Annotated in this window: 58 protein-coding genes and 2 tRNA genes (2 of these 60 cut by a window edge); 34 read left to right on the top strand and 26 right to left on the bottom strand. The window is 68.1% G+C overall.

Translation table 11 applies throughout. From position 1 onward, the window contains the following. Both ACFVDI_RS06595 and ACFVDI_RS06590 read right to left on the bottom strand, forming a co-directional pair. Positions 1–538: the 5' portion of an ornithine cyclodeaminase family protein gene (locus ACFVDI_RS06595; protein WP_378901832.1), read on the bottom strand. The gene continues 422 nt to the left of window position 1, outside the view; only the first 538 of its 960 coding nucleotides appear in the window; its start codon is at positions 536–538; its stop codon lies beyond the left edge, outside the window. Positions 539–555: 17 nt separating this feature from the next. Then, the gene (locus tag ACFVDI_RS06590) at positions 556–1,914 is read right to left on the bottom strand and encodes an MFS transporter (protein WP_378901829.1); all 1,359 of its coding nucleotides are present in this window, start codon (positions 1,912–1,914) and stop codon (positions 556–558) included. A gap of 150 nt (positions 1,915–2,064) precedes the next feature. On the opposite strand from ACFVDI_RS06590, the gene ACFVDI_RS06585 reads away from it, so the two are divergent. The 3 genes from ACFVDI_RS06585 (at position 2,065) to ACFVDI_RS06575 (ending at position 7,191) form a co-directional block, all read left to right on the top strand. Continuing rightward, entirely contained in the window at positions 2,065–4,866 is a 2,802-nt protein-coding gene (locus ACFVDI_RS06585) for an FAD-binding and (Fe-S)-binding domain-containing protein (protein ID WP_378901826.1), read from the top strand. A gap of 139 nt (positions 4,867–5,005) precedes the next feature. Next, a complete protein-coding gene (locus tag ACFVDI_RS06580) occupies positions 5,006–6,217 on the top strand; it encodes a class I SAM-dependent methyltransferase (RefSeq protein ID WP_378901823.1) in 1,212 nt (403 codons plus the stop codon). Continuing rightward, positions 6,214–7,191: a hypothetical protein gene (locus ACFVDI_RS06575; RefSeq protein WP_378901820.1), complete on the top strand. Its 978-nt coding sequence runs from the start codon at positions 6,214–6,216 to the stop codon at positions 7,189–7,191. Before ACFVDI_RS06580 ends, ACFVDI_RS06575 begins: the two co-directional genes overlap by 4 nt. A 121-nt stretch (positions 7,192–7,312) precedes the next feature. Here the strand turns inward: ACFVDI_RS06575 and serC are convergent, their stop codons facing one another. Further along, on the bottom strand, positions 7,313–8,428 hold the full coding sequence (gene serC / locus ACFVDI_RS06570) for a phosphoserine transaminase (protein ID WP_378901817.1): 1,116 nt from the start codon (positions 8,426–8,428) through the stop codon (positions 7,313–7,315). Positions 8,429–8,471: 43 nt separating this feature from the next. On the opposite strand from serC, the gene ACFVDI_RS06565 reads away from it, so the two are divergent. Then, positions 8,472–8,951: a GNAT family N-acetyltransferase gene (locus tag ACFVDI_RS06565; RefSeq protein WP_378901814.1), complete on the top strand. Its 480-nt coding sequence runs from the start codon at positions 8,472–8,474 to the stop codon at positions 8,949–8,951. Positions 8,952–9,009: 58 nt separating this feature from the next. Here the strand turns inward: ACFVDI_RS06565 and ACFVDI_RS06560 are convergent, their stop codons facing one another. Continuing rightward, on the bottom strand, positions 9,010–10,155 hold the full coding sequence (locus tag ACFVDI_RS06560; protein WP_378901811.1) for a citrate synthase 2: 1,146 nt from the start codon (positions 10,153–10,155) through the stop codon (positions 9,010–9,012). Between the two features lie 62 nt (positions 10,156–10,217). Between ACFVDI_RS06560 and ACFVDI_RS06555 the strand changes: the two genes are divergently transcribed. Together ACFVDI_RS06555 and pdxH are read left to right on the top strand one after the other, a co-directional pair. Continuing rightward, entirely contained in the window at positions 10,218–10,721 is a 504-nt protein-coding gene (locus ACFVDI_RS06555) for a hypothetical protein (protein ID WP_378901808.1), read from the top strand. A gap of 56 nt (positions 10,722–10,777) precedes the next feature. Next, the gene (pdxH, locus tag ACFVDI_RS06550) at positions 10,778–11,425 is read left to right on the top strand and encodes a pyridoxamine 5'-phosphate oxidase (RefSeq protein ID WP_378901805.1); all 648 of its coding nucleotides are present in this window, start codon (positions 10,778–10,780) and stop codon (positions 11,423–11,425) included. 80 nt (positions 11,426–11,505) lie between these two features. On the opposite strand, the gene ACFVDI_RS06545 is transcribed toward pdxH, so the two are convergent. Continuing rightward, positions 11,506–13,215, bottom strand: coding sequence for a S8 family serine peptidase (locus ACFVDI_RS06545; protein WP_378901802.1), 1,710 nt, complete (start codon positions 13,213–13,215; stop codon positions 11,506–11,508). Between the two features lie 180 nt (positions 13,216–13,395). Here ACFVDI_RS06545 and ACFVDI_RS06540 point away from each other — a divergent pair, with 180 nt between their 5' ends. The 7 genes from ACFVDI_RS06540 (at position 13,396) to ACFVDI_RS06510 (ending at position 21,536) form a co-directional block, all read left to right on the top strand. Next, the gene (locus ACFVDI_RS06540) at positions 13,396–14,040 is read left to right on the top strand and encodes a TetR/AcrR family transcriptional regulator (protein WP_378901799.1); all 645 of its coding nucleotides are present in this window, start codon (positions 13,396–13,398) and stop codon (positions 14,038–14,040) included. Then, on the top strand, positions 14,041–15,789 hold the full coding sequence (locus ACFVDI_RS06535) for an ABC transporter ATP-binding protein (protein WP_378901796.1): 1,749 nt from the start codon (positions 14,041–14,043) through the stop codon (positions 15,787–15,789). It begins immediately after the preceding gene. Further along, positions 15,786–17,765, top strand: a complete 1,980-nt coding sequence (locus ACFVDI_RS06530) for an ABC transporter ATP-binding protein (RefSeq protein ID WP_378901792.1) — start codon at positions 15,786–15,788, stop codon at positions 17,763–17,765. Before ACFVDI_RS06535 ends, ACFVDI_RS06530 begins: the two co-directional genes overlap by 4 nt. A 342-nt stretch (positions 17,766–18,107) precedes the next feature. Next, positions 18,108–19,727: an MDR family MFS transporter gene (locus tag ACFVDI_RS06525; protein ID WP_378901789.1), complete on the top strand. Its 1,620-nt coding sequence runs from the start codon at positions 18,108–18,110 to the stop codon at positions 19,725–19,727. After that, complete coding sequence (locus ACFVDI_RS06520; RefSeq protein WP_378901786.1) at positions 19,724–20,239, top strand: MarR family winged helix-turn-helix transcriptional regulator; 516 nt, start codon at positions 19,724–19,726, stop codon at positions 20,237–20,239. Before ACFVDI_RS06525 ends, ACFVDI_RS06520 begins: the two co-directional genes overlap by 4 nt. A gap of 100 nt (positions 20,240–20,339) precedes the next feature. Then, positions 20,340–21,026, top strand: a complete 687-nt coding sequence (locus tag ACFVDI_RS06515) for a metal-dependent transcriptional regulator (RefSeq protein ID WP_378901783.1) — start codon at positions 20,340–20,342, stop codon at positions 21,024–21,026. Between the two features lie 240 nt (positions 21,027–21,266). Next, positions 21,267–21,536: a hypothetical protein gene (locus tag ACFVDI_RS06510; protein WP_328527547.1), complete on the top strand. Its 270-nt coding sequence runs from the start codon at positions 21,267–21,269 to the stop codon at positions 21,534–21,536. Here the strand turns inward: ACFVDI_RS06510 and ACFVDI_RS06505 are convergent. From ACFVDI_RS06505 to ACFVDI_RS06495, 3 genes are read right to left on the bottom strand one after another with little or no spacing between them, the layout of a single operon-like run. Further along, the gene (locus ACFVDI_RS06505; protein ID WP_378901780.1) at positions 21,522–22,415 is read right to left on the bottom strand and encodes a Sir2 family NAD-dependent protein deacetylase; all 894 of its coding nucleotides are present in this window, start codon (positions 22,413–22,415) and stop codon (positions 21,522–21,524) included. The two genes, ACFVDI_RS06510 and ACFVDI_RS06505, sit on opposite strands and share 15 nt — an antisense overlap. Continuing rightward, positions 22,415–22,681 carry a DUF2277 domain-containing protein gene (locus ACFVDI_RS06500; RefSeq protein ID WP_328527545.1) on the bottom strand — a complete coding sequence of 89 codons (267 nt, stop codon included), beginning with the start codon at positions 22,679–22,681 and terminating at the stop codon, positions 22,415–22,417. Before ACFVDI_RS06500 ends, ACFVDI_RS06505 begins: the two co-directional genes overlap by 1 nt. A 31-nt stretch (positions 22,682–22,712) precedes the next feature. Beyond that, entirely contained in the window at positions 22,713–23,474 is a 762-nt protein-coding gene (locus ACFVDI_RS06495; protein ID WP_378901776.1) for a response regulator, read from the bottom strand. Between the two features lie 148 nt (positions 23,475–23,622). Here ACFVDI_RS06495 and ACFVDI_RS06490 point away from each other — a divergent pair, with 148 nt between their 5' ends. Together ACFVDI_RS06490 and ACFVDI_RS06485 are read left to right on the top strand one after the other, a co-directional pair. Next, entirely contained in the window at positions 23,623–24,798 is a 1,176-nt protein-coding gene (locus ACFVDI_RS06490; RefSeq protein ID WP_378901773.1) for a saccharopine dehydrogenase family protein, read from the top strand. Between the two features lie 23 nt (positions 24,799–24,821). Continuing rightward, a complete protein-coding gene (locus tag ACFVDI_RS06485) occupies positions 24,822–25,424 on the top strand; it encodes a DUF1349 domain-containing protein (protein ID WP_378901770.1) in 603 nt (200 codons plus the stop codon). 60 nt (positions 25,425–25,484) lie between these two features. On the opposite strand, the gene ACFVDI_RS06480 is transcribed toward ACFVDI_RS06485, so the two are convergent. Next, positions 25,485–25,560, bottom strand: a tRNA-Arg gene (locus tag ACFVDI_RS06480). Positions 25,561–26,003: 443 nt separating this feature from the next. Between ACFVDI_RS06480 and ACFVDI_RS06475 the strand changes: the two genes are divergently transcribed. Next, entirely contained in the window at positions 26,004–27,830 is a 1,827-nt protein-coding gene (locus tag ACFVDI_RS06475) for an LCP family protein (protein WP_378901767.1), read from the top strand. Further along, positions 27,830–28,033, top strand: a complete 204-nt coding sequence (locus ACFVDI_RS06470) for a hypothetical protein (RefSeq protein WP_378901764.1) — start codon at positions 27,830–27,832, stop codon at positions 28,031–28,033. The genes ACFVDI_RS06475 and ACFVDI_RS06470 overlap by 1 nt, the downstream gene beginning before the upstream one ends. A 52-nt stretch (positions 28,034–28,085) precedes the next feature. Here ACFVDI_RS06470 and ACFVDI_RS06465 read toward each other — a convergent pair whose 3' ends face one another. The 4 genes from ACFVDI_RS06465 to ACFVDI_RS06450 form a co-directional block, all read right to left on the bottom strand. Continuing rightward, positions 28,086–28,436 (bottom strand): MscL family protein, encoded by a 351-nt coding sequence (locus ACFVDI_RS06465; RefSeq protein ID WP_378901761.1) that lies wholly within the window; start codon positions 28,434–28,436, stop codon positions 28,086–28,088. Positions 28,437–28,502: 66 nt separating this feature from the next. Next, positions 28,503–29,162 (bottom strand): SAF domain-containing protein, encoded by a 660-nt coding sequence (locus tag ACFVDI_RS06460; protein ID WP_378901758.1) that lies wholly within the window; start codon positions 29,160–29,162, stop codon positions 28,503–28,505. Between the two features lie 101 nt (positions 29,163–29,263). Beyond that, positions 29,264–29,530 (bottom strand): FmdB family zinc ribbon protein, encoded by a 267-nt coding sequence (locus ACFVDI_RS06455; protein WP_378901755.1) that lies wholly within the window; start codon positions 29,528–29,530, stop codon positions 29,264–29,266. A gap of 59 nt (positions 29,531–29,589) precedes the next feature. After that, a complete protein-coding gene (locus ACFVDI_RS06450) occupies positions 29,590–30,153 on the bottom strand; it encodes a 5-formyltetrahydrofolate cyclo-ligase (RefSeq protein ID WP_378901752.1) in 564 nt (187 codons plus the stop codon). A gap of 77 nt (positions 30,154–30,230) precedes the next feature. Here ACFVDI_RS06450 and ACFVDI_RS06445 point away from each other — a divergent pair, with 77 nt between their 5' ends. The 9 genes from ACFVDI_RS06445 (at position 30,231) to xerC (ending at position 37,160) form a co-directional block, all read left to right on the top strand. Then, entirely contained in the window at positions 30,231–31,607 is a 1,377-nt protein-coding gene (locus ACFVDI_RS06445; protein WP_378901749.1) for a UTP--glucose-1-phosphate uridylyltransferase, read from the top strand. A gap of 10 nt (positions 31,608–31,617) precedes the next feature. Then, positions 31,618–32,826 carry a gephyrin-like molybdotransferase Glp gene (gene glp, locus ACFVDI_RS06440; protein WP_378901747.1) on the top strand — a complete coding sequence of 403 codons (1,209 nt, stop codon included), beginning with the start codon at positions 31,618–31,620 and terminating at the stop codon, positions 32,824–32,826. Further along, positions 32,826–33,296 (top strand): cyclic pyranopterin monophosphate synthase MoaC, encoded by a 471-nt coding sequence (moaC, locus tag ACFVDI_RS06435; RefSeq protein ID WP_378901744.1) that lies wholly within the window; start codon positions 32,826–32,828, stop codon positions 33,294–33,296. Before glp ends, moaC begins: the two co-directional genes overlap by 1 nt. Then, positions 33,293–33,769: a molybdenum cofactor biosynthesis protein B gene (locus ACFVDI_RS06430; RefSeq protein ID WP_378901741.1), complete on the top strand. Its 477-nt coding sequence runs from the start codon at positions 33,293–33,295 to the stop codon at positions 33,767–33,769. The genes moaC and ACFVDI_RS06430 overlap by 4 nt, the downstream gene beginning before the upstream one ends. Positions 33,770–33,781: 12 nt before the next feature. Continuing rightward, on the top strand, positions 33,782–34,381 hold the full coding sequence (locus ACFVDI_RS06425) for a GNAT family N-acetyltransferase (protein ID WP_378901738.1): 600 nt from the start codon (positions 33,782–33,784) through the stop codon (positions 34,379–34,381). A 101-nt stretch (positions 34,382–34,482) separates the two neighbouring features. Then, positions 34,483–35,301, top strand: a complete 819-nt coding sequence (locus ACFVDI_RS06420; protein WP_378901735.1) for a hypothetical protein — start codon at positions 34,483–34,485, stop codon at positions 35,299–35,301. A 55-nt stretch (positions 35,302–35,356) separates the two neighbouring features. Beyond that, positions 35,357–35,432 (top strand) — tRNA-Ala (locus ACFVDI_RS06415). Between the two features lie 171 nt (positions 35,433–35,603). Further along, positions 35,604–35,879, top strand: coding sequence for an AlpA family transcriptional regulator (locus ACFVDI_RS06410; RefSeq protein WP_008362766.1), 276 nt, complete (start codon positions 35,604–35,606; stop codon positions 35,877–35,879). 15 nt (positions 35,880–35,894) lie between these two features. Beyond that, the gene (xerC, locus tag ACFVDI_RS06405) at positions 35,895–37,160 is read left to right on the top strand and encodes a tyrosine recombinase XerC (protein ID WP_008362764.1); all 1,266 of its coding nucleotides are present in this window, start codon (positions 35,895–35,897) and stop codon (positions 37,158–37,160) included. 43 nt (positions 37,161–37,203) lie between these two features. Here xerC and ACFVDI_RS06400 read toward each other — a convergent pair whose 3' ends face one another. Further along, entirely contained in the window at positions 37,204–37,878 is a 675-nt protein-coding gene (locus tag ACFVDI_RS06400; RefSeq protein ID WP_008362762.1) for a helix-turn-helix domain-containing protein, read from the bottom strand. Between the two features lie 89 nt (positions 37,879–37,967). Here ACFVDI_RS06400 and ACFVDI_RS06395 point away from each other — a divergent pair, with 89 nt between their 5' ends. After that, positions 37,968–38,810, top strand: a complete 843-nt coding sequence (locus ACFVDI_RS06395; RefSeq protein ID WP_141782168.1) for a hypothetical protein — start codon at positions 37,968–37,970, stop codon at positions 38,808–38,810. Positions 38,811–38,880: 70 nt separating this feature from the next. Here ACFVDI_RS06395 and ACFVDI_RS06390 read toward each other — a convergent pair whose 3' ends face one another. The 6 genes from ACFVDI_RS06390 to ACFVDI_RS06365 all read right to left on the bottom strand — a co-directional run bounded on the left by ACFVDI_RS06390 (position 38,881) and on the right by ACFVDI_RS06365 (position 45,892). Continuing rightward, the gene (locus tag ACFVDI_RS06390) at positions 38,881–39,231 is read right to left on the bottom strand and encodes a hypothetical protein (protein WP_008362758.1); all 351 of its coding nucleotides are present in this window, start codon (positions 39,229–39,231) and stop codon (positions 38,881–38,883) included. Beyond that, a complete protein-coding gene (locus ACFVDI_RS06385) occupies positions 39,225–39,827 on the bottom strand; it encodes a hypothetical protein (RefSeq protein WP_008362755.1) in 603 nt (200 codons plus the stop codon). Before ACFVDI_RS06385 ends, ACFVDI_RS06390 begins: the two co-directional genes overlap by 7 nt. Before the next feature lie 244 nt (positions 39,828–40,071). Then, complete coding sequence (gene mobF, locus ACFVDI_RS06380; protein ID WP_040756910.1) at positions 40,072–43,566, bottom strand: MobF family relaxase; 3,495 nt, start codon at positions 43,564–43,566, stop codon at positions 40,072–40,074. 259 nt (positions 43,567–43,825) lie between these two features. Beyond that, entirely contained in the window at positions 43,826–44,473 is a 648-nt protein-coding gene (locus ACFVDI_RS06375) for a cytochrome ubiquinol oxidase subunit I (protein ID WP_141782167.1), read from the bottom strand. Continuing rightward, positions 44,470–45,375 carry a cytochrome c oxidase assembly protein gene (locus ACFVDI_RS06370; RefSeq protein ID WP_008362751.1) on the bottom strand — a complete coding sequence of 302 codons (906 nt, stop codon included), beginning with the start codon at positions 45,373–45,375 and terminating at the stop codon, positions 44,470–44,472. Before ACFVDI_RS06370 ends, ACFVDI_RS06375 begins: the two co-directional genes overlap by 4 nt. 7 nt (positions 45,376–45,382) lie before the next feature. Further along, complete coding sequence (locus ACFVDI_RS06365; protein WP_246088332.1) at positions 45,383–45,892, bottom strand: DUF2243 domain-containing protein; 510 nt, start codon at positions 45,890–45,892, stop codon at positions 45,383–45,385. Positions 45,893–46,202: 310 nt separating this feature from the next. On the opposite strand from ACFVDI_RS06365, the gene ACFVDI_RS06360 reads away from it, so the two are divergent. The 5 genes from ACFVDI_RS06360 (at position 46,203) to ACFVDI_RS06340 (ending at position 49,636) form a co-directional block, all read left to right on the top strand. Next, positions 46,203–46,562, top strand: coding sequence for a DsrE family protein (locus tag ACFVDI_RS06360; protein WP_008362746.1), 360 nt, complete (start codon positions 46,203–46,205; stop codon positions 46,560–46,562). A 147-nt stretch (positions 46,563–46,709) separates the two neighbouring features. Next, positions 46,710–47,456, top strand: a complete 747-nt coding sequence (locus tag ACFVDI_RS06355; RefSeq protein WP_246088256.1) for a metalloregulator ArsR/SmtB family transcription factor — start codon at positions 46,710–46,712, stop codon at positions 47,454–47,456. Positions 47,457–47,584: 128 nt separating this feature from the next. Continuing rightward, the gene (locus ACFVDI_RS06350) at positions 47,585–48,043 is read left to right on the top strand and encodes a hypothetical protein (RefSeq protein ID WP_008362743.1); all 459 of its coding nucleotides are present in this window, start codon (positions 47,585–47,587) and stop codon (positions 48,041–48,043) included. A gap of 214 nt (positions 48,044–48,257) precedes the next feature. Further along, positions 48,258–48,785 (top strand): DsbA family protein, encoded by a 528-nt coding sequence (locus ACFVDI_RS06345; protein ID WP_211352509.1) that lies wholly within the window; start codon positions 48,258–48,260, stop codon positions 48,783–48,785. Then, the gene (locus ACFVDI_RS06340; RefSeq protein WP_008362740.1) at positions 48,782–49,636 is read left to right on the top strand and encodes a cytochrome c biogenesis CcdA family protein; all 855 of its coding nucleotides are present in this window, start codon (positions 48,782–48,784) and stop codon (positions 49,634–49,636) included. The genes ACFVDI_RS06345 and ACFVDI_RS06340 overlap by 4 nt, the downstream gene beginning before the upstream one ends. A gap of 224 nt (positions 49,637–49,860) precedes the next feature. Here the strand turns inward: ACFVDI_RS06340 and ctaD are convergent, their stop codons facing one another. The 6 genes from ctaD to ACFVDI_RS06310 form a co-directional block, all read right to left on the bottom strand. After that, positions 49,861–51,555 (bottom strand): cytochrome c oxidase subunit I, encoded by a 1,695-nt coding sequence (gene ctaD / locus ACFVDI_RS06335; protein WP_008362739.1) that lies wholly within the window; start codon positions 51,553–51,555, stop codon positions 49,861–49,863. A 99-nt stretch (positions 51,556–51,654) separates the two neighbouring features. Then, positions 51,655–52,461, bottom strand: coding sequence for a GntR family transcriptional regulator (locus ACFVDI_RS06330; RefSeq protein ID WP_246088255.1), 807 nt, complete (start codon positions 52,459–52,461; stop codon positions 51,655–51,657). Positions 52,462–52,593: 132 nt separating this feature from the next. Continuing rightward, complete coding sequence (locus ACFVDI_RS06325; protein ID WP_008362735.1) at positions 52,594–53,370, bottom strand: sigma-70 family RNA polymerase sigma factor; 777 nt, start codon at positions 53,368–53,370, stop codon at positions 52,594–52,596. Further along, positions 53,367–53,618 carry a DUF2892 domain-containing protein gene (locus ACFVDI_RS06320; protein WP_008362733.1) on the bottom strand — a complete coding sequence of 84 codons (252 nt, stop codon included), beginning with the start codon at positions 53,616–53,618 and terminating at the stop codon, positions 53,367–53,369. Before ACFVDI_RS06320 ends, ACFVDI_RS06325 begins: the two co-directional genes overlap by 4 nt. Before the next feature lie 245 nt (positions 53,619–53,863). After that, on the bottom strand, positions 53,864–54,130 hold the full coding sequence (locus ACFVDI_RS06315; protein ID WP_008362732.1) for a metal-sensitive transcriptional regulator: 267 nt from the start codon (positions 54,128–54,130) through the stop codon (positions 53,864–53,866). Further along, complete coding sequence (locus tag ACFVDI_RS06310) at positions 54,130–54,534, bottom strand: DUF302 domain-containing protein (protein WP_008362729.1); 405 nt, start codon at positions 54,532–54,534, stop codon at positions 54,130–54,132. The genes ACFVDI_RS06315 and ACFVDI_RS06310 overlap by 1 nt, the downstream gene beginning before the upstream one ends. 160 nt (positions 54,535–54,694) lie before the next feature. On the opposite strand from ACFVDI_RS06310, the gene ACFVDI_RS06305 reads away from it, so the two are divergent. Both ACFVDI_RS06305 and ACFVDI_RS06300 read left to right on the top strand, forming a co-directional pair. Beyond that, positions 54,695–54,997: a rhodanese-like domain-containing protein gene (locus ACFVDI_RS06305; RefSeq protein ID WP_008362726.1), complete on the top strand. Its 303-nt coding sequence runs from the start codon at positions 54,695–54,697 to the stop codon at positions 54,995–54,997. Positions 54,998–55,005: 8 nt separating this feature from the next. Then, positions 55,006–55,301, top strand: partial view of a rhodanese-like domain-containing protein gene (locus ACFVDI_RS06300; RefSeq protein WP_008362725.1) — the start only. Its footprint extends 1,198 nt past the window's final position; only the first 296 of its 1,494 coding nucleotides appear in the window; its start codon is at positions 55,006–55,008; the stop codon falls past the right edge of the window.

Raw genomic sequence — 55,301 nt, 5'->3', positions numbered from 1 at the left:
GGTCGTCCTTCGCGGTGGCCCGGTGGCGGGTGGCGATCTCGGTGGCGGCCGTCCGGTTCCGGCCGAAGATCTTCAGCTCGGCGGCTGGGTGCGTCACGGTGAAGGCGTCGAGGTGTGCGCGGGCTTGGGCGCCGGTGCCCACGACGAGGACGCTGCGGGCACCGGGAGCGAGTTCTTGCATGGCGAGGGTGGTCGCGGCCGAGGTGCGGAGGCCGGTGACGCTGTCGCCGTTGATGATCGCGCGCGGTGCGCCGGTCTCGGTGTCGAGGACCGTGATGACCGAGTGCACCGCGCCCAGCCCGCGGGCGGTGTTGGCCGGGTTGACGCTGCCGAACTTGCTCACCGCCGGGGCGTCGGGGGCGATCCGGGAGGAGTAGCAGAACGAGACCGACTCCTCGGGCCCGGGGACGAGCAGCCGGGGAGGCTGGACGGCCTCCCCGGCTCCCAGCCGGGTGAACGCCTCTCGCTGGGACTCAAGCGCGAGCTGCGGCGTGAAGATGCTGCGTACGTCGGTGGCGGAGAGGATCCTGACGGTCACTTCGCCACCGTAGACCGTCAGGCGGTGGCCTTCTCCGCGGTCTCCTCGAGGGCGATGTCCTTCGTCTCCTTGCCGATCAGCAGGGAGATCAGGGTGATCACCGCCATCACGGAGAGGTAGACGCCGACCAGGACGGGCGAGCCGTCGGCCTGCTTCCACAGCGCGACCGCGATGAACGGCGCGACCGCGGCGCCGAGGATGGAGGCGACGTTGTAGGAGACGCCGGAGCCGGTGTAGCGGACGCTGGTCGGGAACAGCTCGGGCAGCAGCGCCCCCATCGGCCCGAAGGTGAGGCCCATCAGGGAGAAGCCGAGAACCAGCCAGAGGAGCACGCCCGGGGTGCCGGCGTCGACCAGTGGCACCCAGGTGAGGCCGAAGACGATGATCCCGAGGGTGACCGCGATCAGCAGCCGGCGGCGCCCGAAGCGCTCGGCGAGCGGCCCGGAGACCATGGTGAAGATGCCGAAGAAGATCACGCCGAAGATCAGCATCAGCACGAAGGTCGTGTAGCCGTAGCCCAGGCCGGGGACGGGGAGGTCCTTGGCGGCGGTGCCGAACGACAGCGAGAACGCGGTCATCAGGTAGAAGAGGACGTAGGTCGCCAGCATGAAGAAGGTGCCGAGGACCAGCTGCTTGCCCTGGTTGCGCACGACCGAGGCCAGCGGGACCTTGCGGACCAGGCCGGCGTCCTGGCTCTTGGTGAACACGTCGCTCTCGACCAGGCGCAGCCGGACCCACAGACCGACGATCACCATCACCGCGGAGAAGAGGAACGGCACTCGCCAGCCCCACGCCAGGAAGGCGTCGGACGGCTTGGTCGGGTCGGCACCCTCCGCGGAGAGCAGCGCCGCGATGGTGAGGAACAGGCCGTTGGAGAGGATGAAGCCCAGCGGCGCGCCGAGCTGCGGGAACGTACCGAAGATGGCCCGCTTGCCCTCCGGGGCGTTCTCGGTCGCGACCAGGGCCGCGCCGCTCCACTCGCCGCCGAGCGCGAAGCCCTGGGCCAGGCGCATCAGCACGAGCAGCGCGGTGGCGACCCACCCGACCGTCGCGTACGTCGGGAGCACGCCGATCAGGAACGTCGCGATGCCCATGGTGAGCAGCGAGATCACCAGGGTCGTCTTGCGGCCGAGCCGGTCGCCGAGGTGACCGAAGAAGATCGCGCCGACCGGGCGGGCGACCATCGCGGCGCCGAAGACGGCGAAGCTCGCCAGGAGTGCGGTGGTCGGGTCGCCGGCGGGGAAGAAGAGGGCGGGGAAGACGAGGACGGCTGCGGTCGCGTACGCGTAGAAGTCGTAGAACTCGATCGTCGTTCCGACGAGACTGGCGACGAGCACGCGGGAGCGCGGGTTGGCCGGTGCGGGGGTGGCGGACATGGTCTCTCTCCGAGGTATGGGGTGGCCCGCCTCTCGCGGGTCGTCCCATTATATGAGAGTCGTATATCGCTACATGAGACGGGTTCGGGTTGCGGGCGTCGTCGGTGGGCGCTGGCCGGCGATGGCCTCGGGGTCTGTGACAATGAGCGGGTGAATGCGACTGCCTCGGATCTGGTGAATGAGCTGCGCAACCAGGGGATCAGCCGGGTCGACGACTCGCCGCTGGCCCGGGCGCTCTACTCCAGCGACGCGAGCCTCTACCGGGTCGTGCCGTCGGTCGTCGTGCGGCCCCAGTCCCGCGACGAGCTGATCGGCGTGCACTCGGTGGCTCGATCCGTCGGGGTTCCGGTGACCATGCGGGGTGCGGGCACCTCGATCGCCGGCAACGCGGTCGGCTCCGGGATCGTCGTGGACACCCGCGACCTGCGGACCATCTACGAGATCGACCCGGAGGCGCGGACGGCGCGGATCGATCCGGGCGTCGTGCACGCCGATCTGCAGCGCGCCGCCGCTCCGCACGGGCTGCGGTTCGGGCCGGACCCGTCCACCCACACGCGCTGCACCATCGGCGGGATGATCGGCAACAACGCCTGCGGCAACCGTGCGCTGGGCTACGGACGCACCGTCGACAACATCGAGTCGCTGACCGTGCTCTTCGGCAACGGCGAGCAGGCGGCCTACGCCGACGGTGTCTCCTCCGGGGAGACCGCCGAGCGGCTCCAGGCACTTGTCGGCGCCAACCTCGGGCACGTGCGCACCGAGTTCGGGCGTTTCGGGCGCCAGGTCTCGGGCTACTCGCTCGAGCACCTGCTGCCGGAGAAGGGCGGCCGGGTCGACCGCTTCCTGGCCGGGTCCGAAGGCACGCTCGCGACCGTCCTGGAGACCACGGTGCGACTCGTCGAGGACTCGCCCGGACGACTCCTGCTCGTGCTCGGTTACCCGACGATGGCCGAGGCCGCCGACGCGGTGCCCACGCTCCTGCAGGTGGCGCCGGGACGGCTGATCGCATGCGAGGGGATGGACGCCCGGATCGCCGATCTGGTGCGCGCCAAGGGCCGGGCGGTGCCCGACCTGCCCAAGGGTGCCGGCTGGCTGATGGTCGAGGTCGCCGGGCAGGACGCGCCTGACCTGGTGAAACGCCTCGCTGCCGAGTCGGGGGCGCTCGAGTCGAGGGTGGTCGTCGATCCCATCGAGGCGGCCGCGCTGTGGCGGATCCGGGAGGATGGCGCCGGCCTCGCCGGGGTCTCGCTGCCGACGCCCGCCCACTCCGGCTGGGAGGACGCGGCGGTCCCGCCGGAGCACCTCGGCGCGTGGCTGCGCGACTTCGAGGGGATCCTGTCTGACTTCGGTCTGCACGGCTATCCCTACGGTCACTTCGGTGACGGCTGCATCCACTGCCGCATCGACTTCCCCTTCGCGCCGGACTCGCCGGAGTCGGCGCAGGTGTTCCGGGAGTTCATGACCGCGTGCGCCACCCAGCTGGTGACCTACGGCGGCTCGCTCTCGGGTGAGCACGGCGACGGGCGGGTGCGCTCGGAGCTGCTGCCTCTGATGTACGACAAGACCTCGATCGAGCTCTTCGAGCAGGTCAAGGGCATCTGTGACCCGTCCGACCTGCTCAACCCGGGCAACATCGTGCGACCCGCGTCGATCACCGACGACCTGCGTCCGGTGCGGCCTCGCGCGCTCCCGCGGACCGGGCTGCGGCTCATCCACGACTCCGGTGACCTGGGTGCGGCCGTGCACCGCTGCACCGGCGTCGGCAAGTGCGTGGCGCCGAAGACCATCGGGGTGATGTGCCCCTCCTACCTCGCCACCCGCGAGGAGAAGGACGCGACCCGTGGGCGCGCCCGGGTGCTGCAGGAGGCGCTGGACGGGTCGCTCGTCGACGGGCTCGGCGACCCCGCGGTCGGTGAGGCGCTCGACCTGTGCCTGGCCTGCAAGGGGTGTGCGTCCGACTGCCCCACGGGGATCGACATGGCGACGTACAAGTCGGAGGCGCTCTACCAGAAGCACGACGTCCTCGGGGAGCGGCGGCCGCGTTCACACGCCCTTCTCGGACAGCTGCCGAAGTGGGCCCGCCTTGCGGCGCCGTTCACCAAGATGGCCAACGCCTCGCTGAAGGTCGCGCCGTTGGCGAAGATCGCCAAGAAGACCGCCGGCATCGACCAGCGGCGCTCGATCCCGGCGTTCGCGCCGAAGACGCTGAAGCGGTCGGCGCCGGTCGCCCGCCTCGGCGCCGAGACCCCCGACGTCTGGATCTGGGCCGACTCCTTCACCGACCACTTCTTCGCGCAGTCCGGTCACGGTGCGATCAGGTGGCTCCAGTCGCAGGGCCTGGACGTACGCGTCATCGGCGACAAGGCCTGCTGTGGCCTCACCTGGATCACCACCGGTCAGCTCGACGATGCTCGGAAGATCATGGAGAAGACGGTTCGTACGCTGGCTCCGTATGTCTCCTCCGGCGTCCCCGTCGTCGGGCTCGAGCCGTCCTGCACCGCGACGCTGCGGTCGGACTCGGTGGAGCTCTCGGCGCTGCCCGAGGCCGAGGTCGTACGTGACGGCATGCTCACCTTCGCCGAGCTGGTGAACCGGTTGGTGGGCGAGGGACGCGTGCAGCTGCCCGACCTGACCGGCGTCGAGGTCGTCGCGCAGCCGCACTGCCACCAGCACGCCGTCCTCGGCTGGGCGGTCGACGAGGCGCTGCTGAAGCGGGCTGGTGCGACGGTCACCAAGGTCTCGGGCTGCTGCGGCCTGGCCGGCAACTTCGGTGTCGAGGAGGGGCACTACGAGGTGTCGGTCGCGGTCGCCGAGACGCATCTTCTTCCGGCTGTCCGGTCGCATCCCGACGCGGTCGTACTCGCCGACGGGATGTCGTGTCGCGTCCAGCTCGACGACCTCGCCTCGGTGCCGACGATGCATCTCGCCGAGCTGTTCGCGTCGCGGGTCTGACGGGTGCCGCGGTCGGGGATGGGTGTTGGTGCCCGGCCGACGCCTAGACTGAAGCGGTGAACCCGCGTTACCGCCGAATGATCATTCCCGGCGCGCTGGTCGCCCTTCTGCTGGTGGTCGTCATTGCCGGGGTGCTGAATTGAGCAGGGAGTCCGAACCGCTTCTGCGGGCGCTGAACCGGATGCGATCGGTGATCCTCGACCCCGAACAGCTGGTCAAGGCGGTCGCGTCCGGCAAGCAGCGCGGCACGGTGCCGAAGTGGCGTCGCGCCGAGATCCGCTACGTCGACCTCAAGGCCGGGCGGCACCTGCAGATCACGACGTACGACGCGACCCAGGCGTTCACCGCGAACCATCCCGTAGGAGATAGTTCGTCACTGGATGATCTTCTCGACGAACCGTTCGCCAACTGGATCGTGACGACCGCGACCGAGCAGACCCAGATCCAGGCGAAGACGCCGACGACCGCCCTCGTCTCGACCACCGAGCTGACCGCGCCGGTCGAGGTCGAACGCGGCCACGACCAGGCGAAGGAGCGGCTGCTGCCGGAGTCGGACCCGGTCTTCCGGGTGCTCGGTCTCTCCGACAAGGACGGGAAGCTGAAGCCGTCGCGCCAGGCGAAGTACCGTCAGGTCGAGGAGTTCCTGCGCCAGCTCGACGCGGCCCTGACCGACGCGATGAAGTCCGGCAAGGTCCGCCGGCCGACCGCCGAGGAGCCGCTGCGGATCATCGACCTGGGGGCCGGCAACGGTTACCTGACCTTCGCCGCCCAGCGCTACCTCACCGAGGTCCGCGAGCTGCCCGTCGTCGTCACCGGCGTCGACGTCAAGGAGCAGTCGCGGGAGCACAACTCGAAGATCGCGGCCGAGCTCGGAGTGCATGCCGAGTTCGTGGCCGGGACGATCGAGGGCGTCGAGCTGGACGAGAAGCCCGACGTGGTGCTCGCCCTCCACGCCTGTGACACCGCCACCGACGACGCCCTCGCCCGGGCGATCGAGTGGGAGGCGCCGCTGGTGCTCGCCGCGCCGTGCTGCCACCACGACATCGCCGCCCAGCTGCGCAAGGCCCCGACCCCGGTGCCCTACTCGATGCTCACCCGCCACGGCATCCTCCGCGAGCGCTTCGCCGACACCCTGACCGACGCCCTGCGCGCGAGCCTGCTGCGCCTGGCCGGCTACCGCGTCGAGGTCGTGCAGTTCGTGGAGAGCCAGCACACCCCGCGCAACACCATGCTCCGCGCGATCCGCACCGGCTCGCCGGTCAGGGGCGGCTCGGTGAAGAAGGAGTACGACGACCTCGTGGCCGAGTGGGGCGTACGTCCGAAGCTCGGCGAGCTGCTCTCCGGACGATGAAGGCGGTCGTCGCCGCGGGCGCACTCGGGCTGCTGCTGATCTCGTCCGTTCCTGCCCACGCTGCCGGCGACGACGTCCTCTTCTCCTTCTCCGACCCGACGATCAGCGAGGCCAGCGCGCTGACCCCGCTCGGGAAGGGCCTGTACGCCACCACCAACGACTCCGGCGACAGCGGCCGCGTCTTCACCGTCGATTCCAGCGGTGCCACGGTCGGCGTGACCCACTGGGCTGCCGACCCGGTCGACGTCGAAGGGCTCGCGCCCGCGGGCGGCAAGCACGTCTGGGTCGGCGACATCGGCGACAACAACAGCGTCTGGGACTCGATCAGGATCGCGAAGGTGCGCGTCGGGCGGGGTGAGCGTACGGTCTCGCCGACCGTCTACGAGCTCGTCTATCCCGACGGGCCGCACAACGCGGAGTCGCTGCTGGCCCATCCCGACGGGCAGGTCTTCATCGCCACGAAGGACTGGGGAGGCGGGCGGCTCTATGCCGTGCCCGAGCGCCTCGACCCCGACCGCCCCAACCGGCTGACGGAGGTCGCCCCCGTCATCCCGATGGCCACGGACGGCGCCTTCTTCCCCGACGGCAAGCACCTGGTCGTACGCGGCTACTACTCCGCCACGATCTACGACTGGCCCTCGATGGACCGGGTGGGCTCGTTCCGGACGCCCGACCAGGAGCAGGGCGAGGCCATCGGCGTCACCGCCACGGGCGAGGTCGTCGTGACCAGTGAGGGCATCCGGGCAGAGGTGATCCGCGTCGACCCCGACCTGGTGAGCGACGTGCTCGGCGACGAGCGGTCTCCGACCGCTGATCCGACCCCGTCCGAGGAGGCCGAGTCGGCGGGTGGCGACGAAGCCGAGAACAAGGACAGCGGCACGGACGGCGACTCGAACTCCGGCGGCTCGCTGGGACCGGTCGCGCTCGTGGCGCTCGCCGTCGCTGCGTACTTCATCTTCCGCAAGAGCTCCTGACGCCGAGTCGGCGCGTCTGTCCCGCTCAGGAGCGCCGAGTCGGCGTGTCTGTCTCAACCGCGTCGGGACAGTTGCGCCGACTCGGGCACTGTTCGTGGGGCAGTTGCGCCGAGTCGGCGGGTCAGAGGCGGTCGACGACCCAGTCGATGCAGGTGGTGAGGGCCTCGATGTCGGCGGCGTCGACGGAGGGGTACATCGCGATCCGGAGCTGGTTGGTGCCGACGCCGCGGTAGGCGTCGAGGTCGACGACGCCGTTCTCCGCCAGAACCGACCGGAGGAGATCCTTGTCGATGCCGGCGTCGAGCTCGACGGTGCCGACGACCAGGGAGCGGTGGGTGGGGTCCTCGACGAACGGCCGGACGTACGGCGCCTTCTCGGCCCACGCGTAGAGCGCGTCGGAGGAAGCGGTGGTGCGGGCGACCATCGCGTCGAGCCCGCCCGAGTTGTTCATCCAGTCGACCTGCTCGGCCATCAGGAGGAGCGTGGCGACGGCCGGGGTGTTGACGGTCTGATTGCTACGGGACTGCTTGATCGCCTCGGTCAGCGAGAAGAACGACGGGATGTGTCGACCGCTCGCCGCGATCTCCTCGGCCCGCGCGATCGCGGCCGGGGAGAGCAGAGCCAGCCACAGGCCGCCGTCTGAGGCGAACGACTTCTGCGGCGCGAAGTAGTAGACGTCGCTCTGGGTCACGTCGAGCGGCAGCCCGCCGGCGGCCGAGGTCGCGTCGACGATGGTGAGCTGGTCGGCACCGGCACCGGCGGGACGTACGACCGGAGCCATCACACCCGTCGAGGTCTCGTTATGTGTCCAGGCGTAAACATCGACGCCGTCCTCGTGTGACGGAACAGCCAGGCCACCGGGCTCAGCCGAGATCACCGCCGGGTCGTCGAGCCACGGAGCCGCCTTGGCCGCGGAGAGGAACTTCTTGCCGAACGCCCCGAAGACGGCGTGCTGGCTGCGCTCGCGCACCAGGGCGTACGTCGCCAGGTCGAAGAACGCGACCGAGCCACCGTTGCCGATGACGACCTCGTAGTCCTCCGGCAGCGAGAACAGGTCGGCCAGCCCGGACTGGACGCGGCGGACGAGATCCTTCACCGGCTGCTGACGGTGAGAGGTGCCCATCACCGACGCCCCGGTCGCGGCGAGCACCTCCAGGCGGCCGGCGGGCACCTTGGACGGCCCGGACCCGAAACGTCCGTCGGCGGGCAGGAGGTCGGCGGGGATGTGCAGCGTCATAAACCCATTCTCGCAAGACCCGGGCGTCGGCCAGAATACCGACGTGTCTGTTGAGATTCGCCGGGTCGCCTACGACCACCCGGATGCTACGAGGCTGGTCGACCGGGTCCAGGAGTTCTACGTCGAACGCTACGGCGAGCCCGACCACGACCCGACGGTGCCGGAGATGTTCGAGCCGCCCGTGGGCGCCTACTTCCTGGCCTATCTCGACGACGTCCCGGTCGCCTCCGGCGCCTGGCGGCGTTCCGGCGAGTCCGCGTTCGAAACCGTGGTGACCGCCGAGATCAAGCGGATGTACGTCGTCCCCGAGGCTCAGGGCCAGGGGCTCGCCAAACGCATGCTCGCCCACGTCGAGGCCTCCGCGCGCGAGGCCGGCTTCGAGGCCATGGTCCTCACCACCGGTGGCCTCCAGCACGAGGCGATCGGGCTCTATGCGGCCAAGGGCTACGTCGACGTCGAGCCGTTCGGCTACTACAAGGACGATGACCTCGTGGTCTGCATGGCCCGGCGCCTCGACAACTGACGCCACAACGCAGGAACCGACCGGCTCGAGCCGGTCGGTTCCTCGGGTCAGCGGGCGGCTACTTCGCCCAGTCGGGGTTCCAGCCCTCGACCGCGTCGGCGGGGCGAGGGGCCGGGCCGGTGTAGATGGCCGAAGGCCGGATCAGCCGGCCGGTCTTCTTCTGCTCCAGGATGTGGGCGGACCAGCCACCCGTGCGGGCGCAGGTGAACATCGAGGTGAACATGTTGGCCGGGATCTGGGCGAAGTCGAGGACGATGGCTGCCCAGAACTCGACGTTGGTCTCGAGGACGCGGTCGGGGCGGCGAGCGCGAAGCTCTTCCAGAGCCGCCTTCTCCAACGCCTCGGCGACCTCGTAGCGAGGCGCGTTCAGCTCGCGGGCGGTGCGACGCAGCACGCGCGCACGCGGGTCCTCGGCACGATAGACGCGGTGGCCGAAGCCCATCAGCCGCTCACCCGAGTCCAGGAGCCCCTTGACGTAGGAGGCCGCGTCGCCGGACTTCTCGACGTCCTCGATCATGCCGAGCACGCGGGAGGGCGCGCCGCCGTGCAGCGGGCCGCTCATCGCGCCGATCGCGCCGGAGAAGGCTGCGGCGACGTCGGCGCCGGTGGAGGTGATCACCCGGGCGGTGAAGGTGGAGGCGTTCATACCGTGCTCGGCGGCCGAGGACCAGTAGGCGTCGATGGCGTGCGCGTGAGCCGGGTCGGCCTCACCGCGCCAGCGGATCAGGAACTTCTCGGCGAGGGTGCTGCCCTTGTCGACCTCGCGCTGCGGCACCACCGGGAGGTGGATGGAGCGAGCGGACTGGCCGGCGTACGACAGGACCATGACGGCCACGCGCGCGAGGTCCTCGCGGGCCTGCTCGTCGGAGATGTCGTAGGTCTGCCCGAACCCGAAGGCGGGTGCGAGCATGGGGATGGCGGCCTGGACGTCGACGCGAACGTCGCCGGTGTGCACCGGCAGGTTGTAGGCCTCGGCGGGCGGCAGGCCGGGCCCGTACGAGCCGTCGATCAGCAGACCCCAGACGTTCTCGAACGGGACCCGCCCGACGATGTCTTCGATGTCGACCCCGCGGTAGCGAAGGGCCGAACCCTCTTTGTCGGGCTCCGCGATCTCGGTCTCGAAGGCCACGACGCCCTCGAGGCCGTGCTGTACCTGGCTCACTACCTTCTCCGTTCCTCTGTTGTCATGGGCATTGTGCCGCATCCTGGCTTCGACCCGGGCGTGGGGCGCGGTCGTGGTAGGGGTCCGGCGCTAGTGTCGCCACCATGGACCTCGGGAAGCTCGTCGGTGGCCTCAACGCCAAGGACATCGACAAGGTGATCAAGCTGATCACCGAGAACAAGGACGTGCTGGCGACGCTCGAGCGGCTACCCCAGCTGTTCGACTCCTTCGGGGAGGGGCTCGAGGCGGCCGGCGGGCGCGCCCGCGAGGCCGGCGCCGTGCTGGTCGGGGACGGCGCCGGCGGCGTCAAGGACGCGCTCGGTGACGTCGCCACCTCGCTGGGCGGCATCTCGACGGCGATCTCCAAGGGCGTCGACCGCCTCGCCGATGTCGCCGAGGGGCTCGGCCGGGTGCCGATGGCCGACGGTCCGGCCAAGTCGATCGCGAGTGCGGCGAAGGAGATCGGCGGGGCCGGCTCGGCGCTCGACGACCTCTCCGGCTCGCTCGAGACGATCGCCGAGCTCCTCGCGAAGGTCGGGTCTGCGCTGGAGCAGCTGGGCGACAAGCTCGACGAGTCGGGCACGCAGGTCAAGGCCTTCATGAACTGACTCCGTGTGGGCTGAGCCCCCGACGCGGGGACTCCACGAGGTCGTAGGTTGAGACCATGGATCTCTCAGCTGAGCTGGCGGCCGCTCGTGAGTCGTACACCCGCAGCGGTCTGACCGAGGACGACCTCGCGGCGGACCCGTTCCAACAGTTCGAGAGGTGGTACGCCGAGGCGCGTGACGCGGGCATCGTCGAGCCCAACGCGATGGTGGTCTCGACCGTCTCGGCGGAGGGCGCGCCCTCGTCGCGGACCGTGCTGCTGAAGGGGTTCTCGGCCGCGGGCTTCACCTTCTTCACCAACACCGCCTCCCGGAAGGGCTCCGACCTCGCGCACGACCCGCGCTGCGCGGTGCTCTTCCCGTGGCACCCGTTGGAGCGTCAGGTACGCATCGACGGCGTCGCCCACGAGCTCTCCGCAGCAGACGTCGAGGCCTACTTCTCCCAGCGTCCGCGCGGCTCCCAGCTCGGAGCCCATGCCTCCCCCCAGAGCCGGGTCGTGACCGGGCGCGAGGAGCTGGAGGCGGCGTACGAGCGGGTCGAGGCGCAGTTCGAGGGCCAGCCGGTCCCGGTGCCGGAGGAGTGGGGCGGCTACCGGGTCGAGCCCGAGACCGTGGAGTTCTGGCAGGGGCGGCCGGGGCGGATGCACGACCGGCTCGTCTACCGGCGCGACGGCGGCAAGTGGCGCACGGAGAGGCTGGCCCCGTGACGGGGATGCTATGCCTCTCAGGTGTTGCAATGCCCGAGAAGTGCGGGGATACCCGATGAACCGGGTATCCCCGCACCAGGTCAGCGGCTGACTGCCGCCTCGGCGTTGACGATGCCGCTGCCGTAGAAGCCGTTCGGCGCGTCGCCACCCTCACAGGTGTGCGTGCTGGTCCGCGTCGAGCCGTCGGGCAGGTGGCGCACATAGGTGAAGTCCGCCGGGACCGGGCAGGCCTTGTCGGTGGCCGACTTGAGCAGGATCTTCTCGACCTTGGCGGGCGAGAGGGTCTTGCCGGAGAGGTCGCGGCTGCCGAACTCGCCGACGATCAGCGCGGCCACACCAGCGGCGTGCGGGGAGGCCATCGAGGTGCCCTGCAGGTACTGGTAGTAGGAGCACTCGCCGCTGGAGCAGTCCGCAACGGCCCATGGGACCAGGACCTCGCCGGTCGCCGGGTCGATCGCGCCGTCGGCCACGGCCAGGTCGTAGGGGTAGGCGGCCAGGATGTTGGCGGCGAAGTCGCGCTTGCCGTCGGCGGTGTCGTACCCATCGCCACCAGGCGCCGCGACGTCGACGAAGCCGTTGCCGTAGCTGGAGTAGTAGGACTTGCGCTCGGACGGGCCGGTGGCGCTGACCGCGATGACCCCGTTGCCCTCGGTGGGCATCGAGACGCACGACTCCGGGTCGAGCAGGTCACGGACATAGGCGGCCTCGCCGGGCTCGCTGGCGTAGTCAGGGCTGCTCGCGTCGGTCTGCGGCTTGGTGTAGTCGATCGCCTGGTTGCCGGCGGCCGCGATCAGGGTCACGCCACGGGCGCGGGCGTAGTCGAGGGCACGCTGCATCGCGGTGATGATCGTGACCTGCTCGGCCTGGTCGGCGGCGGAGTCGGCCGGGTGGTTGGTGCAGTTGAACAGCCACGGGTCGACGTAGTAGCTCATGTTGACCACGTCGATGCCGTTGCTGCCGGCGTAGGTGAGCGCGTCGACCGAGGGCTGCAGGAAGAAGTAGCCGGAGTCCTGGCCGGCGCGGAGGTTGACGATGTCGGCCTGCGGGGCGACGCCGGTGATGCCGACGCCGTTGACCGGCGAGGCGATGGTCGAGGCGACGTGGGTGCCGTGGCCGTTCTCGTCGACGTCGGCCGCGTCCTCGCAGGAGGCGTCGGGCTCGTCCTCACACGGGCCGTCGACGTTGTCGCCGTTGGCGTCGACCGGGATGTCGGTCGTGAAGTTGCGGCTCAGGTTCGCGTCGAAGTTGGGCGCGATGTCGGGGTGCGACCCGTCGACACCGGTGTCCAGGATGCCGACGCGGACACCCTTGCCGCGCTCGGTCTTGTTGGCCTCCGCGGCGTGGATCTGCTTCATGTCCCACTGCAGGCCGGAGAGCGGCTCCGTGCCTCCCTTGGGCTTCGGCGCCTTGGGCGCGGTGCCCTTGCCGCCACGGATCTCGGTCTCGACCTTCGACACCTCCTGCTTGCGGGCGTTGCTCGCCCCGTCGGGGGTGTTGGCGCCCACGATCCTGTCCTGGGCCGCGCCGACGAGGGCGCTCGAGGCGTTGGCCGCCTCGGCGAAGTCCTCACCCGCGGTCACCGTCGCGACACCGATGGCACTGTTCTCCGAGACGATCTCGCCCCCGGCGGCCTTCACCGCGGCACGGGCAGTGGCGGCCGAGGATCCCTCGGCATATGCCACGACATAGCGGACCTCCTTGTCGGAGGTGGCGGTTCCCGAGTTCGCCATGACGAGGGCGCCGGTGACCCCCAGTGCGACCGCGGTCGCACCTGTCAACAACCTACGCATGCTGTCTCCATTTCCGGATCTGGTGGTCGAGATTGTCGGACCACCGCTGTCACGGCCCTTGTCGGCCAGACAGTGGGCCCAGCATGCCTTAGTCCGCCATCTCTCGAACAGAGTTTGGATATCCACCGTTCACCCAATAATTGGGTTGTGAGTGAGTGCTCACTCACTTACCCTCGGGATGTGGACGAACGACGTACGCGGGCGAAGCCGATTCCTGCAGCCGACCGGCGCGCTGCGATCATCGCGGCGACCGAGACGCTGCTGATCGAGCACGGCACGGCGACCACCACCAGGCTGATCGCCGAGGCGGCGGGAGTCGCGGAAGGAACGATCTTCCGGCACTTCCGAGACAAGCGGGAGCTCTACCGGGCGGTGGCGGAGAACGTCTTCGACCCGGTCAGGACCGGAGAGTCGATGGCGGACGTCGTCGAGGACAAGGGCGACATCGAGGACAAGCTCCGAGCCGTGATCGACCTGCTGGCCGCGGGCTCGCAGCGTGGTGTCCTCGTCATGATGGCCGTGCGCTCGGCCGTGATGGAGGAGGCGAACCCCGAGGGCGTACGCCATCCCCACGGTCCACCGAGGTTCGTCATCGAGGCCAACAAGGCCCTGATCGACAACCTGACGCGGCTCGTCTTCGAGCCGCACGCGAACGAGCTGCGGCTGCCGCCGCGCAAGGCCGCGCTGGTGCTGCGCAGCCTCACGATCGGGGCCTGGCTCCCCGGTCTGAACCGAACGAATCAGCCGCTGAGCAGCGAGGACGTCATCGACGTGCTGCTCGGTGGGATTCTCATCGAGCACAGCCTGACCAGAGAGACCCCCTGAATGCTTCTCCGACTGATGCGGGACTACCTGCTCCCGTACAAGAGATTCCTGGTCGTCATCGCGATCCTGCAGCTCTTCTCGACCTCGGCGTTCATGCTGCTGCCCAGCCTCAACGCCGACATCATCGACAAGGGCGTAGCCGAGGGCGACACCGGCTACATCATGCGCATCGGCGCGATCATGCTCGCCGTGGCGCTGGTGCAGATCCTGTGCTCGATCGCCAGCGTCTACTTCGCCGCACGCAGCTCGATGAGCTTCGGCCGCGACCTGCGCGCGGCGATCTTCGCGAAGGTCGGCTCCTTCAGCGCCCGCGAGGTCGGCCGCTTCGGCGCCCCCTCGCTGATCACCCGGACGACCAACGACGTCCAGCAGGTCCAGATGCTCGCCGTGCTGACCTGCACGCTCGCGGTGATGGTGCCGATGATGATGGTCGGCGGCATCGTGATGGCCATCCGGGAGGACGCCGGCCTCGCCTGGCTGCTCGCCGTGGTCATTCCGGTGCTGCTCCTCTCCATGACCGTGGTCGTGCGCGGCATGGTCCCCAACTTCCGCAAGGTGCAGGAGCGCATCGACGCGGTCAACCGCATCCTGCGTGAGCAGATCACCGGCATCCGGGTGATCCGCGCGTTCGTACGCGAGCGTCAGGAGACCGAGCGCTTCGCCAAGGCCAACGACGAGCTCACCGACGTCGCGCTGCGGGCCGGGCGCTGGATGTCGACGATGTTCCCGCTGATGATGCTGGTCATCAACGTCGCCAGCGTCGCGGTGATCTGGTTCGGCGGCATCCGGGTCGACAACGGGGTGATGCAGGTCGGCCCGCTGACCGCCTTCCTCCAGTACCTGATGCAGATCCTGATGTCGATCATGATGGGCACGTTCATGCTCATGCAGGTCCCGCGCGCGGCCGTCTGCGCCGACCGGATCGCCGAGGTCCTCGACACCGAGACGTCGGTGACCCCGCCGAGCGCCGGCATCACCGAGATCTCCCGGCGCGGCCACGTCGACCTGGTCGGAGCCGGCTTCACCTACCCCGGCGCCGACCACCCCGTCCTCCACGACCTCACCTTCGAGGCCCGGCCCGGGCAGACCGTCGCGATCATCGGCTCCACCGGCGCCGGCAAGACGACCCTCCTGGGCCTCGTCCCACGGCTGTTCGACGCGACGGCCGGCGTCGTCCGGGTGGGTGGGATCGACGTACGCGACCTCGACCCGACCACCCTGCGCAGCTGCCTCGGGCTGGTGCCGCAGAAGGCCTTCCTGTTCACCGGCACCGTCCGCTCCAACCTGCTCCACGGCAAGCCGGACGCCACCGACGAGGAGCTCTGGCACGCGCTCGAGGTCGCCCAGGCACGCGACTTCGTGGAGAAGATGGCGCCCGAGGGCGGCACCGGTCTGGACGCCGAGATCGACCAGGGCGGCACCAACGTCTCCGGTGGTCAGCGGCAGCGCCTGGCCATCGCCCGTGCGCTCGTACGCCGCCCCGACATCTATCTCTTCGACGACTCCTTCTCGGCGCTCGACGTCGCCACCGACGCCCGGCTCCGCGCCGCGCTCGCTCCCGAGACCCGTAACGCCACGGTGATCGTGGTCGCCCAGCGCGTCTCCACCATCCGCGACGCCGACAAGATCCTCGTGCTCGAGGACGGCGCCATCGTCGGCGAGGGCACCCATGAGGAGCTGCTCGCCGGCAACGACACCTACCAGGAGATCGTCTCCTCCCAGCTCAGCGCAGAGGAGGCCGCGGCATGAGCGACACCATGAAGAAGACCGAGCGGATCGTACGTCCTCAGGGCGGCCCCGGCCCGATGGGTGCCGGCGGCGCGGTGGGGGACAAGGCGATGAACTTCGTCCCCTCGGCGAAGCGCCTCCTGAGAAGGATGGCGCCCTACAAGGTCCACGCCTTCGCGACGATCGTCCTGGCCGCGATCAGCGTGACGCTGATGTCGCTGGGTCCGTGGCTGCTGGGCAAGGCGACCGACATCATCTTCGGCGGCATCTTCTCCCGCGAGCTGCCGGCGGGGGTGACCCAGGAGGAGGCGGTCGAGGGCCTGCGCGCCCAGGGCGACGACAAGCTCGCCGACATGCTCTCCGGGATGGACTACGTCAACCCCGGCCACGGCGTCGACTTCGACGCCCTGCGCAACGCGTTGATGGTCGTGCTCGTCGTCTACCTGGTCGCCTCGATGCTCTCCTTCGCGCAGGGCTGGATCCTCAACTCGGTGGTCCAGGGCACCGTGAAGGGGCTGCGCGAGGATGTCGAGAAGAAGGTGCACAGCGTCCCGCTGTCCTACTTCGACAAGCAGCCGCGAGGTGAGCTCCTCAGCCGGGTCACCAACGACATCGACAACATCAGCCAGACTCTGCAGCAGACCTTCAGCCAGGTGCTGACCGCGCTGTTCACGCTGGTCGCGGTGCTGTTCATGATGTTCTGGATCAGCCCGGTGCTGGCCCTGATCGCGCTGCTCGCGGTGCCGGTCTCGCTGGTCGTGACGGGCGCGGTGATGAAGCGGTCGCAGGGCCAGTTCGTGGCCCAGTGGCGCAGCACCGGCAAGCTCAACGGCCACATCGAGGAGACCTTCTCGGGCCACGACCTGGTCAAGGTCTTCGGCCGCCAGGAGGAGGTCGAGAAGACCTTCGCCGAGGAGAACGACAAGCTCTTCGCCGCCGCCTTCAAGGCCCAGTTCATCAGCGGGATCCTGATGCCGCTGATGATGTTCGTCGGCAACCTGATGTTCGTGGTGGTCTGCGTGGTCGGGTCGCTCCGCGTCGCCAGCGGCGCGCTGAGCCTGGGCGAGCTGCAGGCCTTCATCCAGTACTCGCGCCAGTTCACCCAGCCCATCACCACCCTGGCCTCGATGATGAACCTGCTCCAGTCGGGCGTCGCCTCGGCCGAGCGGGTCTTCGAGCTCCTCGACGCCGAGGACCAGTCGCCCGACGTCGGAGCAACCAGGGACGGGTCGTCCGGCGCCGGCGAGGTCCGCTTCGAGCACGTCTCGTTCGCCTACGACAAGGACAGGCCGCTCATCGAGGACCTGTCGCTGGTGGCCCGTCCCGGGCAGACCGTCGCGATCGTCGGTCCCACAGGAGCCGGCAAGACCACGCTGGTCAACCTGATCATGAGGTTCTACGAGCTCGACGCCGGCCGGATCACCCTCGACGGCGTCGACATCGCCGCGATGCCCCGCGCGGACCTGCGGGGGCGCACCGGCATGGTGCTCCAGGACACCTGGCTCTTCGAGGGCACGATCCGCGACAACATCCGCTACGGCCGGCCGTCCGCGACCGATGAGGAGCTCCTCGAGGCAGCCCGGGCGACGTACGTCGACAGGTTCGTGCACTCGCTCCCCGACGGCTACGACACCCTGATCACCGACCAGGGCGGCAACCTCTCGGCGGGCGAGCGGCAGCTGGTCACGATCGCGCGAGCGTTCCTCGCCGAGCCGTCGCTGCTGATCCTCGACGAGGCGACCTCCTCGGTCGACACCCGCACCGAGCTGCTCCTGCAGCACGCCATGGCGGCGCTGCGCTCGGACCGTACGTCCTTCGTGATCGCCCACCGGCTATCCACGATCCGCGATGCCGACCTGATCCTGGTCATGCGTGACGGCGCGATCGTGGAGCAGGGCGACCACGCCGAGCTGCTCGAGGCCGGTGGGGCGTACGCCGAGCTCTACCAGTCGCAGTTCAGCCACGCGATCGTCGAGGAGGAGCCCGCGACCGCTTGAAATAAACCCTTTGAACCCGGCCGGCCTCGACGCCTACCGTTGAGGCACACGGGAAAGGAGGTGATCCGATCAGATGAAGAACGATTGGATGCGTGAGGTGGCTGCTCGCTAGCAGCCCTCCAACCATGGATGGGGAGCTGGCAATCCAACGGCAGCCACCCGACCCGCAGGCGTACCGGACTCATCCACCGGGTCGGCCACCTGGCCCGCCTGCGGGTCGCCCCGTTTTCGGAGAACGCGGCCGCGCGCGGACCGGCCGACGACAAGTTGCGTTTAGCAACTAAAACCAGATACATTGGTTGACGATATTCAACCAGTCTCTCGTGAGAGTCGAGCCCGCACTTGTCAGAGTCCCCGCAGCCTTCGCAGGCCATCGCCGCGCCGGAGATGACCCACCGCCAGATCATGGAGGTCCTCTCGGGCCTCCTGATGGCGCTCTTCGTCGCCATGCTGTCCAGCACGTCGGTCGCCAACGCCCTGCCGCGGATCGTCACCGACCTCGGCGGCACCCAGGGCGGCTACACCTGGATCGTCGTCTCGAGCATGCTGGCGATGACCGCGACGACGCCGATCTGGGGCAAGCTCGCCGATCTCTACAACAAGAAGGTCCTGGTGCAGGTCGCCCTCGGCCTGTTCATCGTCGGCTCGGCGATCTGTGGCCTGGCCCCGTCGATGCCCGTGATCATCACCGGCCGGGTCATCGCCGGGCTCGGCATGGGCGGCATCGTCGCACTGATCCAGGTGATCATCGCGATGATCGTCTCCCCGCGTGAGCGCGGCCGCTACTCCGGCTACATCGGCGCAGTCTTCGCGCTGGCCACGGTCATCGGCCCGCTCGTGGGCGGCGTGATCGTCGACTCCCCGGTCGGCTGGCCCGGCGTCTTCTACGTCGGCGTCCCGTTCGCCGTGGTCGCCTTCATCCTGCTGCAGAAGACCCTGCACCTCCCGCACGTACGCCGCGAGGTCAACATCGACTACCTCGGTGCGTTCCTGCTGGTCGCCGGTGTCTCGACGCTGCTGATCTGGGTCACGCTGGGTGGTGCGTCCTTCGAGTGGGCCTCGCTGATGTCGTACGCCCTGGTCGCGGGCAGCCTCGTCGTGCTCGCCGTCGCGATCCTGGTCGAGGGCAGGGTCGCCAAGGAGCCGATCATCCCGCTGCGGCTCTTCCGCGACCGCACCATGGTGCTCTCGACGATTGCCTCGTTCTTCGTCGGCGCGGGGATGTTCGGCGCGACGGTCTACCTGCAGCAGTACTTCCAGACCGCCCGCGGGATGACGCCGACCCACGCCGGCCTGATGTCGATCTGCATGGTGCTCGGGCTCTCCGTCGCCGGCATGGTCACCGGACGCCTGATCAGCGCCACCGGGCGCTGGAAGCGTTACCTGCTCTTCGGCGGCATCATGCTGCCGATCGGGCTCTACCTGCTCAGCACGATCGACGAGCACACCAATCTCGCCCTGGTCGGCGCCTTCATGGCCGTCGTCGGGCTGGGTGTCGGCTCCACCAACCAGAACCTCGTGCTCGCGGTGCAGAACAACCTCGACAACAAGGACATGGGCGCGGGCTCCTCGGTCGTCGCCTTCTTCCGGTCGATGGGCGGCTCGATGGGCATCGCCGCTCTCGGTGCGGTGCTCTCCCACCGGGTCGAGGACGTCATCACCGACGGCATCCCCGAGCTGGTGGCCAGCGGGAAGGTCACCCCCGAGGAGCTCCAGAGCCTGCAGAGCGGCGGGCTCGCCGACCCGGCGAGCATGCCCAGCGCGATGCAGGCCCTCTACGAGCACGCCTTCGCCGTCGCCACCGCCGACCTCTTCCTGGTGGCCATCCCGTGTGCCCTGCTCGCGCTGGTCGCTATCGTGGGCATCAAGGAGGTCCCGCTCAAGACGAGCGTCGAGGACCTCCCCGACGAGAAGGCCCTCGCCGAGGCCGAGACCGAAGCCGAGGGAGCTGTTCGGAGATGACCGCCGCTGACGAGCCCGCCGAGCCCGCCGAGCCCGCCGAGCCGGCCGAGGACGACCGCATCGATGCTCCTCGGGTGGAGTCGCTGATCCGGCTCGAGGCCGAGGTCGGGGTGCTCATGCGACGGGCCAAGCGGGCGATGCGCATCCGTGGCCGGATGCTCCACCCCGACCTCCCGCCGGGTGGCTACATGGTGCTGACCTGGGTCGCCGAGCACGGTCCGCTGCGGGCCTCCGCCCTCGTCGACGGGCTCGGCATCGACAAGGGGGCGGTCAGCCGGATGGTGCAGACGATCGTCGACCTCGGCCTGCTCGAGCGTCATCCCGATCCCGAGGACGGGCGGGCCAGCCTGGTCTCGCTGACCGCCGAGGCGCGCGAGGGGCTCGACCGGGTGGCCCGGGAGCGCCGCGTACGTTTCAGCGACCGGCTGGCCGACTGGAGTCCCGACGACATCGATCGACTCAGCGCTATGCTGTCGAGATACAACGAAGCCCTAGAACGCCAGGGCTCTTAGGGGATCACGCGTGCTGATCTCTCCTGCAGGCCGACGTCGTCCGGGACACACCCTGCTGGGTTCGGTTTTTTTGACTGATTCAAGGATGTAGGATTAATTCGTGAGCGACCTCATCGACACCACCGAGATGTACCTTCGCACCATCTACGAGCTGGTCGAAGAGGGAATCGTTCCGCTGCGCGCCCGCATCGCCGAGCGCCTGCACCAGTCGGGTCCCACGGTCTCCCAGACCGTCGCCCGGATGGAGCGAGACGGTCTGCTCACCGTCGAGGGCGACCGCCACCTGCAGCTCACCGACGAGGGCCTTCGCCTGGCCACCCGGGTGATGCGCAAGCACCGGCTCGCCGAGCGGCTGCTCACCGACGTCATCGGCCTCGACTGGGAGCTCGTCCACGAGGAGGCGTGCCGCTGGGAGCACGTCATGTCGGAGACCGTCGAGAAGCGGCTGCTCGATCTGCTCGGCGACCCGACCGAGTCTCCCTACGGCAACCCGATCCCCGGTCTCGACGAGCTCGGCGGCAAGCCCGCCGACGAGGACTTCATGGCCGGCGTCCAGTCGCTGACCGCCGCGGCGGGTTCCGAGCGTGCCACCGTGCTGGTGCGACGCATCTCGGAGGAGATGCAGAAGGACGAGTCGCTGATGAGCGCCCTGCGCCGGGTCGGTGCGATCCCGGACCAGACCGTCGCCATCAAGGCGACCCCCGACGGGGTGCTGCTCGGTTCCGGTGGGGAGACCGCGGAGATCATCCCCGAGGCCGCGGACCATATCTTCGTCAAGGCGCTCTGACCGGCAGATTCGCTCCCGATCGGCTCCACGAGTCGGCATCGGTGTGGCAACTTCGCACCCACTTTTGCAACCGTGGGTGAAATTCTCTCGACGTCGGCAGAATTCGGCACATCACTCTGGACCGATTACGTCATCGATGCTTATGTTTGACGTGCGGGGCCTGCTGGAGGCCGGTGATCCATGTGGGCTTCAGCAGTTGTCATGTCGAGACTTGCGGGGGTCTCCGGAGGGGAGAGCTCTATGGAGGTCGTTCATCTGCCCGCTCGCGGTCGCGAGCTGGATGAGACGTTCCGCCCAGTCGCCGTCCACCACACCGACACCGGCCTGACCCGTCATCTCAAGCGTGGCGAGGAGATCGTGCTCACCGACCTCGGTGGCGATTTCCACAGCGCCAAGGTGCTGCTGATCGACGAAGGTCCGGTCTACCACTTCTTCATCGGAGCCAGGCTGTCGGTCGACGAGGCCGCCGGCCGCATGGCAGACCTGCCGATCCAGTCACGCTCTGCGTGAGGACAGCGCGGTGAGGAACTCGCTGGTCCCCACCTCCAGCTTGTACGTAGCCTCCCCATCGCCCCTGGTGGCGCCACGGTTGACGATGACGATCGGGATCCCGGCCTTGGCCGCCCGGCGCACGAACCGGTAGCCACTCATCACCGCCAGACTCGAGCCCGCGACGAGCAGCACGCCCTTCCCCTCGTGCCGCTCGCCGCGGAGCTCGGAACCTCCCAGGTTCTCCGCGAGCGCGTCGACCGCAGCCATGCACCGGTTGACCCGGTCCTTCGGCACGTTCTCCCCGAAGAAGACGACGTCGGGCTTGAGGATGCCCCCGCAGATCTCGCAGTCGGGCACGACGAAGTCCTGCGTCTCCTCGAGGGCGACGTCGCCGTCCGGCCGGGTCTCCACGTCCGCATGTGCCTCGGCCCAGCCGGCGTTGAGCGCCTCCATCCGCTCCTGCAGGTCGCGGCGTGGGCTCAGGGTGCGGCAGGACAGACAGATCACGTCGGCCACCCGGCCGTGCAGCGTCACGATGCGGCCGCTCCCGGCCAGCTCCGGTGCCGCCTGCTCGTGCAGCCCGTCGACGTTCTGGGTGATCAGCAGCTCGGGGTCGATCGCGGCCAGGGCCCGGTGGCCGGCGTTCGGCACGGCGCTGCCCATCCGCCGCCAGCCGAGGTGGCTGCGCGCCCAGTAGCGCTGCCGCTCCTGCGGGCCCGAGATGAACTGCTGGTAGGTCATCGGCTGGCGTGAGGGACTTCCCGGGCTGCGGTAGTCGGGGATGCCCGAGTCGGTCGAGACGCCGGCCCCGGTCAGCACCACGAGGCGTCGGTCGTGAAGGAGGACCAGGGCTGCTGCGTACGTCTCTTTGGTTGTCGCCCCGGGGGCGAGCGTCATCAGGCGTACCTGGCCTCGGCGCGGGCCTTGCGCTTGGCGGCCTCGACCTCGCGGTTCTTCTTCGGGGCGTTGGTGACCAGGTCGTCGAGGAGATGCCGGGTGATGTGGGCGATCTCGGCGACGGCGCGGTCGAAGGCCTCCTGGTTGGCGGCGGAGGGCTTGGTCGTGCCGCTCACCTTGCGTACGAACTGCAGGGCGGCAGCGGTGACCTCGTCGTTGGTGGCTGGCGGCTCGAAGTTGTGGAGCGGGCGGATGTTGCGGCACATGCCAACCACGGTACTCGGATCGCCGCGGCGCCTACCGGGAACGACCGGGTGCGTGGGAAGGAGCCTGGCCGCGAGGATGCGGGGGGACCGGACCGCCGTTCTGCGCTGGGCCCTTGGCGGGCCTGGCGTTGTCGCCCGGGGGCGCCGGGCGGGGCACGACGCCGTCCTCGAGCAGCTGGCTCGCCATCAGGGCGGCCTGGGTGCGGTGGCTGACACCGAGCTTGGCGAGGAGGCCGGTGATGTGGTTCTTGACGGTCTTCTCCGCGAGCACCAGCCGGTCGGCGATCTGCCGGTTGGAGATGCCCTCGGCGAGCAGCACCAGGATCCGCCGCTGCTGCGGGGTCAGCTCGGCGACCACCTCGTGCATCCGGCGGCGCTCCTCGACGTTGTGCACGACCTTGGCGGCGGCCTCCGGGTCGAAGAGGGTGTGGCCGCTGGCCACGAGGCGTACGCCGGAGACGAGGCTCGCCGCCTCGATCTGCTTGAGCACGTAACCGGCGGCGCCGGCCATGATCGCCTGGCTCATCACCTCGTCGTCGGCGTCGGTGGCCAGGATCAGGCAGCGGATGTCGCTCTTCATCGCCAGCGCCTCGCGGCACAGCGCGACTCCGGAGGAGTCGGGGAGATGGGCGTCGAGGATGAGTACGTCAGGACGGAGCGTCGCGATCAGCGGGCGTGCTTCGGCGGCCGTGCGGGACTCGCCCACGACCTCGATGTCCGCCTCGCGCTGCAGCACCGTACGCACGCCGACACGCACGACGTCGTGACCGTCGGCCAGCAGAACGCTGATCACCGCGTCACCCACAGGCTCGTCTCACTCGTCTCGTCGTCGGGGATGGTGCCGAAAGAAACCGCTCAAGAGTATCCCTATTGATGCAACATTTGATCACTCAGAGGCCCGTGCCGTCTCGGATTTCGTTGCTTCTGGAAAGGTAGCGGCTATGACGACTTCTCGCGATCTCGACATCGTCCTGTTCGGCGCGACCGGGTTCACCGGCGGTCTGGTCGCCGACTATCTGGCCGCGCACGCGCCCGACGGGCTGCGGTGGGCGCTCGCGGGCCGCTCGCTGTCGCGTCTCGAGACCGTCCGCGACGGGCTCGGCGCGGGCGAGGTCGAGCTCATCCAGGCCGACGTGAACGATGCCGCCTCGCTGGCCACGCTGGCGGCTCGCGCGCGGGTCGTGATCACCACGGTGGGGCCCTACCTGGAGTTCGGCGAGCCGCTGGTCAAGGCCTGCGCGGAGGCCGGCACCGACTACGTCGACCTCACCGGAGAGCCTGAGTTCGTCGACCGGATGTTCGTGATGTACGACGCCACCGCCCGCGCCAACGGCGCCCGGATCGTGCACGCCTGCGGGTTCGACTCGATCCCGCACGACCTCGGCGCCTACTACACGGTGCGCGAGCTCGCCGCCGGTGGCGAGATCACCGGGCCGCTGACGATGAAGGGCGTCGTACGCAGCAACGCGACCTTCTCCGGCGGCACCTTCCACTCGGCGCTGGGCCAGATGTCGCGCCCCCGGGAGATGGCGACCGCGGCGCGCGAGCGCCGGGCGCTCGAGGTGCGGCCGGAGGGACGTACGTCTCGACCGGCGAAGCCCTCCTTGGGTCGCGATCGTGAACTGGGCTACTGGCTGCTGCCGCTGCCGACCATCGACCCGTTCATCGTCGCCCGTTCCGGGCGAGCCCTGGAGGCGTACGGCCCCGCCTTCACCTACTCGCACTACGCCGGGACCAAGACGCTGCGGTACGCCGTCGGTGGTGCGCTCGGCGCCGGTGGCCTCGCCCTCGCCATGCAGGTGCCGCTGCTGCGGGCCAAGCTCGGCGAGCGGGTCAAGCAAGGCACCGGACCCTCCGAGAGCCGTCGGGAGAAGTCGTGGTTCACGGTCGACTTCGTCGCCGAGACCGACGGCCGCAAGATCCACACCAAGGTGTCCGGGGGCGACCCCGGCTACACCGAGACCTCGAAGATGCTCGCCGAGTCGGCCCTGTGCCTCGCCTTCGACGAGCTCCCCGAGACCTCCGGGTCGGTGACCACGGCGGTCGCCATGGGCGATGCGCTCCTCGAGCGGCTCCAGGCTGCGGGGATCCGGTTCGAGGTGGCTTCCCGAGGCTGACGGCCAGGGCGAAAGGTGCTCGAGTGAATCAGAAATCCGCCCGGAATCAGCACATCGACTGGTCGGCAGGCCGCTGGACGCATGAGCCGGCCGCTGCCCGGGTGACGCCCGAAGGCGCCCTGCTCGCCACCGCGGTCGAGGGCAGCGACGCGTGGCGACACACCGCGTACGGCTTCGTGCACGACACCGAGCACGCGTTGGTCACCCCGTTCGCTCCGGGGTCAGCCATGGAGGTCGAGTTCGGCACGCCGTTCTCGCAGCAGTTCGACCAGGCCGGGATCTTCGTGCGCGCCTCGGACGAGCACTGGGTGAAGGCGGGTATCGAGTTCGCCGACGGTGTTCCCCAGATCGGAGCGGTCGTGACCGACGGACGATCGGACTGGTCGGCCTCGTCCGCTCCCGAATGGGGCGCCACCAGGGTGACGTTCCGGGTGAGCTGGGCGGACGACGCTCTGACGATCCGGGCACGCCGGGAGGATGCGAGCTGGCAGCTGGTGCGCGTGCTCCCCTTCGCGGCGCGCGAGGAGGTGAGCGCGGGTCCGTTCCTCTGCGCTCCGACGCGTGCCGGCCTCGAGGTCCCGTTCTTCGACTGGCGGGTCGGAGCGCCGGATGGCTCGCTGCACTGAGGCTATCCGCAGGTCAGCTGCCAGACCGGGCCGATCCGGGATGGTGTGGCGGGTGGTGCTTGGTGCCCCAGGCAAGAGTCGAACTTGCGACCTTTCGCTTAGGAGGCGGCTGCTCTATCCACTGAGCTACTGGGGCGTTCGCGGATATCTTGCCATGGTGGCGGGTAATACTACGGTTTGGGGTTCGATGCGGTCAGGGGCCAAACTTGGGGCCCTCGCGTAGGTTGAGTCACCGTCGACTCAACCCGAATCCCCCCGATGACAAGCGACGAGTGACGGTGATCTATGCCTGACCCCTCCCTGCCTCCCCGACGTGGGGGTGCGGATTCTGGCTCGGGCGTGTCCGGATTCGAGTGGATGTACGGCGCCGACGAGCCTGCCGGCAACGAGTCCGGGGGGACTCGCTCGGGCCGTGGTGCTCGGGCCGCTGACGTACCGATCGACCAGCCGTCGGCGGAGCCCGGTGGTGGACGGCGGGCCGCGCGTCCGCAGTCCGAGTTCGTGTCGCCGCCGCCTCCGGGTCCAGGGGCGTCACCGGGTGGTGGTCGCCGCGCTGCGCGTCCGGTTCGTCAGGAGCCGGTGCCCGTCGATCATTCCGTCGCCGAGCCGCCGCGTGTCGAGCCTCTCCGCGTCGAACCGGTGCGGCGGCAGCCGACCCGGGCCGAGCGCTATCAGGCGATGGGCCGAGGGGGCTCGGGTGCGTCGCCGACACCTGCCTCGCCGTCACCTCAGGAGTGGAGCGACCCGGACGTGACCGCCGTCGCTCCGGCGCTGCGCGAGACACCCCGCCCCGCGCGGCACGTACCCGCTCCGCCGGCGCCCGTGCCCTCGGTCGAGGAGACCGCGGTCGCGCCCGTGCAGGACTGGTATCGCCAGGACCCTCAGGCTGCACCTTCCGCGCCCAAGGCTCCCGACCAGCAGCTCGCCCCGCCGGCTGCCCGCGAGTTCGACTGGAACGCCCCTGCCCCTGCCGACCGGCCTCGTGGACGTACGTCCTCACGCGACGAGCTGCACGAGGCTCGTCACGAGGCCTACCCGCCCGCAGGGCGGCACGGTGCTGCGTACGCCGCTGGTTACGACGACGAGCCCTATGACGACTATCCGGCCCAGGGTGGCTATGACGAGCCGTACGCCCCCTACCCGGGCGACGACGAGGACCGCGACAAGCCGCGGATCAGTGTGTGGCAGGTGCTCAGCTCGACCTTGCTCGTGCTGGCGCTGATCGTCGGGCTGTTCGTCGTCTACACCTACCGCGACCTGCGGTCGAACATCAGCACCGTCAGTCTCGGCGAGAAGGCCGCTGACATCGGCCCGAAGGAACCGATCAACATCCTCGTGATGGGCTCGGACAGCCGCGACTGCAAGGGATGTGGCGTCGACGGCGAGAGCGGCGGTGGCTCGGACACCAACATCCTGCTGCACCTGTCCGCCAGCCGGAAGTTCGCCTACGGCGTTTCGATCCCGCGCGACACGATGGTGAATCGTCCCTCGTGCAAGACCGAGGACGGGAGCACGGCACCGGCCGAGTACGTTCGGTGGAACGCTGCGTACGCAACCGCCGGTCCGACCTGCACGATCACCCAGCTCGAGTCCGTCGCCAGCGAGATGTGCGGTAAGAAGTGCGACATCACCGTCAACCATCTCGTGGTCGTCGACTTCGCGAGCTTCAAGGGCATGGTCGATGCCATCGACGGCGTCGACGTCTGTCTTCCTGAGGAAGTCGATGACAAGTACACCGGCGCTCACTTCGACGCGGGCAAGCAGAAGTTGACGGGCAAACAGGCTCTCAACTACGTGCGCCTTCGACACGGTCTCGGTGACGGCGGTGACCTCGACCGGTCCAAGCGTCAACAGGCGTTCATCGGGTCGATGGCGGCCAAGCTGCTCTCTGGCGACACCCTGTCCAGCCCGACGAAGGTGCTCAGCTTCCTGAACGCCGCGACCAAGGGCCTGACCATGGACGAGGGCCTCAAGGACAACCTCGACACGATGGCGAAGATCGGCGCCGGGTTCCAGAGCATCGGGATGGAGAACATCAAGTTCCTCACCATCCCGACGGTCCCCGACCCTGAGAACCCCGAGGCCACCGTCGTGCTCGACGAGGAGAAGGCGAAGAACGTCTTCAAGGCCATCGCCAACGACAAGCCGCTGACGAAGAAGATCGCCGCCGGGGCGCTGGATGCCGGGGAGGCTTCCGGCAAGAAGAGCAAGGACACTGGCGACGCGCCGTCTGACAGCGGCTCGACCGACGGGGAGACCGCGGACACGAAGCCCTCTGAAGATGCCGCGTCCGGTGAGTCGTCGGATGCCGCGTCGGACGGTGCCAGCAGCGGCGCTTCGGAGGAAGAACTCGCCCAGATCGCCGAAGAGGCGAAGGCGGCGCGCGAGCGCGCGGGTCTCTGCTGATGGCTGAAGACACCTCTCCCGAGGTGGAGGGGCCGGAGGAGCCCAAAGAGCCGGAGTGGAAGCGCAAGCAGCGGCTGGCGCGGATCTTCGGTGACGTACTCCCCGAGACGACTCAGGACGAGCGGGAGTCATCGACCGAGTCGGAGGAGTCGGCGTCGGATCGCTGGCTGAAATCGCAGGTGCCGCCTCACCACGGTGGGTGAGACGGCACCTGCCGAAGCGGAGCCCGAGGCGATCCGTTCTGGCGCGAATGCGTCAGCGAACGGCGATGCTGTCGCGGATCTGCTTGAGGATGTCGATCTCGGTCTCGCCCGGGTCGGGGTCCGGGAAGTAGCGCTCCTTGGCGGCGGTGTAGGGCTTCACGATCATGAAGTAGACGACCGAGGCCATGATGAGGAAGGCGATCACGGCGGTCAGCCATGCGCCGATGCTGATGCCGCCCGGTTCGTAGTTCGAGAAGTCCGGCGTGCCGCCGAGCTTGCCGAGCAGGTCCATGATGACGTCAACCGTCGCGGTCACGACTGTGGCGAACGCGCCACCCATGATGAAGGCGACCGCGAGTTTGATCAGATCGCCCTGGAGCAGGAACTTCTTGAAACCGTCCATGTCTTGCTTTCTCCTGTGCTCATTGTGTGAGGTGAAGGAGACCCCGGATATGGCGTGCGTGGGCCGTCAGTACGCGAAGGTGAGATAGCCACCCACTCCCGCAGATGTGACGTCCTCGACGCTGTTCGCGGCGACTCCGACGATGACCAGACGCCCCGCCGAAGTATTCGTGACGCCAAACCCCTCGGTCTTTCCTTGTGCGGAAGAATCATCGCGGGTCGGGTCGGTGGCCTGAGGGAGGCTGAGGATCAGCGTGTCGGTGGTGACCCGTGCTGTCTCGGCGGTGGCGGGGTCGGTGGCATAGAGGTCCACGGTGTCGCCGACATGGAGCAGGCCGGCCATCTCGGCATCGGGGAGCCGGACCGGGACGGCCACCAGGTCGGGGTGTCCCTCGGTCAGCTCCGGCCCCACGAGGCGTACGTCGGTGACGGGCTCACCCCGCCGCAGCGGTGCCGCGAGGCGCTCCCCGAGCGGCGCCTCGGCGAGGTCGGCGGGCACGCTGCCGGGATCGGTCTCGACGTCGGTCAGGTCGGCGGCGGTGAGGACCGTGCCGACCGGGAGATCTCGGGAGGCCACCGCCATCGTGGACGTGTCGGGTGGGTCCGGCCTGGTGGCCGAGAACCCGATCGCGACCGCCGAGGCGGTCAGCAGGAACGCCAGCAGGCGTCGGTGGGCGAGGACCCCGCGGCGTACGCGGCGGGAGAAGGACGTGATTCGAGTGAACATGCGGGCACGCTAAGTCGCGCCCGAGATTCCCGCATCTCGCTATCCACAGTCCACCTGAGGATGTGGATGATCCTGTGGATAACCCGTCGTGGCGGGTGGAATCAGTCCGACGAGCCGGAGGCGGCGGGGGCCGGCGAGGAGGTGCTCGAGGACGACGTGGTCGAGGTCGTGGAGGACGTCGACGACGAACCCGAGCGGGAGTCGGTGCGGTAGAAGCCGGAGCCCTTGAAGACGACGCCGGCGGCGCTGAAGACCTTGCGCAGCTTGCCGCCGCACTCGGGGCACTCGGTCAGCGAGGCGTCGCTGAAGCTCTGGAACTGGTCGAAGGCGTGGCCGCACTCGGTGCAGGCGTACTGGTAGGTGGGCACGTTTCTCCTAGAACAGAATCTGGCACTCGACGGGCGCGACTGCCAATATTAGCGAACGCCTAGGAGAAGCGCTGCATTCCCTCCGCGCTGGCGGCCGCGCCCACGGGCCGGTCGTGCTCCTCCACCGGCACCGGGACCCCGATCTCCCATGGATAGAGAAGCGCGCAGGTAAATGTTCCGGACGGCACCCGAGCCAGGATCCGGTCGTAGGAGCCGCCGCCCCGTCCCATCCGGTGGCCCTGCGAGTCGACGGCCAGGCCGGGGACGAGCACGACATCGGCCCCGGCGATCGCGGAGACGCCCAACCGCTCCCCGCCGGGCTCCAGGAGCCCCCGGGCCGCCCGGACCAGATCGCCGTCGTAGACCGCCCAGTCCAGGTCGTTGTCCGGCAGCAGGCACGGAAGCAGGATGCGTTTCCCGGCTGCGTCCAGCTCGTCGATAAGAGGTCCGGTGCCCGGTTCGGTGCCGATCGAGACGTAGAGCGCAACCGTGGCGGCGCTGCGTACGTCTGGAATAGCAGTGACCACCTGCGACAGGGCCCGCGCGAGCGAACCCAGCCGGGGGAGCCCGATGCGCCCCCGGGTAGTCAGCAACTGGTCGCGTAAGGCAGTCTTGCGCCCCACGAAGTCAGCGGGGGCTGGACCATCAGAACCCGGAGGGGTGTGTGAACCCGACACAACGACAGCCTAGGCTTTCCTTCATGGGTAGCCCAGGTTTGGCCAAGGCAATGGCGAAGATGCGCGATGCCGGCGTCGACGACGTCGCGGTGCAGACATTCGCACATTACTACCGCCAGCTCGAGCACGGTGAGACCGGGATGATCCCGGAGGACACGATCGAGCCGGTCGACATCCCGTCGATCAGCGACGTCGAGGTCAGCGATGAAGAGGCGCACGCCGCCATCTCGACCACCGCGGTGATCAAGCTCAACGGCGGCCTCGGCACCTCGATGGGCATGGACCGCGCGAAGTCGCTGCTGTGCGTGCGCAAGGGTCTGAGCTTCCTGGATGTGATCGCCCGCCAGATCCTGCACATGCGCGAGAAGTACGACGTACGCCTCCCGCTGCTGCTGATGAACTCCTTCCGCACCTCCGAGGACAGCCTGGCCGCGCTCGAGCGCTACCAGGACCTTCCGGTCGAGGGCTTGCCGCTGGAGTTCCTGCAGAACCGCGAGCCGCGTCTGCTCGTCGACGACCTGACGCCGGTCGAGTGGCCCAAGGACCCCGAGCTCGAGTGGTGCCCGCCGGGCCACGGCGACATCTACACCGCCCTGCTCGACACCGGACTCCTCGACGTGCTCATCGAGCAGGGCTACGAGCGGGTTTTCGTCTCCAACTCCGACAACCTCGGCGCCGTTCCCGACGAGAAGGTCGCCGGCTGGTTCGCGAAGAGCGGAGCCCCCTTCGCCATCGAGGCCGTACGCCGCACCCCGAGCGACCGCAAGGGCGGTCACTTCGCGCGCCGCAAGTCCGATGGCCGCCTCATCCTGCGCGAGACCGCGCAGACGCGCGACGAGGACAAGGTGGCCCTGCAGGACCTCAGCCGCCACAAGTACTGCTCGACCAACAACATCTGGTTCGACCTCAAGGCGCTCAAGAAGGTCCTCGCCGAGCGCGACGGCATCCTCGGCCTGCCGCTGATCCGCAACGAGAAGACCGTCGACCCCTCCGACCCGAGCACCCCGAAGGTCGTCCAGATCGAGACCGCCATGGGTGCTGCGATCGAGGTCTTCGAGGGCTCGCAGCTGATCGAGGTCGGTCGCGACCGGTTCGTGCCGGTCAAGACCACCAACGACCTGCTCGTGCTGCGCTCCGACGTCTACGACATCGGCGAGGACTTCGTGCTCGACCAGATCGCCGACCAGGTGCCGTTCATCGACCTGGACGGCGACTACTACAAGTACGTCGCCAACTTCGACGAGCGCTTCCCCGAGGGTGCCCCGTCGCTCCGCAAGGCCTCCTCGCTGACCGTCAACGGCGACTGGACCTTCGGCAAGGGCGTCCAGGTCATCGGCGCGGTCGAGCTCGACGGTGCCAACGCCGAACGCGTCGCGCCCGCAACCGTGCTGTCCGACTAGTGTTGGCGGGGTGACCCCCGCCGAATACCGCCAGCGAATCCTGGCCGACCTCGAGCCGATGCCGGCCTACCCGCAGCCCTTGATGGACTGCCTCGGGCTGGCGGTGGCCGAGGACATCCATGCCGAGGTCGCCCTCCCGGGCTTCGACAACTCCTCGATGGACGGCTACGCGGTCCGCTACGCCGATGTCGCGACCGCCTCGGCAGAGGCGCCGGTACGACTGCCGGTGCTCGGCGAGATCGGTGCCGGACAGGCCTCGCTGCTGGCGCTGCCGCCGGGTGCGGCGGCGAAGATCATGACGGGCGCTCCGCTGCCCTCGGGCGCCGACACGGTCGTGCCGTACGAGTGGACCGACCGTGGCGTCGCCGAGGTCGAGATCCGGCAGACGCCCGATGAGGCCCAGCACGTCCGCTATGCAGGCGAGGACGTCGCCAAGGGCGACCTGCTCATCCCCGCGGGCACGGTGCTCGGCCCGCGCCACCTGGGCCTGATCGCCTCCGTCGGCCGCGCCCAGGTGGCGGTGCGTCCCCGACCCCGGGTCGTCGTGCTCTCGACCGGCACCGAGCTGCGTGAGCCCGGCGAGACCCTGGGCCACGACTCGATCTACGACGGCAACTCCTTCCTCCTGGCCGCCGCCGCCCGCAAGGCCGGCGCGATCGCCTACCGCGTCGGCATCGTGCCCGACGAGCCGCGCGCGTTCATGACCGCGCTCTCCGACCAGCTCGTCCGTGCCGACCTGGTGGTCACCTCCGGTGGGGTCTCGATGGGCGACTACGACGTGGTCAAGGAGGCGCTGACGCCGGAAGGCGTCTGGTTCGGTCCGGTGAGCATGCAGCCGGGCAAGCCCCAGGGCTTCGGCCGGATCGGTGAGGAGCGGGTGCCGGTCCTGTGCCTCCCGGGCAACCCGGTCTCCTCGTTCGTCTCCTTCGAGCTCTTCGTTCTCCCGGCGCTGCGCCGGCTCATGGGCATGACTCCCGAGGCTCGTCCGGTGCGCCGCGCTGCGCTGACCCACGGCGTACGCTCCCCGAAGGGCAAGGAGCAATATCTCCGCGGTTGGTACGACGGCTCCCGCGCCGGTGTCTCGCCCATCGGCGGTCCGGGATCGCACTTGATCGGTGACCTGGCCGGCGCGAACTGCCTGATCGTGGTCCCGCCTGAGACGACCTCGCTGGACAAGGACGCCGAGGTCGACGTGATCGAGCTGGATGTGGAGTTCTGATGGCTGACCGACTCACCCACGTCGACGAGACCGGCGCGGCCCGGATGGTCGACGTCTCCGAGAAGGCGATCACCACCCGCACCGCCGCCGCCTCCGGACGCGTTCTGGTCTCTGCTGAGGTCATCGAGCTGCTCCGCGGCGAGGGCGTACCCAAGGGTGACGCGCTCGCCGTCGCTCGCATCGCCGGGATCATGGGTGCCAAGAAGACGCCTGACCTGATCCCGCTGTGCCACCCGTTGGCGGTCTCGGGCGTCAAGGTCGAGCTGAGCGTCTCCGACGAGTCGGTGGACATCACCGCGACCGTGAAGACCGCCGACCGCACCGGAGTCGAGATGGAGGCGCTGACTGCGGTCGCCGTCGCCGGTCTGACCGTGGTCGACATGATCAAGGCCGTCGACAAGAGGGCGGTCATCACCGATATCCAGGTCGAGACGAAGACCGGCGGAAAGTCGGGTGCGTTCCAGCGATGAGCCTGAAAGCGACGGTTGTCGTCGCCTCCAACCGCGCCTCGGCCGGTGTCTACGAGGACACCACCGGACCCCTCCTGGTCGCCTTCCTGGAAGAGCTCGGCTTCGTGGTCGGCCCTGCTGAGGTCGTACGCGACGGCGACCCCGTCGGCGAGGCGATCGCCCGGGCGGCGGGGGAGGGGGCCCGGGTCGTCCTCACCACCGGAGGCACGGGTCTGACCCCCACCGACCGCACCCCCGAGGTCACCCGTCCGCTGCTCGACCGCGAGATCCCCGGCATCGCCGAGGGCATCCGGGCGGCCGGAGTGGCGAAGGGGATCCCGACGGCGCTACTGTCCCGCGGTCTGGCCGGTCAGATCGGAGCGTGCGTGGTGGTGAACCTTCCCGGGTCCCGGGGTGGCGTGAAGGATGCGATCGATGTGCTGCGTCCGGTGCTGCCCCACGCCGTGGAGCAGTCGGTCGGCAGTGATCACTGAGCGGGACCATCGATGACCGATCCGGGCTGGCCCGCCGTGCTCTCTCACGGCGCGGTGACCGTACGCCCTCTCGACCGTAGCGACGCCAAGGCGTGGACCGAGGCCCGCCGCCGTTCGGCGACCTGGCTGCACCAGTGGGACGCGACGGTGCCCCCGGGATCGAGCGCCCGGCCCACGACGTTCGCCAGCCTCGTACGTCGTCTCCGCCGTCAGGCCAAGCGCGGAGTGACCTATCCGTTCGCGATCGATGTCGACGGTGTCTTCGCAGGTCAGGTCACGGTCAACAACATCGTTCGCGGCTCCGCGCAGTTCGCCTCGATCGGCTACTGGATCGACCAGGGCTTCGCCGGCCGTGGCGTGATGCCGCTGGCGGTGGCGCTGGTCATCGACCACTGCTTCACCACCGCGCGGCTGCACCGGATCGAGATCTGCATCCGCCCGGAGAACTCCAACTCGCTGCGCGTCGTGGAGAAGCTGGGCATCAACGAGATCGGATATGCGCCCCGATTTCTGCATATCGACGGCGCCTGGCGAGATCACCGGATCTTCGCGATAACAGTCGAGGAATGTCACCAAGGAATGCTGGCCAGACTGGGTTTGTCACCGGAATGAGGCATTGACGTCGGCGTGTCCTTCTGAAATCACACAAGTCACACGCGACACACCACTGCACGTCCGCCTACGGGCTGGTAATGGCTCCTACGCTTCTTGACGTGGACCCGAGCGCACTCATCTTCGTCGCCCTCGCCGTGGCGTGGGCGGTGTACTTGGTGCCAAAAGCGCTCGAGCACACGGCGACGGCCGAGGACGGGACGAAGAGCCGGGCCGGCGCCGCCATCTCCAAGTCCCGCCGGATCCTCGCACGGCGAGAGGCCACCGGCAAGGACTCCACCGACCTGGTGACCGAGAAGTCGTCGAAGAAGCCGGAGGCCCCGGCTGCGCCCGATCAGGGGCGTGCTCCGCGGCCCGTCCCGATGGCCGTACGCCGCCGCGCAGCTCGGGTAGCGGCCAAGCGCCGCAGCATCGTGCTGGGCGTGCTCCTCCTAGGCCTGGTCGTGGTCGGCGCACTCGCCGGCTTCGGTGTCCTCGGCCCGGTCTGGATCTCGATCCCGGCCGGGCTCGTTGTCGCATGGCTGGTCACCTGCCGACTCAGCGTCCGCCACCAGCGCGAGGTCTGGGCACGGATCCCGTTCCCCGAGGACATCCCCGAGCCGGAGCCCGTCGCCCCGCCCCGGGTCACCTTCGACATCGACCAGGACACCGGCGACCTGGTCGCCGTCGTCGAGCACGACGACACCGGCGAGCACCTCCCCGAGGGTGCCTGGAAGCCGGTGGAGACGCCGCTGCCGACGTACGTCTCCAAGGAGGCGGCGCCGCGCCGCACCGTGCGCACCATCGACCTGGACGCCACCGGTGTGTGGAGCTCGGGTCGCAACGCCGCCGACTCCGAGCTCGTCCGCCAGGCCGAGGAGGCCGAGCGCGCCGCCGCTTCGGCGGCCGAAGAGGCGCGTGGCCGCGCCACGGGTTCTTGAGAGCCCTACTGATTGGGTAACACCCGCGACGAGGTGCTAACGTTTCTCATCGCTTGGGGCTGTGGCGCAGTTGGTAGCGCGTCTCGTTCGCAATGAGAAGGCCAGGGGTTCGAATCCCCTCAGCTCCACCAAGAAATACCAGGTCAGAGCGGGCATCCGGCATCCAGAACCAAGGATGAACAGATGCCCGCTCCGCGTTTACTCCGCGAATTCAGCCAAACCACCGCTCAGCTCGAGACGACATGGTCGAGGTGCCTCGGGCCGTCTCGGCCACTCGCGGCAGGCTCGGTGCCTTGGGGTGCATGGACACCAACCACAACGCCCACGACAACCCCGACGCCTACGACGCCCACGCCGCGACTGCGCCGTTCGGAGACGTGCTCACCCTCTCCGAACTCTGCGCCCACCTCCACGTCCCCATCCAGACCCTCTACGACCTGCGCTCCCAGGGCCGCGGGCCGCGGGGATTCCGAGTCGGCCGCGAACTTCGGTTCCGGGCGGGCGAGATCGAGGCTTGGCTGGCCAGCCTGGAGGAGGAGGACGCCCAACGTCATCGTCCCGACGCGGAGGCCGGCTGACGGGGGTGAGCGGTGATGACTCGACCGCGCATCGACATCGGCACCTACGGCACGATCACCACTCGCCGTAAGGGTGAGAAGACGATCGCTGAGACCCGGGTGCGCGATGCCGACGGCAGGGTCCGGCAGGTTCGGGTCAGCCGAGAGACAGCACCGCAGGCACGGCGTGAACTCAAGAAGCGACTGCTACGCCGCCCCGGATTCGGTCACGCCGGCGACCTGCGCCCCGACGCGCCGTTCACCACCCTCGTCGAACGCTGGGACGCTGACCTGGAGACCAAGGAGCTGGCCGACGGCACCAAGGACCACTACCGCGACCAAGTCCGCCTGTACATCATGCCCGCGTTCGAGCACTTCACCCTCGCCGAACTCACCACAGGCCGAGTGGAGGCGCTACTCAATGCCCAGGAGGCCGACTCGCCCTCCCGCGCCCGCAAGACCCGCACTGTGCTCAACCTGCTCTTCGGCTACGCACTGCGCCACGACGCGATCAACCGCAACCCCGTCCAGGGCACCTCACGGCTGCGAGCGGTGAAGAACAAGCCGAAGGCGCTCACCCTCGAACAGGTCAGCAAGATCCGCGAGGCCGCCGCCAACTGGCGCACCCAGCCCGGGCTGCCGGGCCCGAAACCCGACGGCCAGGTCCGAGACATCATCGAGATCCTGCTCGGCACCGCGATGCGCCCGGGCGAGGTGCTGGCCCTGCGCCCCTGCGACATCACCGACGGCCCGGCCGGGATGATCGCCGCGGTCACAGGCACCGTGGTGCAGCGTAAGAAGAAAGGCACCTTCCGCCAGGAACGCCCCAAGACCGACTCCTCGAACCGGCTCGTCCCGGTCCCGGAGTTCGCTGCTGCGGTGATCCGCCGCCGGCTGCGCGGCGTCCCAACTGAGCGCACCATCTTCGCCGGCCGCACCGGTGGCCCGCTGGTCCCGCCCAACGTACGCCGCACCTTCCGCGAGTTTCTGGTCGACGCGGGCTTGGGTGACTCCGGGATCAGCCTGCGCTGGTACCGCCGCACCGGAGCAACTGTCATCGCCCGTGGCATGGACAGTGATGCGGCAGCCACGTTCCTGGGCCACACCTCATCGGCGATCACCGAAGGCTTCTACATCGAGGTCGACACCACCATCGACCGGACCCCAGCCTCCCACATGGAGCGCACCTTCCGCTGGGAGAGCCCCGACGGCACCCTGCTCACCCTCCCGCCCGCCCCCGGGGAGGACGACGTCATCGCGCGGGTCGAGCAGGAGGTTGATGACGGTGACGCCGCCGCGTGATGCTGTTCGGGCGTGTCGACGCCGGTGGTGATGGCCGGGCCCGTCACCAGTGCCGCATCAGCGCTCGGATCTGATCGGGGTCCAACCCGTATTCGGCCAGCCGCCGGAACACCCGCAGCCTCTTCGCGCGGGTCGCGGTTCGGCGTCGGTAGTCCTGCCCCCATGCCTGAGCGTCGGCGAGGATCAGCTCCTCGATGGCTTGATCCTTGGTCCAGCCGATCAACGGCCACCACGCCTCGCAAATCTCCGGAGGCAGGCCGTCAACCAGATCGGGCCATACGTCGACCAGAAGTGCAGCGTCGAGGTGCTCGAAGAGCTGCGTTTCGTCGCCGTAGCGCAACAGCCAGGCATAACCAGCAGCCCGCTTGTCGCGGTCACCCAGGGAGAACACCTTGTGATCGCGACCGTGCCATACCCATAGCGGCGCGAAGCACCGCTCGGGCGACAACCGCCACAGCCGGTTCGGCACCAGGGCCGTGGATCGCCCGGGCCCAGCGACCTCGATCTGGTGGAAGATGATCCGCTCGTTTAGAGCGAGCTCGAAGTCGAGGCAGCGCAAGATCCGCTCCAGGACCGCCAGGGTGGGCGACTTCGTGCCACGTTCGTAGGCCGACAGCGATGGCTGTGACGTTCCGCTTCGGCGCGCGAGCGTCTCTTGGGTCAGCCCGCGAGCAACGCGAGCGGCCTTCAACAGCGAGCCCTCGTGGCCGATGGCCATACCAAAACATAACTCTTCGGATCTGGCACGCTCAAGAGGCGTCTTTGTGCGGTGCACCTACCTGGTGACAACCAGGAATGGGGGACTCGATGAGCGTTGCAGACCAGTTTGGACTCGACGATCCAGCGTCACCGCTGCTCGCCGAAGCGCGAGAAGGATGGGAACGATGGTGCGCCGTCGACCCGCGCCTGGCCGTGGTCGATGACCTCGCGGACCTCAGAGAATGGACCCGCAAGGCCGATGTCGCGGACAAGACGGCGGTGTTACGGACTCTGGCGACTCTCACCGCCAGCGACCGGTCAGCAGTCGCAGCCCTGGTGTGGCTCCTGATCCCTGGAGCGTGCAGGGTCGCAGAAGGGCTGAGCGACCTGTCGCTCGACATCGATGCACTGGTCGCCTCCGAGCTGTGGGTGCAGGCCTGTCAGGCGCATCGGTTACGAACGCCGTGGCTGGCCCGGGCACTCCTGAACGCGACCCGACGCGAGGTCACAGCCTCCCTCGGTGTCGGCAGCCGTGCCGACCGCCACTGGAAGCATGTGCTGCTCACTGACGAGCTTGCCATGCTCGCGAGCTTCGCCAACGATCGCGCAGACCTGGAGGGGGAGGTCGCGCCGGAGGTGGAGTTGTGTGAGTTCCTCGACCAGGCAATCCGCGACCACGCTGTCGAGGAGGAGGATGTGCGCCTACTCCACGAGCTCGCCGCCGCCGCCGAGACCGTTAGCGCACCGCCACGTCGCGGACGACTCGGCTTGACCACACCTGCGGCCGTCGAGCTGGTAGCCCGCGACCACCCACAGGCGGCCCGTACGCTGCGGCGACGCGCTGCGCGTTCGTTGGACCGGCTGAAGATCTATGCCGCGGTGTGGACCGACGACACCAGCTGGGAGCGTGGGTGTTCAGAGCAGAAGGGCCGGGAGATCGGTGCAGCCTGACCCGGCAGGTCGTGATGACACGATCCTGTGGAGTCTGCATGAGGTTTGGCGCCTGGCAGCGGTTCGATTCTCACCAGCGGCGGTTCGGCCGGCGTTGTCGGGAGTGCCAGTAGATCCAGTCTCGCTCTTCTTTGCCGAGATCTGGTGGCGGCAAGCTTCCCCGTTGCTTGAAGTGCCACATGACCGACCGTGCGCCGAGGGTCGTCATGCCGTCAGCCAGGAGTGCCTTGAAGGCGTCGAGTGATGCTCGGGTGACCCGGTAGTGGGTCTGGCCTGGGGCGTAGAAGCGCCGGTCGAGGCACCAGCAGATCTCGTTGGCCTTCCAGATGGGGACGTCCAACTCCTCTGCAACCCGTCGGGCCGATACGAGCAGTTTGGGCGGGTCGGGCGGCTCCCAGTGCTCGGGCCGCATCTTCACCACCAGCCTTTCCTGGACTCTCGCGGCATCGAGTTCACCCAGGCGAGCAGCGATCCGTACACGATCCGATAGTTCCTCGCGCCCTCGCCGATGAAGACGCGGTCAAGATCACCGAGCGAGACTGCCTGACGGATCGCATGCTCAGGGAGACTGAGCATCCACGCGGCCTCCTTGACAGTGATGAGGATCTTCTCATCGTACGGATCGCTCACGTCGCCAGAAAACAGCGCGTCTCCTGCTGGCCGGCCTCCTCGGCGTCGCTTACCGGCTGGCGAGTCGATGGTGAGGTCGACCTCGGGTTTGGCCTCCTTCTTCTTCCCAGGCCGCTCGCGTGCCGGTGTTGTTGCAGGCGCCTTGGACACCGGATCGGGTTGCGACCAGAAGTGGCCGGGCGGGTATGCCCCATGCTCGAGGTAATGGAGGCCGGCGGTTGTGAGCGTTGCATGCCATCGGGGTCCACGGCCCCTGATCTTGACGAGCCTTCGCCTCTCCAGAGCGCGTGCGGTCAGCCGCTGCGGGTTCGTCGCTTCGCCGGCACCGGGATCCCTCGCAAGCCAGTTGAGCACCGCCAACTGGGTGTCATTGAGTCGTGCTGTCACGTGCCCTGAGCCTAGGGCGATGATTCGGGGACCATCGAGCAGAACCGCGGGTAGACCGGCTCCGGGCGCGATCCGACTGCGAGGCCGCGAACGCAGGACTTCTGCACCGCACGCAGCGGATGCTGCTGCCGAGACAGCGTCGTCAAGACCTTCACCGTGGCGAGGGACCTGTGGGGAATCGGCAGACTTCCCAGAAGACGAGGCTCTCTTGGAGCGAGATAGGGTCCGAACGTGACGGGGTGGGTCACAGGCCGAATGCCGAGGGGCTAGCGTGCCCGGCTGACTCGCGTCGTGACTGAAGCGGGTCGTGTGGGGTGAGTTTGCGGATGCGGTAGGTCAGGGCGGCGATGGCATGGCTCTCGGGCAGAGCACGGCTGGCGAGGGCACGGTCGAGCAGTCCGCTGGCGTCGTGGCCGCGGCGATGGAGTGTGTCGAGCATGCGGGCGAGTTCGATGGCCTCGCCTCTGGTGTGGTCGTCCTGGGCTGGGGTTCCTGTCCGGTGGATGATCAGTTCGTGCCAGCGGCGGACCGAGTCGCTGTGGCGAACGGTGAGCTGCCGTAACAGGTGGCGTTGGAAACGAGCGGCGATCGGGTCGTTGACGGCTGGCCCGGTCGGGCGCGGATCGTCCTCCGGCACGTCGTGGGCAGCCCGCCACAGCGCCACGGTGTCGTGGAGGTCGCCGAGGACATCGGCATACCGGGCGATCCAGGCGGGACGCTTCCCGTTCTTCATCGCAGTCGGTGCGTCGGCGCCATGTGCGTGGTTGAGGAAGCCGTCTGCGGTCACCTCGACGTGCCGGGCGCGCGCGGCGAGGTAGGGACCCCACGACTCGTCGCGCGCGAGGCCAGCGGGAACTGACGGGAGCCAGGGGAGCGGGCCCACGCCCGCCGCCTCGATGGCTTCCTCCCAACCGCTTCCGAGCACCCGTTGTGCTCCGGTGGTGACCGCGTCGCCATAACGTACGGAGGCGTCGTGGAGCTGGGTGGACCAGCTGCGACCGCGGCGGAGCGTGGTGGTGGCCGAGACCGCAGCCCCGTCACGAGCCACCACCTCGTCGAGGACCTGGATCGCGGTCAGCTGCTCCTCTATCCCTGGCAGCGTGCACTGCTCCCGATCGGCATCGACCGGATCGACCGGTTCGAGCACCACATGGACATGGTTCTCAAGCCGGCCGCGGGTCAGCATCGTGTACAGCATCTGCCGGTCCTCGCGGCCATCGACGATCCCGTGGACGACGTCGGTGGTGAGGCCTTGGGCGGTGTGGACGGTCGAGGCGTAGCCGAGCTCGACATGGTCGGCCACATAGTCAGCGGGCAGCACCGCGGTCAGGCCGGTGGTGGCGTGGCGGACGGTCAATGTGCCACGGCGGACGCGGGTGATGGTCCAGCGGTCACCGTTCTTGACCCAGTCGGTGCCAGAAACCGCGAGACGCCGCTGGTTGTGGCGGGTGATGATCGTGTCGCCGACGGATGCCTGGTTGCCATCGGCCAGCTCGACCTGGGTCCGCGGGTCGACGCCGCCGAGACGCTGGGTGCGTGCCAGTTGGTTGAGGGTGGCGACCATGTCTCGTGTGGGCGCCAGCATGAGTGCGTCCAGGCCATGCTCTCGGTCGTGTTGCCAGGCGGCGAGGACCTCGGCCATCGTCGTGTCCTCGTCGCCGGTGTGGACGCGGTCGTGGTCGAGGTAGAACCCGATCGCGGCCCGGTCGCCGTCGCGAAGGTCGAGGGAGGCTGCGGCCTCGCCGGGATCGATGAAGCGTACGACCTCCTCGAGCCGGTCGGCACCGTGCCGGTGGGCGATATCCCGCAGCACACCACCGGCACCGACCGCTGAGAGTTGCTGGTCATCGCCCAAGAGCCGGATCATGGCACCGCGTGAGAGGCAGAAGGTGACCACGCGGTCGAGGGTCAGGGTGTCGGCCATCCCTGCCTCGTCGATCACGACCAGGGTCTCGGGCCCGATGCGGGTGCTCAGTCCGTTGCGATGGTCTCGACCGGCGTGGTTGTGGGTGAGGATCTCGTCGTCGATCTTGGCGAGGGTCTCGCACGGCAGGCCAGTGGCGTCCTGGAGTACCTTCGCGGCGGCCGCGGACGGGGCCAGCCCGATCGCGTCATAGCCGTTGGCCGTCCACACCGCAGCCAAGACCTCGACCGCGGTGGTCTTCCCCGACCCCGCAGGCGCTAGGGCGAGCCGGACCCGGTGGCCGCCGGCCAGCGCATGCACCAGCGCACGTTGCCCGTCATTGAGCCGCACCCCGGCGACCGTGCTGGCCGCCAGGACGATGTCGATCTCCTCCGGAGAGAACGCGAAGTCGCTACCCAACCCGGCCGCGTCGACCAGCAGCTGTTCGGCTTGAAGGATCCGCTGACTGGTGTAGTGATCAGCACCGGTGTGCCGGTAGACACTGGTTCCGTCTGAGCGCCGCAGGCCACCCGGCTCGCGAAGATCGGCCCTCAGAAGGACGGGATCATCATCGGGTGTGAGAGGCACCGACATCCCCACGGCCGCGACCACAACATCATCAACCAGGGCGGGTAAGTCGTCGGCGGCGACCCTGCCAGATCCCGCCATTCGTACTTGGCGTTCGGCCTCGGCCCGTAGGTGCCAGCTCTGCCAGGTCGCTCGACGGGTTTCGAGCTCGGTGATCACGGCGACCGCCATTGCCCGGATCAGATGCGCTTCCATGGGTCCGCCAGAGCGCGGACCGCGATCCGACCGAGACACGTCCAGCGCCGTACGGATCATCGCATCGAGGGTCGACTCGCTCCCCAGGAACTCCGATGCCTGGCGGCGCCAAAGTCGTCGCTGATCGGCCTCGGCGCGCGGTTCGTGCTTGGGGGCACGCGTCTCGAGATTGGCCTGCTGCACCAGCCGGAGCCGTTCCGGCTCGGTCGGCGGCCGACCGTGCTCGACGACGAACGCGGTCACCAGGTCGTTCTCGCGGCGGTCGATGTCCCTGGCTCGCCGCGACCACAAGCGACACAGACGGGCGGAGACACCCACGGCCTCGCGGACCGGGCGCCGCTCTCGAGGATTCGCACGCTCAGTGAACGTGACACCGAGCGCTTCACCGAGCCGATACTCGAGCGCGGTGTTGTACGTCTCCGAGATCGCCACCGTGTGCTGAAACAACACACGCCCGTAGACCGTCAGCCATCGACCCGAGTGTTTCGCCTGCACCTTGTTCGCGACAGCCACATGAGTGTGGAGGTCCGGGTCGCCGGCACGCGAGTCCCGGTGACGGAACGCCGCCGCGATCAGACCCCGGGTCTCGACCTGCCGGACCCCATCGGTCCCTTCCCGGGTGAACAGCACGTCGTGCTCGACATAGGCCAACGCGTCGTGGACAGCGGCATCGTGGGCCTGCTCGATCGCCCGCGCAATCTCGGGTGGCGCGACCGCCCACAGCGCCGAAACCGACTTCACCGGACTGAAGGTCAGGTCGAACCCAGCCACTCCATCCGACCGTGTCCGCCGACCCAACGGCCGCCCAGCGACCGGATGCTCCCCGGCACCGAACAGGTGCCCCATCTGCCCGGCCGTCACCACATCGCCCGAGCCGATCCCGTCTCCGGCGAACGCGGCGAGCCCTGCCCCGACCCACTGGCCAGGTGCCTCGCCCTCGGCTTCGTAGTAGTCAGCCAACGCGGTGCTGCCGAGCTCGGTGGAGTCGCCAGCCGCCACCTGCCGGGTCAGGTACTCATACCCCGAGCCCGCGGCCAGCTTGTGGATCGTCATGGTCACACACCCCAGGGACGACGGAGGCCCGCGAGTGGCCCAGAGGAGCGGGAATGAAAGAGGTCTGCCCCGGCAGACGGGGATCTACCGGGATAGGCCAAGACTTGCGGCACTCCCACCGGGTTCGGCCTTTGCAACCGGGTAAGGAGCCGCGCGACAGCGTCCGCTGTCGAGCGTGTGTTCGTGGGCAACGTAACGGACAGTCCGGCGCCTCGGGGAACAACGGGAGTGACCATCGAGTGGTGAGGTTGCGGTGGCATCACCTTTGGAGCCGCTGCGGCGACGCGATTGGCGAAGCTTGGGGTAGTCCTTGGGCGAACTGGAGGACGACGATGCCGTTGAACATCGCTGCCCACGGGTCGATGTCTGTGACCTCTCCATCGATGATGCGAAAACCACTAGGTGCGTTCATCCAGGCATTGACCGAGATCACGCAGAATGTGCCGACCACACCGGCGATCGCCATCGGTATCACCATCAGCAGGTGTTGACGTGGCGGCATCCTGCCCCAACCATAGAGGTAGATCCCGAGGAAGATCGCCTCGACGAAGAACGAAAGGCCCTCGAGCGCGAACGGCAACCCGAGCACATCGCCGAATTCACCCATCAGCCCCGGCCACAACAAACCCATCTCGAAGCTCAGCACCGTGCCGGAGACCGCGCCGATCGCGAAGAGCACCGCCGACACTTTCGCCCAGCGCTGGGCGAGGCCGAGAGCTACCGCGTCCCCGCGCGCGATCCCGCGCCAGTGCGCGACGAAGATCATCGCTGGGAACGCGACCCCGAAACAAGCTAGGACGATGTGCCATCCCAGCGAGAGCGCCATCTGCTGGCGCGCGGGAAGGAGACCCTCAGGTTCCAGGGTCGTGGCCAATGGCAGCAGGTCCGTCAACACAGCTGTGCTCATGCCCCTTCAGGAGTGGCAGTTCGAGCCAGGCGCTCGTGGCGCGCTCGCGACGACCGATGACCTGAGCGCGTTGAGGATGGTGCTGTCTTCCAGGTGAGGAGAAGGGCCACGGCGAGCAGCAGCTCCGCGATGTCGCCTCCGAAGTACATCAGGTTCCCCGCAGCCTGCATCTCGGCGATGGGCTCCCTGACCTGGACAAGGAGGCCGGCGAAGATCAGTTGGGCCACTGTTGAGTGGATCGCGATAGAAACGGCGAGGACCACCAGTCTCAGGCGTACCGAGGCACGGCCCGGGGAGGGGTCGGGGCCTGCGATCGCCCAGGCGAACAGCAGTCCTGAGGCGAGGAGGTGGGCGTGGACGGCGATGTGGACGGCGTCGTGCTCAGTGCTCAGTGCGTACAGCGGGGTGAAGTAGAGGGCGATCAGGCCGCCACTGGTCAGCACCAGTGCCAAGAAGGGGTGGGAGAGCGCGCGGATGAAGCGCGTGTGCAGCAGCCGGCCTAGTCGTCGTGCTTGGCGGTGGGGGAGTTGGCGCAGTAACAGCGTGATGGGTGCTGCCAGCACAAGGGCCAAGGGAGCGATCATGGCCAGCAGCAGGTGCTGGGCCATGTGGCCGCCGAAGTCACGGTCGGCGTAGCCGTCGATTCCAGGGCTCAAAGCAAATATGATGAGGGCCGAGCCGAATAGGTAGAGCGCTATCCGGTGCATGGGCCAGCCACGGCGACCTCGTTCACGCAGACTCAACCATAGGTAGCCGATGGCCAAGGAAGCGACCAGCAACAGCGGAAACCAGACGCTCAGAACGCCTACGGTGTCGGTCCATATCCCGGTGTTGTGCCCCTCTGGCCCGTGGGCGAGTACGTCTGCCTGGGCGCGGGGCATCGCGGTGATGATGGAACTCACGGCGACCTCAGGAGCGGGTGGTGGTGGGGCGGTTCGGCGACTTCGTGGCGTCGGTGTAGCTGGCGCCGCGTTGCAGCAGCCATCCTGCGATCACCAGGAGCACCCCGAGAGCGAGGAAGGCCAGGTCCCACGCCATCTGGTTGTCTCCGCTGCGCACGTGGTGGATTCCAAGTATGTGATGGTCGATGATTCCTTCGACCAGGTTGAATACGCCCCATCCGACAAGGATCCAGCCCCACAGGGCTCGGGCGACCCACACCCTGCCTCGGGAGTGCTGGACACGGGAGTAGAGCAGGGCGATCCCGAGCAGGACCATGACCCAGGTGAAGGTGTGGAAGAGACCGTCCCACACGGTGTTCATCTGCAGGCCGTGCACGGTGGTTTCTGGGTAGTAGCGGATACCGACGTTGTCGGTGTTCGTGGAGGTCAACATGTGATGCCACTGCAGCAACTGGTGCAACAGGATCCCGTCAACGAACCCGCCAGCCCCAACGCCGAGGACGATTCCCGGTGTCATCAGGCTTCGCGGCTCGGTCATCGCGTTGGCAGACTGGGCATCGGTGGACACGGGACATCCCCTCCTAGGGTTCCTTTCGAGCCGCCCCAGTACCCCCTCAAAGGCCTCGAGATACGCACCTACGCGTGATGTCCGTGATCTCCGTCAGCGGGCCGAGCGGCGACCTTCGCGCCGGGCCGGCCTGTGGCACCACATCGATCCGACAAGAGACCCAGGATCACGCTCGGTGCGCTCGGGTGACTTGGGTTCGTCTCTCGACACCTGTACATTCTCCAAAAATCCATGGATAAAGGTCGTTGGAGGAGGGACTGTGCGCGCAGGGCATGAGGTTGCGGATGGGGTTGTCGTCCAGCTCGCCGAGGGCGAAAGGGACAAGATGACGATGGTGGTGCGAAACATCGAGAACCTTCTGGCAGCACTCGAACCCAGGTGTTCGATCGAGCTGGTCGCCCACGCTGCCGGGTTGTCCGCGGTGACTACCGGCTCTCCGGTCTCGGAAGAAGTTCTAGGTTTGATCTCTCGAGGGGTGCGCGTGGACGCATGCGGCAACACCATGCAGCGTCACGGAGTTGCTCGCGATCGGCTGCTGTCGGGCGTCAGTGTGGTGGAGTCGGGGATTGCGCATCTGGTGGTGCGCCAGCGCGAGGGCTGGGCCTATGTCCGCCCCTGAGCTGCGGCCGGGCTTCGCGGCTGTGTCGAACGGCGTGGTCGAAGACTTCGGCGGAGATCTGGTCTGCGGGGATGTGGCCCGAGACGAGACGGCTTTCTGGTGTGGGCGCAGGCTTCCCCGCACGTCTACAGCCCATGAGGCGTCCCGGTGACCGCCGCCGAGCGGCCACCTTCACCCGCGAGCGTGGCAGCGATTGAGCGGCGCCGGGCGCTTTTCGATGGGCTGGCCGTGGTGGGCAAAGCTCTGGGGAGCCCGCGGCGACTGGAGCTGATGGATCTGCTCGCGCAGGGCGAGCGAACGGTGGAGTCCTTGGCCCGGACTGCGGACATGGGGCTGACCAGTGTCTCGGCACACCTGCAAGTGCTCAAGCTGGCCAATCTGGTCGCGACCCGGCGCGAGGGAACCAAGGTGTACTACCGGCTGGCTGGAGATGACGTGGCGGATGTGTATGACCGGCTTCGTACGGTGGCTCTTCACCGCTCAGCCGACGTCGACCGAGCACGTGCCGCCTATCTGGGCCTTCCCGGCGACAGTGAGGTCGGGACGCTCTCACGAGAAGAACTGGTGGAGTTGATGCGCAACGAGCAGGTCACGCTTCTCGATGTCCGGCCCTGCGAGGAGTACCGGGCCGGGCACATCCCTGGCGCCGTCAGTGTGCCGCTGTCTGCCCTGCCCGACGATGCCAAGCTACTTCGGAAGGCACAGCAGGTCGTGACGTACTGCCGAGGCAGCTTCTGCGTGATGGCCCATGACGCGGTGCGCCTTCTCGCCGCCAGCGGAGTTGCCGCACGTCGGCTCGAGGACGGCATGCTGGAGTGGCGCACTCACGGGCACCCGGTCGAGACCGGCTTGGTCGAGAACCGTGAGGTTGAGAACGGCGAGGTGTCAGTGTGAACCGCGCTCGAGGCGGGACGGAGCTCGGTCAGGTCGGCGGATGGCGTCGCGCGTGGCGTGGGCCTCTGAACTGGTCGCGACGCAGGTGGCTAGTTGCTGCCGGCGCCGCGCTGGTCTTCACGGTTCTCGTGGCGATTCCAACTGACTTGGTCCCCAACCCGCTGTTCGGCAGGGAGATCGCGCCGACCTGGTGGTCCTGGCCGGCGCTCGCGACTTCCTCGCTTCTCGGGGGACTGCTCGTTGCAACCTATGTTGACGCTCCTAGCGCCATCGAGGATCAGGGACGTCGCCGGGGCTGGGTCGGCGGACTGCTGACGTACTTCGCCGTCGGCTGCCCGGTCTGCAACAAGCTGGTGCTGTTGCTGCTCGGGAGCGCGGGAGCCCTCACCTGGTTCGAGCCCGTCCAACCGTTCCTGCAGTTGCTCGCCGTGGTGCTCCTGCTGTGGGCCTTGCATGTGCGGCTCAAAGGAGAGCTGTCCTGCCCGGTCACCACCAACACCCTCAACACCGACCACGCCCCGTCCAACGACCACGCCCCGTCTATTGACACCGAGACCCCTGTCTCTGGAGGTAGTTCTCATGCCTGATGCGTCCGCGACCCGCAAGAGCCCCATCGTCCCGCTAGTAGTCGCCGCGGTAGCCCTTGTTGCGGTGGTCCTTACTCTCGTCACCTCCCGAGGCGAGGGGAGCGACGGGCCAACAGCGGCGGAGAGCGGGACAGGTGCGGCGGGCGCCCAGGCCGAGGGCCATGCTCTCGACGACGCTTGGGCGCAGCTGGTCAGGGGCGAGGAGGGCGACCCGATGGCGCTCGGCGATGTGGATGCACCGGTCGTGATGATCTCCTACTCCGAGTTCCAGTGCCCGTTCTGCGGCAAGTACGCCCGAGACACGGAGCCGATCCTCGTCGAGAAGTACGTCGACTCCGGGGTGCTGCGCATCGAGTGGCGAGATTTCCCCTACCTCGGGCCTGAGTCGACTACGGCTGCCCAGGCTGGCCGCGCGGCGGCTGCCCAGGGCAAGTTTTGGGAGTTCAGCAAGCTCATGTACGACAACCAGCTGCCGCCTAACAGCGGAAAGCTGACAGAGGACTACCTGGTCTCGATTGCCGACGACCTCGACCTGGACACCAACGAATTCCGCAAGGACATGGTCGCTCGCGGCACAAAGGATGCGATCAAGCAGGACCTCGCCGAAGGCCAGGCGATCGGGGTGACCGGGACGCCTGCCTTCATCATCAACGGCGTGCCGGTCATCGGCGCCCAGCCCACCGAAGTCTTCGAGCAGGCTATCGAGAAGGCCGCGGAGGAGACGGACGCAGACGGCTCATGACAGAAGTGAGCCTGATCGCGGCACTGGCAGCCGGCGTCCTCGCACTGCTCTCGCCGTGCAGCGCACTTCTGGTGCCGTCCTTTTTCGCCTATGCGTTCGGCACGACGCGGGCGTTGCTGGGACGCACCTCCGTCTTCTACCTCGGCCTGTGTGCCACCTTGGTCCCGCTTGGCACCGGCGCCGGCGCTGCCAGTACCTTCTTTTATGGACACCGCGCGACGCTGATCAGCGTCGCGGGCTGGCTGATCATCGGGTTCGGAGTCATGCAGCTCCTCGGCCGCGGGTTCACACTCCCGTTCGCGCAACGGCTCAACAACGCCGTGGCTCGACGCGGCGGCACCGGATGGGTCTCGACGGCCCTGCTCGGGGCTGTCTATGGACTGGCCGGATTCTGCTCCGGCCCTGTCCTGGGCGCCATTCTCACCGTCGCCGCTACGCAGGGTTCGCCCTGGCACGGCGGGGTCCTGCTGGCCGTCTACGCCTTAGGCATGGCGATGCCGGTATTCGTGCTCGCCTTGCTGTGGGATCGGTTTGACCTCGGTCACAAGAAGTGGCTGCGCGGCCGGTCGTGGCACTGGGGGATCTTCACCGTCCACACCACTAACCTGGCGTCGGGGTTGCTGTTCGTGGCGATAGGTGCGCTGTTCCTCCGCTACGACGGGACAGCCGGGCTGACTGGGGCACTCGGCTTCGGCGACCTAACCGACCTGGAGTTCATCGCCCAGCAGAAGATCTCTGAGTGGACCGAGCACATCCCAGCCTGGCTGGTCTTGACCATTGTGGCCGCCGCAGCAGGCTGGATCGCCTTCAGGAGAACGCGGCGGCCGCACGGGCACGATGGCGATTGCTGAAGGTCAGGCCTCGCTTCGGCGTGTTCCGTTCTGCGTAGGCAGCTTGGTCGCTGTCAACGGGTGCCAGTCCTGAAGATGGGCGATCGGCCGAACGTTGGCCTTCAGCCTCAGTCGGGGCATATTCGCAGCAACGACAGCGGGACGATCAGCAGCGCGACTTGTGGGAATTCCGGGAGGATACGAAGGTGGGCGGATCGGTCAGCCCACCTTCTTGCTGCTCTTCCTCACCGGCGCTCGCCGTCGTGTGCGGCCTGGGCGGGCTGCTTCGTCTCCAGCGCGGCGATCTCGGGGTGGTGGAGGTCGAAGGCCGGGGACTCCGAGCGGATCTTCGGGATGGAGGTGAAGTTGTGGCGCGGCGCGGGGCAGGCTGTTGCCCACTCCAGCGAGCGGCCCCAGCCCCAGGGGTCGTCCACGGTCACCAGCGGTGCCTTGCGGGAGATGTAGAGGTTGTAGAAGAAGGGCAGCATCGACAGGCTCAGCAGGAACGCGCCCATGGTTGAGACCTGGTTCAGGAAGGTGAATCCGTCGCTGGGCAGGTAGTCGGCGATGCGTCGCTGCATGCCGTCGACGCCGAGCCAGTGCTGGACCAGGAAGGTGGTGTGGAAGCCGACGAACAGCAGCCAGAAGTGGACCTTGCCGAGGCGCTCGTCGAGCATCCGGCCGGTCATCTTCGGCCACCAGAAGTAGAACCCGGCGAACATTGCGAACACGACGGTCCCGAAGACCGTGTAATGGAAGTGGGCGACCACGAAGTAGGAGTCGGAGACCTGGAAGTCGAGCGGCGGGCTCGCCAGGATGATGCCGGTCAGACCACCGAAGAGGAAGGTCGTCAGGAAGCCGATCGACCACAGCATCGGGGTGTCGAAGCTGACCGACCCGCCCCACATCGTGCCGATCCAGTTGAAGAACTTCACGCCTGTCGGCACCGCGATCAGGAAGCTCATCCCGGAGAAGAACGGAAGGTTGACCGCACCGGTCACGAACATGTGGTGCGCCCACACCGCCACCGAGAGGACTCCGATGCCGAGGGTCGCGGCCACCAGACCGACGTAGCCGAAGATCGGCTTGCGGCTGAAGACCGGGAGGATCTCGGAGATGATCCCGAAGAACGGCAGCGCGATGATGTAGACCTCGGGGTGACCGAAGAACCAGAACAGGTGTTGCCACAGGATCGGTCCGCCATGGGCGGTGTCGAAGACGTGGGTGCCGAACTGTCGGTCGGACTCGAGCATCAGCAGCGCCGCGGCAAGGATCGGGAACGCGATCAGCACGAGCAGTGCGGTGACCAACACGTTCCAGGTGAAGATCGGCATCCGGAACATGGTCATGCCCGGCGCGCGCATGGCGATGATCGTGGTGATGAAGTTGACCGAGCCGAGGATGGTGCCCAGACCGCTCATGTAGAGGCCCATGATCCACAGGTCGCCACCGACGCCCGGCGAGTATTGCGCGCTGGAGAGCGGTGTGTAGGCGAACCAGCCGAAGTCGGCCGCGCCGGTCGGGGTGAGGAAGCCGCTGGCCGCGATCAGGCCACCGAAGAGGTAGAGCCAGTAGCTGAACATGTTGAGCCGCGGGAAGGCGACGTCGGGCGCGCCGATCTGCAGCGGCATGATCACGTTGGCGAAGCCGATAAACAGCGGTGTAGCGAAGAGCAGCAGCATGATCGTGCCGTGCATCGTGAACAGCTGGTTGAACAGCTCGTCGTTGACGACCTGCTGACCCGGGAACGCCAGCTCCGAACGCATCAGCAGCGCCATCACGCCGCCGCCGAGGAACCAGACGAACGACGTGACCAGGTACATCTTGCCGATCAGCTTGTGATCCGTGGTCGTGAGTATGCGGACCAGTTGGCGGCCCAACGGCGTGCGCGGAGTTTTGGGTTTCAACGCCTGGCTGGTGCGAGGGGTGGTAGTGGTCATGTTCAGCTCCTCACCGGTCGAAGGCGCATGGCAGGTATATGCCGTCGATCGTCTGCTTGCTGGTGTTGATCTCGTCGGCGTGCATTAGGTCGGCGTGCATTAGGAGGTCATGGAATGGCGGCGGTCAGAAACCGTGACCGAGACTTGGTCAGGGCGGGTGAAGTCGGTGACCAGGCTGAAGCGGTCGCCTCGCACGATGGTCCGACGCCACTCGATGGGCTGCCCTCGCAGTTCGCCGGTCCGGTCGATCGAGAGTGCCGCGGTGTTATCGGGGATCCCGAGCAGGACTCGCTCTGCCGAGGTCGGCACCACAGCGCGGACCTCTTCTCGGCCACCGGTCAGCCGAAGATTGCACCGACGGTCGAGCGCCTCGTAAAGGGAGGTTTGGGTGAGGTCTGCTTCGAGCAGCGGCGCAGCCAGCCGAGCGGGCAGCCACACGCGGTCCATCGCGAGCGGTTCCTCATCGATAAGGCGAATCCGTTCCAGGTAGATCAGAGGCGTTGATTCCTCGACTCCGAGCCTGGTGGCCACGGTCGCGTCAGCGCGCGCGTCGAGTGTGCGCACGATGCTGTGCTGGCGACGTCCTGACGCTTCGACGGAGGCGAACAGGCTGTACAAGGTGCCTTGGGGCTGAGTGATCTCAGTGTTTGCGACCTTCGGTGTTCGGCCACGGGCGGCATCGACAAGGCCGCTCTCACGCAGCCGACGAAGCGCCTCGCGCACCGTGTGTCGGCTGACCGCGTACTCCTGGACCAGCACCATCTCACCCGGGAACGACTCGTTGAACTCACCTCGACGTAGGCGTCGCTCGACATCGTCCTTGACCTGAGCCCATAGCGGCATCGGGCTTTGGCGGTCAACAGCCCGGGCAGGGCCGGTGGACCGCTGGCCGCCATTTCCCCGCATGTCGCCTCCTGCACAGGAGCTTCGTGATGGTGGGCCCTGCCTTAGGTGGAAGGTCCACGTACCGTCGATGCAAATGTACGTACATCCGTATTCCCTCTGCAAGGGGTCCGCGAACCAGACCCCAGGGGCAGATCATGCGTCGGCCCGATCCTTGCGTTGCCGCTGCAGCGCTTCACGGACCCGTTGGACCTGGTTCGAACCTAGTGCGGCCTCGTCGGCGAGCGCGCCTAGGGCAGCGGTGACACCGACCAAGCTGGCGTAGATCGGAGGGCAGGTCGGGCAGCTGGCGAGGTGCGCTTCTAGCCGTGGGCGTTTCGCGGCCGAGAGTTCGTTGTCGATGTAGGCGCTGACTTGGGAGCGAGCGTCCCAACAGCGCAACGGCAGTTGATCCAGGGGGCGAGACTTCAGCTCTGCCAAGGCGGTGACCAGCATCATCCGTCCGCGACGCAGACGTTGCTTGGCGGCAGCCAGGGAGATGGACTGGATCGAGGCGATCACGGGCACGGTGAGGCCTTCCATGTCGTGGAGCACGACCGCGGACCGGTAGATGAAGGGGAGGGCCAACAATGCGTCGCGCAGCTCGTCGGCTGACTCTGCGCGCTCGATCACAACCGCGGCGTCCACGGTCCAGCTGTCGTCGCGCCAGGCCGCATCGGCCAAGGCTGCGACGTCCTCGCGGGGCGTTTCCCGCTGGCGGCGCCCCTGATCGATGGCGAGGTTGTGGAGGATGCCGCGCAGCCACGCTCCCAGAGGCGCTTCGTGCCGGTAGGTCTCGCGACGTTCAAGAGCACGGGCGAGTGTCTCCTGCGCCAGGTCCTCGGCTCTGTGACGGTCACCGGTGACCGACCAGGCGTAGGCCCCAAGCCGCGGGAGTTCCGCAACCAGCTGGTCGAGGAGGTCTGAACTCAACGGCGAGATTCACCCGCCGCGGTGGGGGCCGAGGGCGAGCGTCCTGCGCGGCCGAGGGTGCGGATCCCGAACGGCAGATACAGCGGACAGGTGCCGACCGCGGAGGTTGCGGCCATGACCGCCGCGAGCGCGTAGAAGATGAGTGACAGTGCACCGAGCGGGCCAAGGATGATCCCCGCGACAACGAGTACCGGCGCGATGACGAACAGGCGGATGGAGCGGTCTGCGCGTCCCATGTTGAGTTTCATCAGTCCTCCAATGGTGGTGGGTTTGTATCGGTAGACGCAGCACGGCTGCTTATCGATACAAACCGCGTGGCCCGAGTGGCCAGCGCGGCCGGACTGTCGGTCTCGAACGAGTCCGATGACCTCAAATGGTCGAGACGGTGCAAACGGCTGAGTCATCGTCCGTCGTTGAGGAGGTCATCGAACCGGCTGTTGGTGGCTCGAGCCGGAGGCCGGCATCTGGTCTCGACGTTGGTCGTCGGCCTTGCTCAGGCGAGGGCGAGGAACAGCTTCTCCATCTTCTTGACGTCCACGTCCTCCAGCCCTTCCTCGCTCTGTTCGAGGCACTGCTGCAGTCCGGTGGCAACGATGGCGTAGCCGGCGCGGGAGAGGGCCTTGTTGACAGCGGCCAACTGGGTCAGCACCGACTCGCAGTCGGAGCCTTCCTCCATCATCCGGATGACGCTGGCGAGGTGTCCGTTCGCGCGCTTCATTCGGGTGATGATCGCTTTGATCTCGGTGGGTTCGAGGTCCATCAGTTGTTCTCCAGGGCGGCCAGGGCCGCAGTCAGGCGCTGCCGTGCGTCGGTCGCGACAGTGCGGAGTGTGTCGCCGGCCTGGCCGGCGATAGACATCATCGCGTCGGGGTCGAAGGCCTCGACGACCGTGGTTGTGTCGTCGAGGGCACGCACGACCACGTTGCAGGGCAGCAGGGCGGCGATGGACGGTTCGGCTTGAAGTGCCTGGTGGGCCAGCTGGGGGCGACACGCGCCCAGGATGACCTGCGGGGCGACATCGACGTCGAGCTTGGCCTTCAGCGTTGCCTTGAGGTCAATCTCGGTGAGGATGCCGAACCCGGCGGCGGCAAGCTCGCCGCGCACCGCCTCGACCGCCTCCTCGTAGGGGTGGTTCACCGTGATCTGGAGCGTGTACTTCGTCATGGGCCGTTCCCTCCCGGGTACCGATCACTGCATGGGTGAGTGGTCTGCACCATCAACTGTACATCCCCCATGGGGGTTCTGTTACGCTCGAATCGTAACCCCCCGGGGGGTTAGATTGAAGTGGCAGCCACGAGCCGATTCGCCCAAGGAGTTCCCTTTCATGCGTGAGACCACCGTCGAGCACCTTGCCTCGGCCCTCGAGCAGGGCGCGACCCTGATCGACGTGCGAGAGCCCGCCGAGTACCGCCGTGGCCACGTCCCCGGCGCGGTCAACATCCCAATGAGTCAGCTGACGACCCGGCTCGGTGAGATCGACCGCAAACGTCCAGTGCACTTGGTGTGCGCCTCGGGCAACCGCAGCCGCGCGATGACCGAGGTTCTGACCGCAGCCGGCTACGACGCGACGAACGTCGCCGGCGGAACCAGCGCCTGGATCCGCTCCGGGCGATCGACCCAGAAGTGAGGCGAACCATGAACGAGCCCTCGAACATCACGAACACTGCATCCGGGAACAACGAGTCCGTCGCCCCTGCTTCGGCGACGGGGGAAGCGCAGCAGCGCCCGGTCACAGGCGTGACCGTACGCACTCTGGAGACCCCCTCCCTGGGCGACCGCACCTACGTCGTGCACGACGGCGAGATCGCCCTCGTCATCGACCCGCAGCGCGACATCGACCGGGTGCTGGAAGTGCTGGAGGCCGACGAGGTCCGGCTGACCCACGTCTTCGAGACCCACATCCACAACGACTACGTCACCGGCGGCCTGGC

This window comes from Nocardioides sp. NPDC057767 (genome assembly GCF_042798275.1).
Taxonomy (GTDB): domain Bacteria; phylum Actinomycetota; class Actinomycetes; order Propionibacteriales; family Nocardioidaceae; genus Nocardioides.
This window is presented reverse-complemented; position numbering and strand designations above follow the sequence as displayed.

Excerpts from the sequence above, each read along its gene's own strand:
- ACFVDI_RS06590 (WP_378901829.1), bottom strand. The coding sequence starts at position 1,914 with ATGTCCGCCACCCCCGCACCGGCCAACCCGCGCTCCCGCGTGCTCGTC.
- ACFVDI_RS06575 (WP_378901820.1), top strand. The coding sequence starts at position 6,214 with ATGAAGGCGGTCGTCGCCGCGGGCGCACTCGGGCTGCTGCTGATCTCG.
- serC (WP_378901817.1), bottom strand. The coding sequence starts at position 8,428 with ATGACGCTGCACATCCCCGCCGACCTCCTGCCCGCCGACGGACGTTTC.
- ACFVDI_RS06560 (WP_378901811.1), bottom strand. The coding sequence starts at position 10,155 with ATGCGGCACAATGCCCATGACAACAGAGGAACGGAGAAGGTAGTGAGC.
- ACFVDI_RS06555 (WP_378901808.1), top strand. The coding sequence starts at position 10,218 with ATGGACCTCGGGAAGCTCGTCGGTGGCCTCAACGCCAAGGACATCGAC.
- pdxH (WP_378901805.1), top strand. The coding sequence starts at position 10,778 with ATGGATCTCTCAGCTGAGCTGGCGGCCGCTCGTGAGTCGTACACCCGC.
- ACFVDI_RS06545 (WP_378901802.1), bottom strand. The coding sequence starts at position 13,215 with ATGCGTAGGTTGTTGACAGGTGCGACCGCGGTCGCACTGGGGGTCACC.
- ACFVDI_RS06535 (WP_378901796.1), top strand. The coding sequence starts at position 14,041 with ATGCTTCTCCGACTGATGCGGGACTACCTGCTCCCGTACAAGAGATTC.
- ACFVDI_RS06530 (WP_378901792.1), top strand. The coding sequence starts at position 15,786 with ATGAGCGACACCATGAAGAAGACCGAGCGGATCGTACGTCCTCAGGGC.
- ACFVDI_RS06520 (WP_378901786.1), top strand. The coding sequence starts at position 19,724 with ATGACCGCCGCTGACGAGCCCGCCGAGCCCGCCGAGCCCGCCGAGCCG.
- ACFVDI_RS06510 (WP_328527547.1), top strand. The coding sequence starts at position 21,267 with ATGGAGGTCGTTCATCTGCCCGCTCGCGGTCGCGAGCTGGATGAGACG.
- ACFVDI_RS06505 (WP_378901780.1), bottom strand. The coding sequence starts at position 22,415 with ATGACGCTCGCCCCCGGGGCGACAACCAAAGAGACGTACGCAGCAGCC.
- ACFVDI_RS06500 (WP_328527545.1), bottom strand. The coding sequence starts at position 22,681 with ATGTGCCGCAACATCCGCCCGCTCCACAACTTCGAGCCGCCAGCCACC.
- ACFVDI_RS06490 (WP_378901773.1), top strand. The coding sequence starts at position 23,623 with ATGACGACTTCTCGCGATCTCGACATCGTCCTGTTCGGCGCGACCGGG.
- ACFVDI_RS06470 (WP_378901764.1), top strand. The coding sequence starts at position 27,830 with ATGGCTGAAGACACCTCTCCCGAGGTGGAGGGGCCGGAGGAGCCCAAA.
- ACFVDI_RS06465 (WP_378901761.1), bottom strand. The coding sequence starts at position 28,436 with ATGGACGGTTTCAAGAAGTTCCTGCTCCAGGGCGATCTGATCAAACTC.
- ACFVDI_RS06460 (WP_378901758.1), bottom strand. The coding sequence starts at position 29,162 with ATGTTCACTCGAATCACGTCCTTCTCCCGCCGCGTACGCCGCGGGGTC.
- ACFVDI_RS06445 (WP_378901749.1), top strand. The coding sequence starts at position 30,231 with ATGGGTAGCCCAGGTTTGGCCAAGGCAATGGCGAAGATGCGCGATGCC.
- moaC (WP_378901744.1), top strand. The coding sequence starts at position 32,826 with ATGGCTGACCGACTCACCCACGTCGACGAGACCGGCGCGGCCCGGATG.
- ACFVDI_RS06430 (WP_378901741.1), top strand. The coding sequence starts at position 33,293 with ATGAGCCTGAAAGCGACGGTTGTCGTCGCCTCCAACCGCGCCTCGGCC.
- ACFVDI_RS06425 (WP_378901738.1), top strand. The coding sequence starts at position 33,782 with ATGACCGATCCGGGCTGGCCCGCCGTGCTCTCTCACGGCGCGGTGACC.
- ACFVDI_RS06410 (WP_008362766.1), top strand. The coding sequence starts at position 35,604 with ATGGACACCAACCACAACGCCCACGACAACCCCGACGCCTACGACGCC.
- xerC (WP_008362764.1), top strand. The coding sequence starts at position 35,895 with ATGACTCGACCGCGCATCGACATCGGCACCTACGGCACGATCACCACT.
- ACFVDI_RS06400 (WP_008362762.1), bottom strand. The coding sequence starts at position 37,878 with ATGGCCATCGGCCACGAGGGCTCGCTGTTGAAGGCCGCTCGCGTTGCT.
- ACFVDI_RS06395 (WP_141782168.1), top strand. The coding sequence starts at position 37,968 with ATGAGCGTTGCAGACCAGTTTGGACTCGACGATCCAGCGTCACCGCTG.
- mobF (WP_040756910.1), bottom strand. The coding sequence starts at position 43,566 with ATGACGATCCACAAGCTGGCCGCGGGCTCGGGGTATGAGTACCTGACC.
- ACFVDI_RS06375 (WP_141782167.1), bottom strand. The coding sequence starts at position 44,473 with ATGAGCACAGCTGTGTTGACGGACCTGCTGCCATTGGCCACGACCCTG.
- ACFVDI_RS06365 (WP_246088332.1), bottom strand. The coding sequence starts at position 45,892 with ATGACACCGGGAATCGTCCTCGGCGTTGGGGCTGGCGGGTTCGTTGAC.
- ACFVDI_RS06345 (WP_211352509.1), top strand. The coding sequence starts at position 48,258 with ATGGCGCTCGGCGATGTGGATGCACCGGTCGTGATGATCTCCTACTCC.
- ACFVDI_RS06340 (WP_008362740.1), top strand. The coding sequence starts at position 48,782 with ATGACAGAAGTGAGCCTGATCGCGGCACTGGCAGCCGGCGTCCTCGCA.
- ctaD (WP_008362739.1), bottom strand. The coding sequence starts at position 51,555 with ATGACCACTACCACCCCTCGCACCAGCCAGGCGTTGAAACCCAAAACT.
- ACFVDI_RS06330 (WP_246088255.1), bottom strand. The coding sequence starts at position 52,461 with ATGCGGGGAAATGGCGGCCAGCGGTCCACCGGCCCTGCCCGGGCTGTT.
- ACFVDI_RS06320 (WP_008362733.1), bottom strand. The coding sequence starts at position 53,618 with ATGAAACTCAACATGGGACGCGCAGACCGCTCCATCCGCCTGTTCGTC.
- ACFVDI_RS06315 (WP_008362732.1), bottom strand. The coding sequence starts at position 54,130 with ATGGACCTCGAACCCACCGAGATCAAAGCGATCATCACCCGAATGAAG.
- ACFVDI_RS06310 (WP_008362729.1), bottom strand. The coding sequence starts at position 54,534 with ATGACGAAGTACACGCTCCAGATCACGGTGAACCACCCCTACGAGGAG.
- ACFVDI_RS06305 (WP_008362726.1), top strand. The coding sequence starts at position 54,695 with ATGCGTGAGACCACCGTCGAGCACCTTGCCTCGGCCCTCGAGCAGGGC.